51 protein-coding genes and 1 pseudogene (1 of these 52 running past the window's edge) are annotated in these 57,671 nt (G+C 42.0%); 22 read left to right on the forward strand and 30 right to left on the reverse strand.

Going from position 1 to position 57,671, the window contains the following annotated elements:
* Positions 1-136, reverse strand: a pseudogene (locus F0227_RS08885) (transposase); the annotation flags it as partial.
* A 174-nt stretch (positions 137-310) separates the two neighbouring features.
* Complete coding sequence (locus tag F0227_RS08890) at positions 311-1,351, reverse strand: porin (protein WP_171752841.1); 1,041 nt, start codon at positions 1,349-1,351, stop codon at positions 311-313.
* Positions 1,352-1,992: 641 nt separating this feature from the next.
* On the opposite strand from F0227_RS08890, the gene dinG reads away from it, so the two are divergent.
* The 4 genes from dinG to rsmS all read left to right on the forward strand — a co-directional run bounded on the left by dinG (position 1,993) and on the right by rsmS (position 5,615).
* Positions 1,993-4,065, forward strand: a complete 2,073-nt coding sequence (gene dinG, locus F0227_RS08895; protein ID WP_171752842.1) for an ATP-dependent DNA helicase DinG — start codon at positions 1,993-1,995, stop codon at positions 4,063-4,065.
* Positions 4,066-4,144: 79 nt separating this feature from the next.
* A complete protein-coding gene (locus F0227_RS08900; protein ID WP_171752843.1) occupies positions 4,145-4,918 on the forward strand; it encodes a TSUP family transporter in 774 nt (257 codons plus the stop codon).
* Positions 4,915-5,451 (forward strand): primosomal replication protein, encoded by a 537-nt coding sequence (locus F0227_RS08905; RefSeq protein ID WP_171752844.1) that lies wholly within the window; start codon positions 4,915-4,917, stop codon positions 5,449-5,451. Before F0227_RS08900 ends, F0227_RS08905 begins: the two co-directional genes overlap by 4 nt.
* Entirely contained in the window at positions 5,448-5,615 is a 168-nt protein-coding gene (rsmS, locus tag F0227_RS08910) for a pleiotropic regulatory protein RsmS (RefSeq protein WP_171752845.1), read from the forward strand. The genes F0227_RS08905 and rsmS overlap by 4 nt, the downstream gene beginning before the upstream one ends.
* A 41-nt stretch (positions 5,616-5,656) precedes the next feature.
* On the opposite strand, the gene F0227_RS08915 is transcribed toward rsmS, so the two are convergent.
* On the reverse strand, positions 5,657-6,205 hold the full coding sequence (locus tag F0227_RS08915) for a chalcone isomerase family protein (protein WP_216613368.1): 549 nt from the start codon (positions 6,203-6,205) through the stop codon (positions 5,657-5,659).
* 577 nt (positions 6,206-6,782) lie between these two features.
* Entirely contained in the window at positions 6,783-7,646 is an 864-nt protein-coding gene (gene htpX / locus F0227_RS08920) for a protease HtpX (RefSeq protein WP_171752846.1), read from the reverse strand.
* Positions 7,647-8,030: 384 nt separating this feature from the next.
* Here htpX and F0227_RS08925 point away from each other — a divergent pair, with 384 nt between their 5' ends.
* Positions 8,031-8,198, forward strand: coding sequence for a hypothetical protein (locus F0227_RS08925; RefSeq protein WP_171752847.1), 168 nt, complete (start codon positions 8,031-8,033; stop codon positions 8,196-8,198).
* Between the two features lie 50 nt (positions 8,199-8,248).
* On the opposite strand, the gene bioD is transcribed toward F0227_RS08925, so the two are convergent.
* Genes bioD through bioB form a run of 4 tightly spaced genes read right to left on the reverse strand, consistent with a single transcriptional unit; the run spans position 8,249 to position 11,911 of the window.
* Positions 8,249-8,932 carry a dethiobiotin synthase gene (bioD, locus tag F0227_RS08930; protein WP_171752848.1) on the reverse strand — a complete coding sequence of 228 codons (684 nt, stop codon included), beginning with the start codon at positions 8,930-8,932 and terminating at the stop codon, positions 8,249-8,251.
* Positions 8,929-9,723, reverse strand: a complete 795-nt coding sequence (bioC, locus tag F0227_RS08935; RefSeq protein ID WP_345775800.1) for a malonyl-ACP O-methyltransferase BioC — start codon at positions 9,721-9,723, stop codon at positions 8,929-8,931. The genes bioD and bioC overlap by 4 nt, the downstream gene beginning before the upstream one ends.
* A 12-nt stretch (positions 9,724-9,735) precedes the next feature.
* Positions 9,736-10,887 carry an 8-amino-7-oxononanoate synthase gene (bioF, locus tag F0227_RS08940; RefSeq protein ID WP_171752849.1) on the reverse strand — a complete coding sequence of 384 codons (1,152 nt, stop codon included), beginning with the start codon at positions 10,885-10,887 and terminating at the stop codon, positions 9,736-9,738.
* On the reverse strand, positions 10,859-11,911 hold the full coding sequence (bioB, locus tag F0227_RS08945; protein ID WP_171752850.1) for a biotin synthase BioB: 1,053 nt from the start codon (positions 11,909-11,911) through the stop codon (positions 10,859-10,861). Before bioB ends, bioF begins: the two co-directional genes overlap by 29 nt.
* 120 nt (positions 11,912-12,031) lie before the next feature.
* Between bioB and bioA the strand changes: the two genes are divergently transcribed.
* Positions 12,032-13,330 (forward strand): adenosylmethionine--8-amino-7-oxononanoate transaminase, encoded by a 1,299-nt coding sequence (gene bioA, locus F0227_RS08950; protein ID WP_171752851.1) that lies wholly within the window; start codon positions 12,032-12,034, stop codon positions 13,328-13,330.
* Between the two features lie 223 nt (positions 13,331-13,553).
* On the opposite strand, the gene serS is transcribed toward bioA, so the two are convergent.
* From serS to lrp, 5 genes are all read right to left on the reverse strand, one after another.
* Entirely contained in the window at positions 13,554-14,846 is a 1,293-nt protein-coding gene (serS, locus tag F0227_RS08955; RefSeq protein WP_171752852.1) for a serine--tRNA ligase, read from the reverse strand.
* 93 nt (positions 14,847-14,939) lie between these two features.
* Entirely contained in the window at positions 14,940-16,289 is a 1,350-nt protein-coding gene (locus F0227_RS08960; RefSeq protein ID WP_171752853.1) for a replication-associated recombination protein A, read from the reverse strand.
* 37 nt (positions 16,290-16,326) lie between these two features.
* Positions 16,327-16,926 (reverse strand): outer membrane lipoprotein chaperone LolA, encoded by a 600-nt coding sequence (gene lolA, locus F0227_RS08965; protein ID WP_171752854.1) that lies wholly within the window; start codon positions 16,924-16,926, stop codon positions 16,327-16,329.
* Positions 16,927-16,995: 69 nt separating this feature from the next.
* Positions 16,996-19,794 carry a DNA translocase FtsK 4TM domain-containing protein gene (locus F0227_RS08970; protein ID WP_171752855.1) on the reverse strand — a complete coding sequence of 933 codons (2,799 nt, stop codon included), beginning with the start codon at positions 19,792-19,794 and terminating at the stop codon, positions 16,996-16,998.
* 156 nt (positions 19,795-19,950) lie between these two features.
* On the reverse strand, positions 19,951-20,445 hold the full coding sequence (gene lrp / locus F0227_RS08975) for a leucine-responsive transcriptional regulator Lrp (RefSeq protein WP_171752856.1): 495 nt from the start codon (positions 20,443-20,445) through the stop codon (positions 19,951-19,953).
* A gap of 176 nt (positions 20,446-20,621) precedes the next feature.
* On the opposite strand from lrp, the gene ald reads away from it, so the two are divergent.
* Complete coding sequence (gene ald / locus F0227_RS08980) at positions 20,622-21,746, forward strand: alanine dehydrogenase (RefSeq protein ID WP_171752857.1); 1,125 nt, start codon at positions 20,622-20,624, stop codon at positions 21,744-21,746.
* A gap of 95 nt (positions 21,747-21,841) precedes the next feature.
* On the opposite strand, the gene F0227_RS08985 is transcribed toward ald, so the two are convergent.
* Positions 21,842-23,089: a methyltransferase gene (locus F0227_RS08985; RefSeq protein WP_171752858.1), complete on the reverse strand. Its 1,248-nt coding sequence runs from the start codon at positions 23,087-23,089 to the stop codon at positions 21,842-21,844.
* Between the two features lie 61 nt (positions 23,090-23,150).
* Positions 23,151-24,125, reverse strand: a complete 975-nt coding sequence (gene cysB, locus F0227_RS08990) for an HTH-type transcriptional regulator CysB (RefSeq protein WP_171752859.1) — start codon at positions 24,123-24,125, stop codon at positions 23,151-23,153.
* A gap of 327 nt (positions 24,126-24,452) precedes the next feature.
* On the opposite strand from cysB, the gene F0227_RS08995 reads away from it, so the two are divergent.
* Complete coding sequence (locus F0227_RS08995; RefSeq protein WP_171752860.1) at positions 24,453-25,217, forward strand: DNA repair protein; 765 nt, start codon at positions 24,453-24,455, stop codon at positions 25,215-25,217.
* A gap of 183 nt (positions 25,218-25,400) precedes the next feature.
* The gene (gene miaE, locus F0227_RS09000) at positions 25,401-26,186 is read left to right on the forward strand and encodes a tRNA isopentenyl-2-thiomethyl-A-37 hydroxylase MiaE (RefSeq protein ID WP_171752861.1); all 786 of its coding nucleotides are present in this window, start codon (positions 25,401-25,403) and stop codon (positions 26,184-26,186) included.
* A gap of 85 nt (positions 26,187-26,271) precedes the next feature.
* Here miaE and pyrF read toward each other — a convergent pair whose 3' ends face one another.
* The 7 genes from pyrF to sohB all read right to left on the reverse strand — a co-directional run bounded on the left by pyrF (position 26,272) and on the right by sohB (position 32,826).
* The gene (gene pyrF, locus F0227_RS09005; protein ID WP_171752862.1) at positions 26,272-26,967 is read right to left on the reverse strand and encodes an orotidine-5'-phosphate decarboxylase; all 696 of its coding nucleotides are present in this window, start codon (positions 26,965-26,967) and stop codon (positions 26,272-26,274) included.
* 23 nt (positions 26,968-26,990) lie between these two features.
* Positions 26,991-28,160: a lipopolysaccharide assembly protein LapB gene (gene lapB, locus F0227_RS09010; protein WP_171752863.1), complete on the reverse strand. Its 1,170-nt coding sequence runs from the start codon at positions 28,158-28,160 to the stop codon at positions 26,991-26,993.
* 20 nt (positions 28,161-28,180) lie between these two features.
* Positions 28,181-28,456 (reverse strand): lipopolysaccharide assembly protein LapA domain-containing protein, encoded by a 276-nt coding sequence (locus tag F0227_RS09015; protein ID WP_171752864.1) that lies wholly within the window; start codon positions 28,454-28,456, stop codon positions 28,181-28,183.
* A gap of 141 nt (positions 28,457-28,597) precedes the next feature.
* On the reverse strand, positions 28,598-28,879 hold the full coding sequence (gene ihfB, locus F0227_RS09020; RefSeq protein WP_171752865.1) for an integration host factor subunit beta: 282 nt from the start codon (positions 28,877-28,879) through the stop codon (positions 28,598-28,600).
* Between the two features lie 72 nt (positions 28,880-28,951).
* A complete protein-coding gene (gene rpsA, locus F0227_RS09025; RefSeq protein ID WP_171752866.1) occupies positions 28,952-30,622 on the reverse strand; it encodes a 30S ribosomal protein S1 in 1,671 nt (556 codons plus the stop codon).
* A 98-nt stretch (positions 30,623-30,720) separates the two neighbouring features.
* Positions 30,721-31,401 (reverse strand): (d)CMP kinase, encoded by a 681-nt coding sequence (cmk, locus tag F0227_RS09030; protein WP_171752867.1) that lies wholly within the window; start codon positions 31,399-31,401, stop codon positions 30,721-30,723.
* Positions 31,402-31,764: 363 nt separating this feature from the next.
* Positions 31,765-32,826, reverse strand: coding sequence for a protease SohB (gene sohB, locus F0227_RS09035; protein WP_171752868.1), 1,062 nt, complete (start codon positions 32,824-32,826; stop codon positions 31,765-31,767).
* A gap of 90 nt (positions 32,827-32,916) precedes the next feature.
* Between sohB and F0227_RS09040 the strand changes: the two genes are divergently transcribed.
* Positions 32,917-33,657: a YciK family oxidoreductase gene (locus tag F0227_RS09040; protein ID WP_171752869.1), complete on the forward strand. Its 741-nt coding sequence runs from the start codon at positions 32,917-32,919 to the stop codon at positions 33,655-33,657.
* 83 nt (positions 33,658-33,740) lie between these two features.
* On the opposite strand, the gene F0227_RS09045 is transcribed toward F0227_RS09040, so the two are convergent.
* Together F0227_RS09045 and F0227_RS09050 are read right to left on the reverse strand one after the other, a co-directional pair.
* Positions 33,741-34,289, reverse strand: a complete 549-nt coding sequence (locus F0227_RS09045) for an NAD(P)H nitroreductase (protein ID WP_171752870.1) — start codon at positions 34,287-34,289, stop codon at positions 33,741-33,743.
* A 64-nt stretch (positions 34,290-34,353) separates the two neighbouring features.
* On the reverse strand, positions 34,354-36,357 hold the full coding sequence (locus F0227_RS09050) for an NADPH-dependent 2,4-dienoyl-CoA reductase (RefSeq protein ID WP_171752871.1): 2,004 nt from the start codon (positions 36,355-36,357) through the stop codon (positions 34,354-34,356).
* A gap of 182 nt (positions 36,358-36,539) precedes the next feature.
* Between F0227_RS09050 and sppA the strand changes: the two genes are divergently transcribed.
* Both sppA and ansA read left to right on the forward strand, forming a co-directional pair.
* Positions 36,540-38,396 (forward strand): signal peptide peptidase SppA, encoded by a 1,857-nt coding sequence (gene sppA / locus F0227_RS09055; protein ID WP_171752872.1) that lies wholly within the window; start codon positions 36,540-36,542, stop codon positions 38,394-38,396.
* A 119-nt stretch (positions 38,397-38,515) separates the two neighbouring features.
* Positions 38,516-39,529 (forward strand): asparaginase, encoded by a 1,014-nt coding sequence (gene ansA, locus F0227_RS09060; protein ID WP_171752873.1) that lies wholly within the window; start codon positions 38,516-38,518, stop codon positions 39,527-39,529.
* Positions 39,530-39,608: 79 nt separating this feature from the next.
* Here the strand turns inward: ansA and F0227_RS09065 are convergent, their stop codons facing one another.
* Positions 39,609-39,893 carry a DUF1315 family protein gene (locus tag F0227_RS09065; protein WP_171752874.1) on the reverse strand — a complete coding sequence of 95 codons (285 nt, stop codon included), beginning with the start codon at positions 39,891-39,893 and terminating at the stop codon, positions 39,609-39,611.
* Positions 39,894-40,008: 115 nt separating this feature from the next.
* Between F0227_RS09065 and F0227_RS09070 the strand changes: the two genes are divergently transcribed.
* Positions 40,009-40,821 carry a DUF2989 domain-containing protein gene (locus F0227_RS09070; protein ID WP_171752875.1) on the forward strand — a complete coding sequence of 271 codons (813 nt, stop codon included), beginning with the start codon at positions 40,009-40,011 and terminating at the stop codon, positions 40,819-40,821.
* A gap of 113 nt (positions 40,822-40,934) precedes the next feature.
* Here F0227_RS09070 and msrB read toward each other — a convergent pair whose 3' ends face one another.
* Positions 40,935-41,330 (reverse strand): peptide-methionine (R)-S-oxide reductase MsrB, encoded by a 396-nt coding sequence (gene msrB, locus F0227_RS09075; protein ID WP_171752876.1) that lies wholly within the window; start codon positions 41,328-41,330, stop codon positions 40,935-40,937.
* A gap of 337 nt (positions 41,331-41,667) precedes the next feature.
* On the opposite strand from msrB, the gene gap reads away from it, so the two are divergent.
* From gap to F0227_RS09110, 7 genes are all read left to right on the forward strand, one after another.
* Positions 41,668-42,663, forward strand: coding sequence for a type I glyceraldehyde-3-phosphate dehydrogenase (gene gap / locus F0227_RS09080; RefSeq protein WP_171752877.1), 996 nt, complete (start codon positions 41,668-41,670; stop codon positions 42,661-42,663).
* A 133-nt stretch (positions 42,664-42,796) separates the two neighbouring features.
* Positions 42,797-43,678, forward strand: a complete 882-nt coding sequence (locus tag F0227_RS09085) for a D-hexose-6-phosphate mutarotase (protein WP_171752878.1) — start codon at positions 42,797-42,799, stop codon at positions 43,676-43,678.
* 134 nt (positions 43,679-43,812) lie between these two features.
* Positions 43,813-44,637: a 23S rRNA (guanine(745)-N(1))-methyltransferase gene (rlmA, locus tag F0227_RS09090; RefSeq protein ID WP_171752879.1), complete on the forward strand. Its 825-nt coding sequence runs from the start codon at positions 43,813-43,815 to the stop codon at positions 44,635-44,637.
* Positions 44,638-44,774: 137 nt separating this feature from the next.
* On the forward strand, positions 44,775-45,128 hold the full coding sequence (locus tag F0227_RS09095) for a hypothetical protein (RefSeq protein WP_171752880.1): 354 nt from the start codon (positions 44,775-44,777) through the stop codon (positions 45,126-45,128).
* Positions 45,129-45,358: 230 nt separating this feature from the next.
* Positions 45,359-46,042: a translesion DNA synthesis-associated protein ImuA gene (gene imuA / locus F0227_RS09100; RefSeq protein WP_171752881.1), complete on the forward strand. Its 684-nt coding sequence runs from the start codon at positions 45,359-45,361 to the stop codon at positions 46,040-46,042.
* Positions 46,039-47,451, forward strand: coding sequence for a DNA polymerase Y family protein (locus tag F0227_RS09105; RefSeq protein WP_171752882.1), 1,413 nt, complete (start codon positions 46,039-46,041; stop codon positions 47,449-47,451). The genes imuA and F0227_RS09105 overlap by 4 nt, the downstream gene beginning before the upstream one ends.
* Positions 47,448-50,534: an error-prone DNA polymerase gene (locus F0227_RS09110; protein WP_171752883.1), complete on the forward strand. Its 3,087-nt coding sequence runs from the start codon at positions 47,448-47,450 to the stop codon at positions 50,532-50,534. Before F0227_RS09105 ends, F0227_RS09110 begins: the two co-directional genes overlap by 4 nt.
* Positions 50,535-50,635: 101 nt before the next feature.
* Here F0227_RS09110 and F0227_RS09115 read toward each other — a convergent pair whose 3' ends face one another.
* Together F0227_RS09115 and F0227_RS09120 are read right to left on the reverse strand one after the other, a co-directional pair.
* On the reverse strand, positions 50,636-51,580 hold the full coding sequence (locus F0227_RS09115; RefSeq protein ID WP_171752884.1) for a chemotaxis protein CheV: 945 nt from the start codon (positions 51,578-51,580) through the stop codon (positions 50,636-50,638).
* A gap of 143 nt (positions 51,581-51,723) precedes the next feature.
* Positions 51,724-52,938, reverse strand: a complete 1,215-nt coding sequence (locus tag F0227_RS09120) for an ROK family protein (RefSeq protein ID WP_171752885.1) — start codon at positions 52,936-52,938, stop codon at positions 51,724-51,726.
* Between the two features lie 350 nt (positions 52,939-53,288).
* Between F0227_RS09120 and pyk the strand changes: the two genes are divergently transcribed.
* Positions 53,289-54,734 (forward strand): pyruvate kinase, encoded by a 1,446-nt coding sequence (gene pyk, locus F0227_RS09125; protein ID WP_171752886.1) that lies wholly within the window; start codon positions 53,289-53,291, stop codon positions 54,732-54,734.
* A gap of 78 nt (positions 54,735-54,812) precedes the next feature.
* On the opposite strand, the gene F0227_RS09130 is transcribed toward pyk, so the two are convergent.
* Both F0227_RS09130 and F0227_RS09135 read right to left on the reverse strand, forming a co-directional pair.
* Positions 54,813-55,997 (reverse strand): patatin-like phospholipase family protein, encoded by a 1,185-nt coding sequence (locus tag F0227_RS09130; RefSeq protein ID WP_171752887.1) that lies wholly within the window; start codon positions 55,995-55,997, stop codon positions 54,813-54,815.
* A gap of 169 nt (positions 55,998-56,166) precedes the next feature.
* The gene (locus F0227_RS09135; RefSeq protein ID WP_171752888.1) at positions 56,167-56,256 is read right to left on the reverse strand and encodes a YnhF family membrane protein; all 90 of its coding nucleotides are present in this window, start codon (positions 56,254-56,256) and stop codon (positions 56,167-56,169) included.
* Between the two features lie 680 nt (positions 56,257-56,936).
* Between F0227_RS09135 and F0227_RS09140 the strand changes: the two genes are divergently transcribed.
* Positions 56,937-57,671: the 5' end (the start) of a sodium-dependent transporter gene (locus F0227_RS09140; RefSeq protein ID WP_171752889.1), read on the forward strand. Its footprint extends 753 nt past the window's final position; only the first 735 of its 1,488 coding nucleotides appear in the window; the start codon lies at positions 56,937-56,939; the stop codon falls past the right edge of the window.

Below are 57,671 nucleotides of genomic sequence, written 5' to 3' on the forward strand. Positions count from 1 at the left end.
TCATATTGCTGTAAACATATATGCATCGACACACTTCTTTACCTACATTTCCTTTAAGTATTTTATGCCTATATTTGGGCGTCCAAACTATGTGATACTGGCATTTGTGGTATACATGCGAGCTCGAATCATATCTGCCATGTTCTTTATCTCCTTGATTTTCTGGTTACAAACATGGATATATTGAACATGAGCGTCCTTCGGGCAAAGCCCTAATGGACGATCACCACCTTCCTAGATGGTGGTGGTTTAAGGGTTGAAAATAAAAAAGGCCACCAAAGGTGACCTTTTTTTAAGCAGAAAAATTCAATTAGAACTTAACTTGAATACCAGCTACGTAGCCTACTTCGTAATCTTTAGAATCTGCACCTTGATTACCTTGCTTCTTAGTTGTAGTGTCGTAGTAACCAGTGTTACCACCTACTTCAAAGTATACAATTGAGCTAGGTGCTACTGTGTATAGTACGTTTGCGTAGTAGTTAGCGTAATCTTTTTCCAGTTTCTCATCATCAGTAGTTGAGTAACCTAGGTTAAACTGGAAGTCACCCATGTTGTATGCACCAGAGATAGCCATGATTTTCTTATCAAATTTCTTCTCGCCCTTCTCTTGAGAAGAACCATCTGCATAAGATGCTTCGATGTCGAAGTTATCAAATGCGTACTGAGCTTGAATTGCGTATACACCGTAATCAGTTTCAGCTTTAGCAGCACTATCTTCAATGATAGAAGAAGTAGAAGAATCTGGGTCTTGCTTGTATGTAGCCGCTTCAGCTGCAGTAGTAGCGTCTAAAGCAAATAGACGTAGTTCTAGGCCTTCAGTTGGACGAACACCAATTTTACCATCAACAAAAGAAGTATCGTCATTGCCATCAAGAATTGTAGATGCAGCCATGAAGAACATGCCTTGATCGTAAGAGTACATTGCTAAGTTTTCAGAGCTAAGACCAGCATCATCAACTTTAGCATTTGTACCAAATTCCATATCATTACCAACGCCAGCACCATCCATTACTGTATCTTGAATACCGAAGGTTAATTTACCAAAGTTAGTATCAAAACCAGCGTAAGCGTTACCTAGGTTTTTCTCTTTTTTAGCATTAGAATCGATGCCATCAAATTCCCAGTAACCTAGTACTTTAACGTTATCGTTTACTTGACGGATAACTTCAAAGTTAAACTCAGCATCATCAGCTTGTAGTTTAGGGTCTGCATCAGGAGTAAGAGACTTTTTGTATTGTACGTCTAGCTTACCGCCGAAGTTGAACGTGTTGCCATCTTTGTTGTAAATTTCTGCTGCGTTAACAGAACCAGCTGCTACTAGTACTGATAGAGCGATTAGAGTCTTTTTCATAATAATCCACTGCCTTTTCTTAAGAAAATTTCGGGAAATCCTTTTCGGTTCCCTTTTTTATGTTTTATTGGTGATGACGCTAATGAGCAACATCGGTGTCATCGCCACTAAATTTCGAGAGTCATATTGTAAAAGTTTCGTCCACATGTCAATGATCTAAAAAAATAAAACTAAAAATAACTAAATCCATAAAAATCAACCAGTTAACATGAGTTCCAGTTAAATATTAAACAGATAGAATTGCAATATGACCAACATTCCAATTAATTGATTACATTTTCAATAAGAACAAACAACCATTAAACAAGAAAAAAGACCATCAAAACAGACGCAAACACCAAGCAAATCAAAATATACGACACAAATAACTAATTAGTGGATATAAGAAAGCTATTTAATTAAGGTTCAGTTTTTTTTTGTGATTTACATCAAAAAATATTTAAAAAGAGACGGTTTATGTGAGGTGAATCGCTATTAAGCGAATGAAATAGCCAGAAAAAAATGAACTTTATAACTATTTAGCACTCATTAATCTCTCTGATAAAATAACTGTCAATTCAATCAATAGAGAAAAGCATGAACAATGTGTCGATTTTTAAGGATTATGCTACCATTGCGACCTACTCAATCTCGGCTTTATTATGCTCAATCCAAACGTACAAAAATCTATCCAAAAAAGTTATCAAAACTTACAACATCAACTTGATAACTTTGTTCCCCGTAGAGCTCAAAACTATTTAGTAGCAGAAATCACAAAAACCTTGTCAGGAACGTACCATAAAAAAAACCGAATTATGGTAGCAGAAGCAGGAACTGGCATTGGTAAATCATTGGCGTATTTAATGGCGGTCATTCCTACCGCGGTGCTAAATAATAGAAAGGTGGTGATATCGACCGCCACAGTCGCGTTGCAAGAACAACTGCTCAACAAAGATTTGCCTCTATATAGACGCATCACTGATATAGATTTCTCATTTATCCTAGCAAAAGGACGGCAACGATACTGTTGCGCAGAAAAACTTGCCTCAGCCTGTGGCGCCGACGGTGGCCAACTTGCCATGTTTGAAACCAAACCCAATGTACGAGACAAAGAGCTGCTACAAACTATGTACCGCTCATTGCAGCAAGGTAAATGGGATGGCGACAGAGATTCATGGCCAAAAGCCATTAAGAATGCGTTGTGGTCTGCAATTGTCAGCGACAAACATAGCTGCAATAACAGCTTACCAAACCATAGATCATGCCCTTTTCAAAAAGCTCGAGTAGAATTAGATAAAAATGATGTGGTTATTGCCAATCATAGTTTAGTGATGGCAGATATAGAGTTGGGTGGTGGCGTTATATTATCCGAGCCAGACAATACCATTTATGTGTTCGATGAAGCACATCATCTGCCTAAAGTCGCCAGAGATCACTCCTCTGCTGCAGCCAGTCTCAAAGGTGTCGCAAGCTGGTTAGAAAAACTCAATCAATCTTGTACTAAGTTTGTTAGCTTAGCGGATGAGAAAAGAGTCAGCCGATTTAGAGTAGAACTGCAAGATGCTATTCAGCAGTTAATCCCCTCTCTCAATCAACTGACTCACCAGTTTAATGCCGACCAATTTGAGAACAATATTTATCGCTTTAATAATGGCGAACTTCCTGAATGGTTAGAGACACAATCCAAAGAGCTTAAATTGCAGGCTAAAAAGGCCAATCAATCCTTAGCCAAGATTACTGACCTTATAGCAGAAAGGCTTAAAGATGGTGAGATCAGCAGCAAACTCGCTGAACCTGCATTGGCCGAGGCCGGCTTCTATAACCAAAGATTAGAGAACTTGGCTCAAGTGTGGCGTTTAATGGCATCACCAAACAGAGATAAAGGCGCCCCTTTAGCTAAGTGGCTAGAAATAAGCAGCGAGCGAGACGGGGATTTTATTGTCAACGTCTCCCCTTTAGAAGTTGGCTGGCAGTTAGATCAAAAGATCTGGAGTCGCTGTGTCGGAGCTGTACTTACGTCAGCCACGCTAAGAGCATTAAACTCGTTCAGTTATTTTTGCTTCCAAGCTGGGGTGAGTGAACAGGCTGATCAGGGCGTTCAGTTCTTGGCATTGGCATCACCTTTTAATTACCAGGAAAACGCGCAACTTGTTGTACCTAAGCTCAACTATGAACCTCAGGCACCTCAATTTACCGATGAGCTGTGCGATAAACTGCCACAGTTAATTAAAGCTGACGCGGCAAACCTCGTGCTTTTCGCCTCATATTGGCAGATGAATCAAGTGGCAGAAAAACTCGCCCCGCTGTTAGCAAAAAAGGGATGGTGTATACAAGTTCAGGGTGATAGCGCAAGAAATGACATTCTAAAAAAACATAAAACGCTTATACAGTGCGGAAAAACCAGTATTCTATTCGGTACTGGTAGTTTTTCAGAAGGTTTAGATCTGCCTCGGCAACTATTAGAAAACCTAATAATCACCAAGATACCCTTCGCGGTCCCTACTTCTCCCGTCGAACAAGCTCATGCAGAGTATATTGAGTCAAAAGGTGGCAATCCGTTTATGCAAATTGCGGTTCCTGAAGCGAGTAAAAAATTGATTCAATCCGCAGGTCGTTTACTGCGAACTGAAGAAGATTCTGGTAAAGTCATCCTGCTTGATAGAAGAGTAGTAACAAAACGTTATGGCAAACTATTGCTAGACTCACTACCTCCTTTTAAACGAATAATTGAATAGTATTAAGATCCACCGATCTTTTAAGTATAAATTTTATTTCAGATAAACCTTAGTCAGCTCTCTAAATAATGGACATTCTATGGAAATGATCGAACCAACCATGTTGGTTATCTTGGCATTAGTCGCCTTCGCGGCAGGATTTATTGATGCTGTTGCTGGCGGGGGTGGTATGTTAACTATCCCGGCTTTACTTTCCATTGGATTACCTCCTCATATTGCACTAGGTACTAATAAGCTAGCCGCTAGCTTTGCTTCCTCTACTGCAGCAGTCACCTTTTATCGAAAAAAACTGTTCAAACCTCAGTTTTGGCTACACGCTTTTTTTGCAACTTTAATTGGTGCCACCGTAGGAACTTTTATTGTAGATGCCATCAGTACTGAATGGTTAGAAAAAGCCATCCCACTGATAGTACTTGCCACGGCTATTTATACCATCTGGCACAAGTCCCCTCCGACAACAGGTACAACGCTACCGGAAAAATGCAAAAAGTTTACACAAACGCAATGGATTCAGGGTATTACTTTAGGTTTTTATGATGGTGTTGCCGGCCCAGGAACAGGGGCCTTTTGGATGGTATCAAGCATGGCCGTCTATCGTTTAAATATACTGTTGGCCTCTGGACTATCTAAGGCGATGAACTTTACCAGTAACTTTACCTCTTTTGTCACATTTGCACTATTAGGACATGTTAATTGGGTGTTGGGATTAACTATGGGCGTCTGTTTGATGCTTGGCGCATATGTCGGTGCTCATTCAGCCATCAAATTTGGAGCTAAATTTATTAGGCCGGTCTTCGTTACTGTTGTTAGTATTATGGCAATAAAGCTCGCCTATGAAGCTTGGTTTCTATGAGTCATTTAAAGCAGATAAAGTCACATTTACAACAACTATTATTGCAGGCTGAACAGATAGATAGCCAGCAAGGAAGAGCAGATAATGCCTTGTTTGATCGTACTCTTTTTAAATGTTCGTCAACATTACTGACGCCTTATGTAAAAGAGGCTTTGTTGCTTTATAAAGAACTTAAAACATTACAAAGCAGACAGAACAGTAGTCAAGCTCAGGCAGAGTATCTTTCCGAACGGTTAATTAATCAGGTAACCGCGGTTCAAAGAGAGTTGGCAACTCATAAACTACAATTTAGCGATTTTTCCACACCACAAGACCAAACTGAATTGTCTGAGCTATATCGAGAGTTGATGCAACACAATGAATGGGAAAGACGATTAATAGAGATGGTCACAACAAAACAGCAGTTGTGGCAATCAGCAAGCAAAAGCACCAAAAATCAGGCTAAAAAAGCGCTAGTTTTGACGGAACAACGGTTAGCGAGATGCCAAAAGTCCAAGTTAGCCATAGAAAAATTAATTGAGAGTAATAAATGACACAAGATAAGAGTCCACAACTGGATAGTGCACCTGAGCAAGTTAAGTTAGCGGTTGACCTAATCTATTTGCTAGAAACGAATAATATAGAACCGGCTACTGCGTTAGAGGCTATCGAAATAGTAAAACAAGATTTGCTACGTAAAGCCGAGCTGGAAAAATAATCCCCTTTATACCCCCAGATATTCTCCCTTATGCTGTCGCGTTATTTTTTTAATCCGATTAACTTTTCTCTATGCGCTGGATACTCAGTACTTGGAGATAACCAAATAGACAAAAATGCGCTATTGAGAGATTCATTGGTAATCTCTCCTAGTTTCTTCGCTGATTGATTATTTTTATAGAAATGAAATTCTCCCGTAACTCCATCGGTAATATAAACCAGTTTTTCACCTCTTTTAACACTAGTATAAATGGCTTCCAATTCTGTTAACCAAGATTGCTGTATTTGGCTATCGTAACCTAGATTCACCCATTGCTCTTTTGTCGCCGCAATTAATTGCTGTTTTGATATGTCTCTTTGGTACACAATTGATAATGCGAGAGGTTGTGATGTTAACTCTGATGAGTCTTGATATTCGCCCGTGGGGGTCTTCAGTTCTGACTGAAATATATTAAGGAAGAACACGCTCAAACTCGATCTGCCCACTGTAGGCCACTTTTCCCACCGCGTTGTATCTTGCCAATTAGGGGCAGATGCCCAGACAGATAAGTGGACATTAAGCATCATTAGTACAGCGACGAACCATTTCATAACAAGCCTCCAGCAATTGAATGTGTTATTCAAAGCTATACAGCAAGTTTTATACCTAATTCTAAATTAGGTATTTTCATTATACTCAAATGATCTCAAGGTGCTTGTTCAGCAAGAATGTATTGGCTGCTGATCAAGGCGGTGGTTTGAAGGCATAGTCATTCTACAGCAAGAATCCGTAACACAGAGCAAAAGCCAATAAAACTCGCCCTTTGGCAGCACATCAACACGCCCATTTCTGCGTCAGATAATCTTGAAAGGGAATGCCATTCCTTCAATTACCTTTCTTGAATTGAACGTGTTGATGTTGCTCTGAATCCTGCATCTTGAGGTCACTTGAGCATATTAGGTTCATCAATTTATGGATCATTGAAATAAGCTTCACTGACGTTAGGCAATACCGCGATCAAATCAAGCGGCAAACTCTTGCAGCGATCAAAAGACAATATTCTGATGCGAAAATATGATGATTTATAAAGACGATATGGGTTAGTTTCAAAATAACAAAGCCTGATAAAAATCAGGCTTTGTACTGTTTAAAGGCCACAGCAATAATCGTTAGCTGTATATATCACCTCTAGCTGTTTCTTAACGCATCAATACGCTTATCCAGTGGCGGATGGCTCATCAACAACTGCATCATGGTTGACTTACCATTAATACCAAACGCCATCATAGAACCTTCTAATTGCGGTTCGTGACTGACCTTTAATCGCTCCAATGCTGCTATCATTTTATGTTTACCAACCAAATTCGCCGCGCCTGCATCCGCATGAAATTCACGATGACGGCTATACCACATGGTTAAGAAGCTCGCCAAAAAGCCCAGTACCATCTCTAAAAAGAAGGAAACAGCAAAGTAAAGCATCATACTACTTCCTTGCCCCTCTTCCCGATCACCAGATGCTACGATATTAGCAATAAAGCGAGAAAGGAAAATGACAAAGGTATTCACCACACCTTGCATTAGCGTCATTGTGACCATATCACCATTTGATATATGACTTACCTCATGCGCCAGTACGGCTTCCGCTTCATCACGAGTCATATTTCGTAGCAAGCCTGTAGATACAGCGACCAAAGAGTCATTTCGTTTCGCACCAGTCGCGAAAGCATTAATATCATCCGCTTGATATATCGCAACGGTCGGCATCCCTATTCCAGCTTGTTGAGCTTGACGAGAAACTGTCTCTAATAGCCAATGCTCGGTTTCATTTCTCGGACTCTCAATTACTTGCCCCCCAACGGAACGCAGTGCCATTTTTTTCGATAGCAACAAAGAAATAAATGATCCACCAAAACCAAACAGGGCCGCCATTAATAACAACCCATTCAAACTTCCTGGTTGCATACCAGTAGTAGCATAAACAATATTTAGAACAACACTTAACACAAGAACAACAGCTAAGTTTGTTGCCAAAAACAGCATAACGCGTTTCATCTTTCTCTCCAGTTCCAGACTCTTTACTTTTATTATCATTTCATTTTAATAGTACGTTGTACTATTTCTAATAGATATAGCCATTAAGTTGAATTACAAGGCTCATTAATGAATTGAAACATTTATTAATGTACTCAAGTGGCCTCATGGTGCCGGATTCAGAGCTTAATGGTGAGAAATTGCCGGGAGCGAACAAGCATTAGACCAAGGTCGTATTGAGTACAGAAAAGGATCACCGTACATTCAGACCAATAAAATATTTATGCTGATAAAAGTGAAGCCAAGTTAGTTATAGCAAATAATATGATGGCAACAAAATTGCATAATAATATACGCAAGTGACCTTTTTTATTTTGCTACGCTAACCAACTAAAGGAATGAATTATGGTTGAAAGCACAAATTACCAAATGGCAATTGACCTACTCTGCTGCCATTTAGGGCTGACTGAAGATGAAGCGAAAGAGCAGCTAGGAATAAGTGAAGCGCATAAAATTCAGCAACAAATTGCTAATGTTCAGCCCTCATTAATGTCAATTCCAACAGACAGATAAAAAAAGGTTGCCAATTGGCAACCTTTTTTCTTAACTCTATAAACAGAGTATCAACCATTCAATATTGGTGTTATATCCATAAACTTACCAATATCTCGTTTCTTCACACTTGGTACATAGGGAATTTCACCCAGTTTAGGGGCTGGAATTTTTTCTTCTAACATCCTAATAATTTCTGAGTAATTTTCTGTTCCCGGATTAATTCGATTTGCCGCCCAACCGATTATCTCTAACCCATCATTTTGAATCGCCTCAACCGAGAGCATCGCATGGCTTAAACAACCCAGTTTAATGCCAACTACTAGAACCACAGGCATCTTTTCTTGTTTAACCCAAGTCGACAAGCAGTCTGTTTGCGAAATGGGAACTCGCCATCCGCCCGCGCCTTCAACTAATACCACATCAGCCGTTTGTTTATGCTGCTGAAGTTTGTCACTAAGCACAGAGTAATCAATCACTACCTCTTCTTGCTTAGCCGCAATATGCGGTGATGTCGGGCTTAACAGCGCATAAGGGTTAACATCATCGTAAGCTATCTCTCTTGTCGCAGCCTGTTGCAGGTGAAGAGCATCCGAGTTCCTTCTTCCATCTTCACTATCTTTACAACCAGCGGCAACAGGTTTATACCCGATCGTGGTTAAACCATGAGCAGCAAGTGCCTGTAAAATTGCTTTAGATACTACGGTTTTACCCACTTCTGTATCTGTGCCAGCAATAAAAAAAGTATCAATCATAAATCTATTGTCCCAAAACATACCTGATAGGTTGCAGGTAATCGTTTTTCGCTATTACTAAATGCTTGGTATTCCTTTTCCACTCGTTTTAACGCTGTGTTCTTAGTCAAACCAACAGAGCGGTCGCTAACATATGTCGCACCAATGCCTTTTAGATCTTTCATTAGCTGAAGTGCGGAAGAATACCAGTACTGAATTGACCGTAAGTCTAGTTGATGACTAACAGAACCAGATTGCGCTAACGCAAGATTTATCTGTTTCATGGTTAAAAAACCATTTACGTGTTGATATGCATCAATTTTAGCCCACGCCTGTTTAAGCTCCGTTAGAGACCCATCAGCTAAAGTAGAAAAGTAAATTTTTCCACCCGGTTTGGTTACTCGTTGTAGTTCTTTAAGTGGCACAGACAAATCGAGGCACCATTGCAAAGCAAGACTGGAAAAGACCACATCAAACTGATTATCTGAAAATGGTAGCGATTCTGCATCAGCAACTTGATACTGTTCCACTTTATTGAGACAGCGACACCGAGCTTGCTGCAACATCTCAGCAGACAGGTCGGCCGCAACGACTTTGGCTCCTTTATCCGCTAACCTATTGGAAAAATATCCCGTACCGCAGCCAATATCTAGCACCTTTAAACCTTGCAACGACTCCGGCATTTTTTCCATTAACCGTTCTCCAACTTCTCGTTGAAACTCTGCGTGCTTATCGTATTTCTTTGCTGCTTTACCAAACGCATCAGCAATCGCTACTTTTCTATGGGATGGTGCAGAAACATTACTACTCACTATCTACATCTCTTAACTGTTAATAATATGCTGAGCTAATTCACTTACCTGCTGGTGAGTGTGGTTCGCATTGAGGGTGATGCGAATCCGACAGCTCTCTTTGGCCACTGTTGGTGGTCTAATTGGAGTCACCCAGAAACCGTGTTGCTTAAGCTTGCTTGCTAGTGCCATGGTTTTATCGACTGAACCACAGATAAAAGGTTTGATCGGCGTTGTTGTTGCGACATAACCTGCTTGCTCTTGGAGTTTTTGATCATAAGTCAACTGGAGCTCCGCTAAGTGCTCTCTTCGCCACTGTTGTTGTTGCAACATATTAGCGGCTTCTGTTAACGCATAGGCTTGAGAAGGCGGCATAGCTGTTGAGTAAACATGATGACGAGAAAACTGTGTAAGGTAGTTACCCACACGCTGATCACATAATATCGCAGCACCGGACAACCCAAACGCTTTACCAAAGGTGACAACCAATAACTGAGGTTGAATCTCCATACCCGCTATGCTACCAACACCTCTCTCTCCTAACACGCCAACACCATGCGCATCATCAACCATCAACCAGCTATCACTCTGTTGGCATGCCGTCGCAATATCATCTAAGGGCGCGCAATCACCATCCATGCTAAATACCCCTTCAGTGACAACTAAGGCAGGGTTGTCAGCAATAATACGTTTTAAATCAGCAACATCATTGTGTTTAAAACGCTTCATTTGAGCCGGAGACAAGATACCCGCCTCCATCAAAGAAGCATGATTCAACTTATCCTGAACTAAAAAGTCTGCCTTACCAAGCAGTGAAAACAGAACCGCCTGATTAGCCGCGAAACCAGAATTAAATAGAATAGCCCTATCATAACCAAACCATTCACAAAGAGTCTCTTCTAAGGTTTGGTGAGCCACTGAATGCCCAGTCACCATTGGAGAGGCAGCGCTGCCTGCTCCATATTTATCAATGCCTTCCTGCCATGCTTTTGCTAGTTGTTTAGAGCTCGCTAGCCCAAGGTAATCATTACTGGAAAAATTGATATAGCTTTTGCCTGAAACGCTAAACTCAACGCTGTTGGCGCCTTCCAGCGACAACAGTGAACGTTCTAATCCTAGCTGTTTTCTCTTCGCTAACTCGGTATCAATCCTATAACTAAACGCTGGCATCGTAGAATAAATCATCTTTATTAGGACGTGCTGCCACTCTTTCTACTACTTGGTCAAGCAACTCGTTCTCTTGGATTTGATCCGGTTTCTGACTAACTTCAACACTATTAATGCCGAGTTTCTTAAACAATTGCATATCACTATCTTCATCCGGATTCGGCGTTGTCAGTAATTTACAACCATAAAAAACCGAGTTAGCTCCAGCCATAAAGCTCAGTGCTTGCATCTGTTCGTTCATACTTTCTCGCCCAGCAGATAAACGCACTGCGGATTTCGGCATCATAATACGCGCGACAGCAATCAATTTTATAAAATCAAATGGGTCAACATCATCCACCTCTTCAAGAGGGGTCCCTTTTACTTTAACCAGCATATTAATAGGAACACTTTCTGGATGAACGGGTAAGTTAGCGAGCTCAACAAAGAGGCTGGCGCGATCACTGACACTCTCTCCCATTCCGATAATGCCACCAGAGCATATCTTCATACCGGAATCTCGCACATGCGACAAAGTATCCAGACGGTCTTGATAGGTTCGGGTGGTAATAATGTTTCCATAAAACTCAGGCGAGGTATCTAAGTTGTGATTGTAATAATCCAATCCAGCACCAGCTAGCTCATTGGCTTGTTGAGGTGAAAGCATGCCCAACGTCATGCAAGTTTCCAACCCCATCTCTTTCACGCCTTTAATCATATCGAGTAGATAAGGCATGTCTCTCTCTTTAGGGTTCTTCCACGCGGCCCCCATACAGAAGCGGGTTGAGCCTGACTTTTTGGCTTTCTCTGCGGCATTTAATACACTTTCGACTTCCATCAACCTTTCACGATCTACATCGGTTCTATAGTGCGCGCTCTGAGGGCAGTATTTGCAATCTTCTGGGCATGCCCCAGTTTTTATTGAGAGCAACGTACTAACTTGCACATAGTTATGCTGTTGAAATTGACGATGAACCAATTGAGCGTCAAACATCAGGTCCATAAACGGTTTTTCTAGTAATAAACGGACTTCTTCTACCGTCCAGTTATGGCGAACTTCCACGTGTCGATCCTTTAATTATTTTTTATTTCTTGGCTAGTCTACCGTCAGCCAGTAAACTGTCAACAAAACTAAATAGTTTTAAGTTTACATCTGTTTATTTATTAACCAACGGAATTAAAAATGGACTTAGAGTTTGATCGACAGCACATCTGGCACCCTTACACTTCAACCATTGATCCACTCACCTGTTATCCAGTTGATCGAGCGGAAGGTGTACATCTCTATTTAGAAACAGGTGAAGAGCTGGTCGATGGTATGTCATCTTGGTGGTCCACCATTCACGGTTATAACCATCCTGATTTAAACCAAGCGGCTGAAGCTCAAATAAGCAAAATGTCACACGTGATGTTCGGTGGTATCACTCATCAGCCCGCAATTGATCTAGCAAAAAAGCTGATAAAGCTCACCCCAAGCCAACTACAACATCTGTTTTTAGCAGACTCTGGCTCCGTTGCTGTGGAAGTCAGCTTAAAAATGGCACTACAGTACTGGCACGCTAAAGGAAAAAGACGCAGCAAGTTTCTTACATTACGGGACGGTTATCATGGTGATACATTTGCAGCAATGTCGGTTACTGACCCTGATAATTCGATGCATAGCTTATACAAAGGTTTTCTCCCTGAACATATCTTTGCCCGCTCGCCGAAAACAGGTTATTGGCAAGATTGGAACCCATCGGACATAGACGACTTTAAACAAAAAATATCTCAACATCATAGCGATATTGCAGCGGTTATTCTTGAACCTATCGTTCAAGGCGCCGGCGGAATGAGAATCTACCATCCTGAGTTTTTAAAACAGGTGCGTATCCTTTGCGATCAATACGGTGTACTTCTTATTGTGGATGAAATTGCTACCGGGTTTGGCAGAACAGGTAAGCTGTTCGCATGCGAACATGCCAATATCCAGCCTGATATAATGTGCCTAGGTAAAGCCATCACTGGTGGCTATATGACCCTTTCTGCCACACTCACCACTGAATTGGTCGCGGATACCGTTTGCAGTGGAGAAGCAGGATGCTTCATGCATGGACCGACATTTATGGCAAACCCTCTTGCATGTGCGGTGGCCAATGCAAGCCTATCCATTATAGAAACGGGTAAATGGAAACAACAAACCGCGAATATCGAAGCATTATTATCACAGCAGTTGCCTAGACTTGAGCAGTATGAATTGGTGAAGGAGACTCGTTGGCTTGGCGCCATAGGCGTTGTAGAAACTCATGCCCCAGTCAATATGGAAGTCATTCAAGCGCATTTTGTAGAGCAAGGGGTGTGGATTCGACCGTTTGGTAAGCTTATCTATATTATGCCTCCATATATTTGTCAGCCAGAACATATAGAGTCATTAATATCCGCAATTGAAAACGCGCTTCAAAATAACGACTGTTTTATGTCAAGTTCAGAAAATCTGCTCTAAATTACCGCAAATCCAATGTATTTACCATGCGATGGAAAATGAATTCGATTACGTAGACCGCTCAAGATATCCCTATGCGCTTATAAATGGACTTCCTGTCCATTTATGTCTACTCCATCGAGCTTCATTTACCTGAGCTGATATAACCAGATTAGATAACCTCAACTTAAGACAGGTACAAAAACGCCGACCCTGAGGTCGGCGTTCTCACTTAAACAGACAATTAACCAATATGGCTCAGTCCATTCATATATTTGCGCAGTACTTGTGGTATTTCGATTTTACCATCAGCTTGTTGATTGTTTTCCAAAATCGCAACCATGGTACGACCAACCGCAAGACCAGAACCATTTAAGGTGTGTACTAGCTCAGGCTTCTTCTCGCCCTTACGACGGAATCGCGCCTGCATTCTACGTGCTTGGAAATCCCACATATTAGAACAAGATGAGATCTCACGGTAAGTTTCTTGAGCAGGAACCCAGACTTCTAAATCGTAAGTCTTACGCGCACCGAATCCCATATCACCAGTACAAAGTACTACTTTTCGATACGGCAGCTCTAGCAATTGCAGTACTTTCTCTGCGTGGCCCGTTAGCTCTTCAAGTGCATCCATAGAGTGCTCTGGTTTGGTAATTTGTACTAGCTCTACTTTATCAAACTGGTGCATACGAATAAGACCACGTGTGTCTCGGCCATATGATCCCGCTTCAGAACGGAAACACGGTGTATGCGCTGTCATTTTTAACGGCAAATCCGCTTCTTCAGTAATGGTGTTGCGCACCATATTGGTCACCGGCACTTCTGCGGTTGGAATTAAACACATTCCTTGACCTTCTTCTGTAGCAGGTTTGGTATGAAATAGATCTTCACCAAATTTTGGCAACTGACCAGTGCCGTATAAGCTGTCATGATTCACTAAGTAAGGCACATACATTTCTGTATAACCGTGCTGCTCTGTATGCAAATCAAGCATAAACTGTGCAATTGCACGATGCAGTCGGGCAAATTGGCCTTTCATCACGATAAAACGAGAGCCTGAAATTTTAACCGCACTAGAGAAATCAAGACCATCACCCATTTCACCTAGGTCAACGTGATCTTTCAGTTCAAAGTCGTATGACTTTGGCTCACCCCAACGTGAAATTTCAACATTCTCATCTTCATCTTTACCTGTTGGTACCGATTCATCTGGCACGTTTGGAACAGAAAGAGTAATCGCTTCTAACTGAGTTTGTAGCTCAGCGAGCGCTTTCTTGGCGTCATCAAGTTCGTTACCCAAGTTACCCACTTCAGCCAGAATACGCTCTGCTTCTTCATGGTCACCTTTTGCTTTAGCTTGACCGATGGACTTCGAACGGGAATTACGTAGCGCTTGTAGCTCTTCTGTCTTAACTTGAAGGGACTTACGACTCTCCTCAAGTTCACGAATTTTTTCTACGTCAAGAGTGAACCCTCGACGGGCTAGTTTTTCAGCTGTTTCATCCAGCTCAGTTCGAAGTAATTTAGAATCCAGCATTGCTAATCCTATGCTTTGTAGTTGTGAAAAAACACCTTAAATCAATTTAAGGTGTTATTGAGAATTTAACCGAGTAAAGATATCCAAAAAGCACTACTTTTCATAGCGTTTTTGTCTGCTTTTTTCATCTAATGAGGTGAGATACTGTAACTTTTCGCCAATTTTGGTTTCCAAACCGCGATTAGTCGGAAAATAGTAGCGCGTTTGGGCCATCGGTTGTGGAAAATAGTTCTCGCCCGCAGCATACGCTCCGGGTTCATCATGAGCATAACGATACTCTTCACCATACCCCATCTCTTTCATTAGTTTGGTCGGTGCATTACGCAAATGAACAGGCACTTCGTATTCAGGTTGATTTTGAGCATCATTCAACGCTTGCTTCCAAGCGGTATAAACGGCATTACTTTTAGGAGCACAAGCCAAATACACCACAGCCTGAGCAATTGCTCGTTCGCCTTCTGCTGGGCCAATTCGTGTAAAACAGTCCCATGCAGACATAGCCACTTGCATCGCTCTTGGATCGGCATTGCCTATATCCTCTGAAGCGATAGCAAGAAGCCGACGTACAATATATAAAGGGTCGCATCCCGCCGTGATCATCCGCGCAGACCAATAGAGTGCGGCATCTGGATCTGAACCACGAATTGACTTGTGCACCGCCGAGATTAAGTCGTACCAAATATCACCCTTATTATCAAAGCGCGATACTTTCTCTCCCGCCACCTCAGCAAGCAGCGGCAGAGTAATGAGCTTATTACCCTCTTCATCTTCTTCTGCCATATCATAGAGAAGTTCAAGATAATTAAGGGACATTCGAGCATCACCATTAACCAGTTCAGCCAGCCGTTCTACCACCTCATCAGAGAAAATTGCCGCCGTTTCGCCTAAACCACGCTCACTATCACTGATCGCTTGGTTGAGCACTAACTGAATATCGGCATGATTTAATGAGGTTAACTTATACACTCTTGCTCGGGACAGCAGGGCGTTATTGAGTTCAAAAGATGGGTTCTCTGTGGTCGCGCCGATAAAGGTTACTGTACCATCTTCAATATGAGGTAAAAAGGCATCCTGCTGACTTTTATTAAAGCGATGAACTTCGTCAACAAAAAGTATAGTGCGACGACCCGTCTGCTTATTTTCTCTGGCTTTTTCTATTGCAGCTCGAATATCTTTAACACCAGAGGTCACCGCCGACACTCGTTCCACTTCCGCATTAACGTAATTTGCCGCCACTTCCGCCAGAGTGGTTTTCCCCGTTCCGGGAGGCCCCCAGAGAATCATCGAGTGTATTTGCCCAGCTTGTAACGCACGTCTAAGCGGTTTGCCATCACCAAGGATATGTTTTTGCCCAACATACTGCTCAACCGTCATCGGACGCATTCGAGCAGCTAATGGACGAAAGTCTTCATCTCCGGCAAAATTTAAACTGTAATTGCTCAAGCTGCCTTTCCACCTCTAATAACAAGAAACCACAAAACTAGTTTCTTTGGTCATCAATTTCAACACCGTCTGGAATAACAAAAGTGAATTTGTCCTGTGTAGGCACTTTGTTCTGATAGTCATTAAAAACAAATTGGCCTTGCTGGCCATCTTGCTCAATTATTGTGAAACCATTAATCGTGCCTTGGGCATCAATATCAATTTCAAATTGACCCTGATTAGAATCAATGGCGGTTGGCGTTAAGGTGAAAATATCTTTATTTTGCGATACCAGATAGTTATCCCAATCACTGGCACGATTATGTGTTAACAACACAAATGGCGTCTGCTCCATCGCTTGTTGTTGCCAATAAATACTGACCTGTTCAATAAAAGGGCTGTAATACCACAGGCTTTTCCCATCAGATACGATGATGCTTTCGTCAGGTAAAGTCGTCGTCCAACGAAACAGACTCGGTCTGGCGATATCCACCTCACCTTTACCTTGCAAAATTACTTCTTTTTCAGGGCTTAACACGGTTTGCTGAAAAGAGGCACTAAACCCTTTTGTCATCGCTAAGCGCTCACTTAGCACATCTTTGGGCGCAGCCAATACTGAACTGCTGACCGCAAGCAAAGTAATAAGTAGTTTTTTCATTTATAGGCTCATTTTTTAAACTTACTATGTCTGACGACACAGCAAAGAAAAGGTTCATTCAATCACGGGCTAATCTTTTATTGGCGGAGGCGCAAGTACTTCTCTATTACCATTGTGCCCCGGAGCACTCACTATTCCCTGAGCTTCTAACTGCTCGACAATACGAGCGGCTCGGTTATAACCAATTTTGAATTTACGCTGAACCCCAGATACCGAACCACGTCTTGTCTCCGTGACATGAACAACAACCTGATCAAATAATGGGTCAGTATCTTCATCACCTTCCATTGTCTCGCCAGGTAACAAAGTATCCGGTGACTGATCTCCATGGGTAATCGCATCAATATACTGAGGCTTGCCTCGAGCCTTCCAATCATTAACCACTGAATGAACATCATCGTCGGAAGCAAACGCCCCGTGAACGCGTATTGTATGACTTGAACCAGGAGGAAGATATAACATATCCCCCATACCCAATAGAGACTCAGCTCCGCCTTGATCCAATATGGTTCTTGAATCCGTTTTGGTTGAAACCGTAAAGGCGACACGGGTAGGAATATTGGCTTTAATCAATCCGGTAATAACATCAACTGACGGACGCTGCGTAGCAAGGATTAAGTGAACACCTGCTGCACGTGCTTTTTGAGCAAGACGAGCAATCAACTCTTCGACTTTTTTACCGACAACCATCATTAGGTCAGCAAATTCATCCACCACCACCACAATGTATGGCAGTTTCTCTAATAGTGGCGGCTCAGTATCCATGCTATCGCCAGCATTCCAGAGCGGGTCATGGATAGGATGGCCTGCATCTGCTGCCATTTTTAGTTTTTCATTGAATCCTTTAACATTTCTCACCCCCAAAGCTGACATTAGCTTGTAGCGGCGTTCCATCTCTCCTACACACCAACGCAGAGCGTTAGAAGCGTCCTTCATATCGGTGACCACTTCCGACAACAGATGAGGAATACCTTCGTAAATCGACAGTTCGAGCATTTTAGGGTCAATCATGATAAATCGAACATCTTCTGGTGTGGATTTATACAACATGCTCAATATCATTACATTAACACCAACCGATTTACCGGAGCCGGTAGTACCCGCGACCAACACGTGAGGCATCTTCGCGAGGTCAGCGACCACAGCTTCCCCGGCAATATCTTGTCCTAGTACGACTGTTGTAGGCGATTTCGCTTGAATAAACTGCTCACTACTCACTACATCAGAAAGATAAACCGTTTGTCGGCTCATATTAGGCAACTCAAGCCCAACATAAGGTTTGCCAGGAATAACTTCCACCACCCTAACGGCCATGGCAGAGAGAGAACGAGCTAAATCCATCGATAAGCTTGATATACGACTAACTTTTACCCCTGGCGCTAAATCTAGCTCAAAACGTGTAATCACCGGACCGGGGAAAATGTCCACCACTCTAGCAGTGATCTTATAGTCAGCCAGTTTTGCTTCCACCAAGCTGGCGATCTCTTCCAAAGCCGCTCTATCTATATGGTTCTCTCGTTTTTCTGGATGATACAGCAGCTCCAGTGTCGGCATAGGAGAAGTTGGAACCGGCAAATTCTGTTCTTTCTTCTGCAAGAATGGATTATCAGCACCAGCCATATTTTTTTGTGCTTCTTCAACCAAGTCCTGAAAAGCAACAACATCGGGATCACTCTGTTGTTCAATATTTTGTTCATCAACCGTTGGCTCAACCGCTAGCGAGTCCAGATCAGAAATTGTTGGTGTTGATCTATCCTGAGGAAGATCCGTTTCATCGATAACCGTATCAATATCACCAACATTCATCGTTGGCTCAACAAGATGCTCAATAGTTGAAGTCTGATTAGCAAGCGATTCTTGCTCTTCCACCTGCACAGGGGCATAGCTGGCGGAGGATGACTTGGCGAGATCATCCGCGTCAAAGGCTTCCTGTTCTAGCTCTTCTATTGTGGCAGACAAATGTTCTGTTCGATTAACTTCAACCTCAGCAGCAGCTTCGGTAGTCGAGCTAACCTCCGTCTCTACTTTCTCTGATGTTGTTTGTTGAGGGATATGAATATTAAAGCGAGAAGATGGCTCTTCTCCACTGACAGAAACATCAGCATGACTATCATCAACGTCAATGATGCTATGATGGTCATCAGACAATGTAATTTGTTCCGATTGAGCAGTAACAAGAGGGTTATCAACGGAGAGATCAGCAGTGAGAGTATTTGCTGGGGTTCCTCTTAATTTATTCACAATGGCGGTAACAATACTTAGTGTGCTATCACCTAACCATTCCACAATAGCCAACCAAGAAATTCCAGTCAGTAAGGTTAACCCTGCCCCCCACATAAATAGAAAAACAATGGTACTGCCCAGTACATTGAGAGATGGTAAAGCAAAACTAGTGAGTACATCTCCAATAACACCACCAGATGAAAAATACCAAATATCATCAAAATTGATATTCGCTAAACCACAGCTGGTCAGCATCACGACAACAAGCCCCAACAACCGGGCTCCCCATAGCATTAAATCTATCGGTTCATCTTCCGCTCTTTTCTTAAAAAACGCCCAAGTGGCCATCAGCGTAATAATTGGCAGAGTGAAAGCCAAAGTACCGAAAGTAAATAACAGTGAGTCAGCAAACAATGCACCTATGGTTCCTGCTGCATTTTTTACTTCCCCTCCCCATGAGGTTTGTGACCAAGATGGATCGGCGGGATCAAAACTATACAGAGATATTGCTAAAAACATCGCTAATGAGATGCCTAGAATGAAACAACACTCTCTTAAACGCTGGACACCGTTCAGTTGAACCTGAGGGCTCTGCTCTCCAGTCTTTATTATGGTTTCGACTTTATTATTGTTCTCTTTGAACATAGATACTTCTAACGTTGTATAAACAGTCCGAGCGGCTAAAGCCGCTCGGTTTATTAAAATGATTTAATCATATATAGAGCAAAAACCCAATGATAGACAAGCCTTAATTGAATACTGCTCTCAGGCTTGCTCAATGATTCTTGACTTTACAATTGATTATCGTGTTTTGATAACCAATTGATTAGATTGTTTTACTTCTTCCATCACAACATAAGTTCGAGTGTCGTTTACTCCTGGTAATCTCAATAGAGTATCACCTAGCAGTTTACGATACGCCCCCATATCTGACACGCGTGTTTTAAGAAGATAGTCAAAATCACCTGAAACTAAATGACACTCTTGAATGTCATCAAGTTTTTGTACTGCTACATTAAACTGCTCAAAAACATCTGGTGCACCACGATTTAATGTTATCTCTACAAAAACCAGTAGAGATGCATCTAAATATTGCGGGTTTAACAGAGCGGTATAACCATTTATATACCCTTGACGTTCTAATCGTCTCACCCTCTCTAAGCAAGGTGTAGGCGAAAGCCCTACTCGCTTAGACAGTTCAACATTAGAAATACGTCCGTCTTTCTGCAGCTCATTCAATATATTTCGATCTATACGATCGAGTTCCTTGGACGGTTTTTTATAGTTGTCTGCCATTTTTTATTCCACCTTATTACTTCCTTGCAAAAAAATATTCTACAACTTCTTAATATTCAGCACCATATATTAACATTTAGCCGATATAATCAACTTCAAGTCGAAATGTTAGAGTTATATTCGACAAAATTCCCTACACACCAGTCAATACAACCAATAATACTTAAGGAGTCAGGATGATCATTGGCGTACCAAAAGAAATCAAGAACCACGAATACCGCGTGGGCATGATACCAGCAAGTGTAAGAGAACTAATCTCTCATGGTCACCAAGTCTTCGTTGAAACTAGCGCCGGTTCAGGCATTGGCTTCTCAGATGATGACTATATCGCTGCAGGTGCATCCATTCTTCCTACTGCTTCCGATATATTCGATAAAGCAGAAATGATTGTTAAGGTTAAAGAACCTCAGTCTGTCGAGCGTGCTATGCTGCGCGAAGGGCAAATATTGTTCACTTATCTACACCTTGCACCAGATTTTCCACAGACAGAAGAGCTTATCAAGAGTAAAGCTGTCTGTATAGCCTATGAGACTGTAACAGATTATATGGGTCGTCTTCCACTATTAGCACCAATGTCTGAAGTTGCCGGCCGAATGTCTATCCAAGCTGGCGCTCAAACATTAGAGAAATCTCACGGTGGTCGAGGACTATTATTAGGTGGCGTACCGGGTGTTGAACCAGCAAAAGTTGTGGTTATTGGCGGCGGTGTTGTTGGATCAAATGCGGCGAGAATGGCGGTAGGACTTCGTGCCGACGTAACCATCCTTGATCGCAACATCGATACATTACGAGCACTAGATGAAGAGTTCCAAGGTCAGGCAAAAGTGGTTTATTCTACCAAAGACGCATTAGACAAGCATATTCTAGAAGCGGATCTAGTGATTGGCGCGGTTCTAATTCCGGGTGCAGCAGCACCTAAACTGGTCACTAAAGAACATATCGCCAAAATGAAGTCTGGGGCGGCGGTTGTTGACGTTGCTATTGACCAAGGTGGTTGTTTTGAAACATCACACGCAACAACTCACGCGGATCCAACTTACATTGTTGATGAAGTAGTGCACTACTGTGTTGCGAATATGCCAGGTGCCGTAGCAAGAACCTCCACATTCGCCTTAAACAACGCAACACTACCTTATATTATCAAACTGGCTAACAAAGGTTACAGAGAAGCTTTACTTGCAGATAAAGGTTTCTTGGACGGCTTGAATGTGATTCATGGTAAAGTAACTTGCAAAGAAGTCGCAGAAAGCTTTGATCTTGAGTACGTAGCACCAGAAACCGCTATTACTATGTTCAGCTAGAAAACGTTAGAGTTATTTCAATAAGCCCAATCATCTTCACTATGATTGGGCTTATTGCGGTATAGGATAATTGAAAGTGGCTACCCTTCTTTCAATTATTTTTCTTTAACTGAACTTGTTGCTTTGAATCCTGCATCTTGAGAACACTTGAGTACAGCGTGTATCAAAATATTTCTAGGGGTCATCTCCCGACAACAAAATTGATGTAACGACACATGGTAGCCATGTTGCTGCAGATATAGCCCTCTATCCAGCACTAACCACACTTCTAATAGACGACGAAATAACTGCTGAACAAGGTTCATTTTTTCCATCTTCCAAAACCGTTGCTGCCCAACTTCTAGCCAGTGATCATAATCAGCATCAGGCAAGGTTAACTGTTTTTTCTCTGCTGCCCACTGACAGAAATAAACAAAACCCTTAGATAACTCTGATTTCTTGATGCTTGGCACAGGTATGTAGTCCTGAACATGAAGTGATTCTCTTAGTAAGCTGTCTAGCCCTAATCTAAAAACCATCTCTTGCTCTCTATGTCGAGCGACTCGTTTCCCCCCAGTAACCGTTTCTTGCAATGGAATTCGCAGCATATCTCTTGAGAGTATTAAACTCGAACATTTAGCAGCGGGAGAGAGCGGCTGATAATAATCTTCAGCAACCAAATGGTAGCAGCAAGGAGAAATAGTAATAGCAGCCGTTTTTGCATCGGCTGCATGCTGCATTAACTTTGTATGTAAATCACCGCATGCATGAAGTGCGACGGCGTGTTGATCTTCTTTTAGCAGCTCCCTAGAAGAAGCTGCTAATGCATCACCCTGAACAAATTGCATGGGTAGTTGTTGTTTATCAGCCTCTATCTGCCCCTGTAAACACAAGGCTTCTTGCCATTCAAAGCTGGTTACTGGCTGTTGAGAGTTAACCGCCAATATACGTCCTAAGTAACCCTTACCAGAACACCATTCTAACCACTCATTACCCTGATGATTTGCTAGAACATAAGCCCCCATAGCGCTAATCTGTGCCAATTTCCTACCGGGAATTCCCTGATGTAAACGAGGTGAACAGTCTAAATTAATGTTTTGATGCGACCAATCATCAAGCTGGGTTAAAGAAGGAAAAGATGCCGCTGATGGGAATACTTTAGAGATATCTCTGATTAACGCAGAACTATTGCTCTTGTAGATCTCTATTTGTTGAGGTGTTATCTGTTCTAACCAATGACAAATATCAGCAAAACTGGTTTCCCATGGTAAGGAGGAGTGGCGACTTAAATGAAAAGGTTCAGTTTGCCAAAGCGATTTGTACTGGCAAAGTGTAGCGTCAATTTGCTCAAATAAATGCTGCATATATCCCCCTGATAGCAGGGCCGAATTGTAGGGGGATATGAGGGCAAATAAAAGTGTTAACTTATCGAACAGGTAGGTCGATATCTTTAAACATCTCTTCTATTTCAGCACTGTTCCTTAAAGAGATCGCTTGCTCAACAACAGGTCTTGTTAAATGAGGTGCAAATCTTTCCATAAAATCAAACATATAACTGCGTAAGAATGTGCCTCTTCGGAAACCGATACTCGTGGTACTTGCACCGAAAATATGGCTAGCATCAATCACCACTAGATCCGAGTCTTGCACTTGATCAATCGCCATACTGGCAATAACACCGACACCAATACCCATTCTCACATAGGTTTTAATCACATCGGCATCTGTTGCAGTAAAGACAATTTTTGGTGTTAATCCTGCGCTATTAAATGCCGTATCCAGTTCAGATCGTCCGGTGAAACCAAAGACATAGGTCACCAGTGGAAATGATGCTAAATCTTCAATTGTTAACTCTGCTTTTTGAGCGAGTGGGTGATCTTTCATCACCACAATAGAGCGATTCCAGTGATAGCAAGGCAACATAATGGCATCTTGATATAAATGCAGTGCTTCTGTGGCTATAGCAAAATTTGCCGTACCTTTGGCAACAGCCTCAGACATTTGTGATGGCGTGCCTTGATGCATATGCAAAGAGACTTTTGGATATCGGGCAGTAAAGCCTTTTATGACTTCAGGCAAAGCATAACGAGCTTGGGTATGAGTCGTCGAAATATTTAATGTTCCCATCTCCGGATGCGTATGTTCTCCAGCTACGGATTTAATCCCTTCGACTCTGGATAATATCTCTCTGGAAATTCGGACAATATCCTCACCCGCCGTAGTCACTTGAGTAAGATGCTTACCACTTCGCTCAAATATCTGGATACCAAGCTCATCTTCTAGCAGGCGAACTTGTTTACTAATGCCCGGTTGAGACGTGTAGAGACTTTCTGCTGTAGCCGATACATTTAAGTTATGGTTGACCACCTCAACAATATATTTCAGTTGTTGTAATTTCATTTGACTACCCGCATTCCTTTACTATAGTACTTATACCTACTAGTTATAAATTATAGTTATAACGCTTAATGGCAATAAATGAAAGTAGAAACAAAAATGGAGTCGGATAAAATCACTAGTTATATAAGGTACAAGTGATGAAATAAGGTTTCATATTATGCCATTAAGTACACAAGGCTAAATTTTGTAAGCGACCACACATAATTAATGACTGAATAGCTTTTTTTCCTAATATTACAAATGCATTGATAGATAATGGCTGTAGTCAGCTTTTAGAATCGTGTATGCTAGTGATTGACTTACCATTCTCAAAATAGATATAGATATATGAATATTGGTTTAATTATTGTTCTTGTTGCTGTGTTGTTGGTTCTCGTTATCGGTTATAACGTGATGCTGCAATACAAAACAAAAATTGAAATGTCTAGAAAGCAAGAGTCATCTCGCTATATCGCAATTATTGATGCGACGGAAGATTTGATCGGTAACGCCCATCACCTTCCTTATAGCCAAGATCTGTTGATTTGTTTGAATCAACGTATTCTTGACTCACTAGAAAGTATGTTTGAGCTAGATCCCAAGAGTAAGCAACTTGCTCAACGTATTGAGAATATGAAGGGGCAGATTGCCCAATTAAAAGCCAATAGCGGCAGCGGCGAAAGCACGCCATTTAAAACACCAAGCAGTGACAAACAAGCCATTGTCATGCTGAAGCTGGTTAAACGCTTAAGAGATACCATTAGAAGCGAGCACAATAAAGGGCGTTTTAACACTCAAGCTTATGTAGCAGAAAACGCTCGTTTAGAAACCATTCAACTTCGTATCAATATCGAAAATGTAATTAAGCGTACTAATGAAGCCATGGTTCGTGGTCAGGCTGGTACTGCTCGTCAATTATTGAAGAAAGGCATCGATGTCCTTGCGCCTAAGAATGACAGTTACTCAAATCAAGCAAGAGATAAACTGCAAGCAATGCTTGGTGAACTTGAGTCCAACTCTAAGAGCAAAGGCTCTGAAGAGATGTTGGCTCAAGAAGAGAAAGAGCGTGATAACGATATGAAAGCTTTGTTCGGTGAAAAGAAAAAGTGGTAACGACACAAATCCTGTTCACCACAAATTAAACCGTAAAGATAGAAATCAAGGTCGCATAACGCGGCCTTTTCTTTATCCATACCACGGCTCTCTCTAACATTCTCAACTAAAATGTGCCGCTCAAACTACAGACGTGTCTAGCGTGTTATCATTGCTGGCAAGTTTTTACTGAAGCTATGACAAATGTGCCATCATAAATTATTAGAACCCATCAATAACTTTCTTAACTGCTCAACACCTGATTCTTGGATCGATGAAGCTCGTAAGCCAGAAAATCTATCTGTGATTTTACGGGATCATCTGCTCTGCGAATTAAAAGCATCACAGAGTGCGGTATTCCTATTAAAACGCTACGTTCTAACTGATGAAGGTATACAACAAATCAATGAACTTGTTGAACCCTACGAGCAGTTTGCTTATAAGCGTATTGGTAACCTTGAATCGCTCAGAGGCAAGAGCAATATATCTAAATCCATCAAGCCAAAAGACAACTGTCCATACGGGCAAGATATGATAGATAAGATGGTTCTACTTATTCGGGAGGAGTTACACCACTTCTATCAAGTATTAGAAATTATTGAGGAGCAAGGTTTAAAGTATCGCCCAATTACTGCAAGTCGCTATGCAAAAGGCTTAATTAAGCACGTCCGCACTTTTGAGCCAGCCGCGCTGATTGATAAGCTGATAATAGGCGCTTTTATTGAAGCTCGTTCTTGCGAACGTTTTGCCAAACTGGCACCACATTTAAATGCTGATATTGGTAAGTTTTATATTTCACTGTTGCGGTCAGAAGCAAGGCACTATCAAGATTATTTAACACTTGCACAGCATATAGCCGCTGATGATATTTCAGAACGAGTCAAGTATTTTGCCAAAGTAGAAGCAGAGTTAATCATGCAAGCGGATACGGAGTTTCGATTTCACAGTGGCGTGCCGAACATTAAAAATGATCAATTGCCGAGCCGTTAATTAGCAAAAGCGCCGTTAAAGAACAAATAGTTAATGCTATAAACAATGCCAATAGCATTAACTATCCAATCCAGAAGAAGCTCAATTATAGTAAGGTGGCGTTAATTTGCGCTAAGACGTCTGAAGGATGTTCAGCTTGTGTTATAGGTCGGCCTATTACTAAATAGTCAGAACCTGCTCTAATGGCCTCTACTGGCGTCATAATTCGCTTTTGATCACCAACCGCACTTCCAGCAGGACGAATCCCCGGAGTAACCAGTTTAAAATCACTTCCTAGTTCATTTTTAAGCATCAGTGATTCTTGTGCAGAACAGACCACACCATCCAATCCGCTGTTTTTGCTTAATTGAGCTAAACGCTTAACCTGCTGCTCCGGTGTAACATCCAGCCCAAGGGAGACTAAATCATGCTGCTCCATGCTGGTTAATACTGTCACTCCGATAAGCAGTGGTCGATCATTGCCATAAGGCTGAAGAATGTCGCGTGATGCTGACATCATTCGTTCTCCACCACTAGCATGAACATTCACCATCCATACACCAAGCTCAGCCGCTGCTCTTACCGCCTTTGAGCATGTATTGGGAATATCATGAAATTTTAGGTCAAGAAATACCGAGAAACCACGCTGGTGAAGTTGCTTTACAAACTCTGGACCAAACAGGGTAAACATCTCTTTACCCACTTTTAGACGACATGAATTAGCATCGATTTTATCTACAAAAGCGAGTGCATCTTTTTGATTATCATAATCCAGCGCCACTATAACTTTTTGGTCCAACATTTTATCTCCTGTTATGTTTATCTCTATTCACCATCCAACCCTCGTATTGGCTTTATTGTTCCCCAACCTTTGCATGATGGGCAGTGCCAATAGAGAGAATGAGTGGAAAAGCCGCACTTTCGACATCGGTGATGCGGTTTTATCTTAAGTTGTTCGCCAACAAGAGAGCGCAACGTCGTCAAACTCTCTTTTGCTCGTCCTTCTTCGGCCTCAGCCAAATGATAATCCATTAAACGGTGAAACCCTTTCATGGTTGGATTTCTTAAAAGGTGCCTTGTTAGCAGCATCTGGGCCGATGCGACGCCTTCGTGATGAGCCACCATTTGTGCCAACATCAATTCCGCTGATACCCCTGCTTTTTTATCTATGCAGGCACGTAAGAATTCCACCAGTTGCTCTTCTTGGCCTAGGTGGTGATAGCAGTCAGCTAATGTTGGTAGCACCTCACCGATAAAGTCGATATCTTGATCCAACACCATTTCCATATAACGAATGGTATTTTTATAATCTTCTTTGTCTAGATACAGCTTACCTAAAGAGATACTGGCACGAACGCACATGGCATCTTCTGATAACGCACGTTTAAAATAGAGAATCGCTTTCGGTATTTTCTCTTCATTCTGTTCAATGCTTGCCAACTCACACCAGAAGTGGGCAATATTGGTCGACATACGTTTTCGACCTAATTTAACCAGCGCCGTCGCATAATGGATCGCTTTGCTCCACTCCCGAGTTTGCTGATATATAGCGACTAACTGCGTTAACGCAGCTTCGCGATGTGAAGGATCATCAACAAGTTGTTCAAATATTTTTTCCGCACGGTCGAGGAAACCCGACACCATATAGTCTTTAGCTAACTGTTGTAGTGCTATGTGTTTTTGGTCAATGGTTAGACCTTGTCGGGATATTAAGTTTTGGTGGATACGGATGGCTCTGTCTACCTCTCCTCGTGAACGAAAGAGGTTTCCCAAAGCAAGGTGAGTATCAATGGTTTCATTATCGACTTGCAGCAGCTCAATAAAATGGTCTACTGCCTTATCTGATTGATCAGATAAAAGCAGGTTTAGACCTGCTACATACTGTCTGGATATTTGATGTGACTGTTCTTGTTTATCATGCCGCGCACTACGATTGCCCATGTACCAGCCATAGGCAGCCGCAATTGGTAATAGCAAGAAAAGTAGTTCTAACATCTAACAAGTCTGCATATCTACTAGGCTTTTGCCTCTGTAGAAAGTTGTTTAGTTTGAGATTTTTTCAATTGGCGGTTTAAGCGTCGAATAGTGAGTTTAGATTTAAGTTGAACACTACCCACAATCAACCATGCCAATGCAAAGCCAGAAACAAATACCACACCTAATAACGTAGAGAGATGGAACTCACCTTTTGCTAACAGATAATTGAAACTAACAACTTCTTGGTTTTGAGCACCTAATGCAAGCGCTACCAAAAACAGGGCGATAATTAGAATAGTTTTTATAATTTTCACGGCTTATTACTCCTGAAGAATTCGCTAACCTCTGATTATGCAGTAAATCGCATCGACAAACCATGGCTATAGCTTTATTCCGTTCATAAAAAAGCGGCATATCAAAATATGCCGCTTTTTTATAACTCTAAACAGAGTGTTTTAGCTAATATCTACGCGTTCACGTAGCTCTTTGCCTGGTTTAAAATGAGGTACATATTTACCATCAAGTTCAACCTTCTCCCCTGTTTTAGGGTTGCGTCCGACTCTAGGCTCGCGATAATGCAATGAGAAGCTACCAAAACCACGAATTTCTATGCGATCTCCACTTTCTAAAGTAGACGCCATATGCTCTAAAATATCTTTCACAGCATCTTCAATCTCTTTTGCAGACAGGTGAGTTTGCTCAGCACAGAGTCTTTCTATTAATTCAGACTTAGTCATATTTACCCTCATCACTTATATCGTAAAAGTCCCAATCGAAAAAAGGGAGCCAATTAAGGCTCCCTCTAGCGATTATTCGCCTTTAGCAGCCTTGAATGCGTCTGCCATAGCATTTGTGAACCCGCCGTCTTCTTGCTTGTTCAGTGATGCCATTGCTTCTTGCTCTTCAGCTTCATCCTTCGCTTTAACAGAAAGGTTGATTACGCGATTCTTACGGTCAACACCAGTAAATTTCGCTTCAACACTATCGCCAACACTTAGGATTAGAGATGCATCTTCAACGCGGTCACGTGATACTTCAGCAGTACGGATGTAACCTTCAACGCCCTCTACAATTTCAATTGTAGCACCTTTTGCGTCAACTGCAGTTACAGTACCGTTAACTAGAGTACCTTTTTTGTTGTCAGCAACAAATGCGTTGAACGGGTCGTTTTCCATTTGCTTAACGCCAAGAGAAATACGCTCACGCTCTGCATCAACTGCAAGAACAACTGCAGAGATTTCATCGCCTTTCTTATAATCACGAACCGCTTCTTCACCAGCAACGTTCCATGAAATATCAGATAGGTGTACAAGACCGTCAATGCCGCCTTCAAGACCGATAAAGATACCAAAGTCAGTAATAGACTTGATCTTACCAGTTACTTTGTCGCCTTTCGCTTGTGCTTCAGCGAATGACTGCCAAGGGTTAGCTTTACATTGTTTCAGGCCTAGAGAAATACGACGACGCTCTTCGTCGATTTCAAGAACCATAACTTCAGCTTCGTCGCCTACGTTAACCACTTTAGATGGGTGGATGTTCTTGTTAGTCCAATCCATTTCTGAAACGTGAACTAGACCTTCAACGCCTTCTTCGATTTCTACGAAGCAGCCGTAATCAGTCAGGTTAGTTACACGACCAGTTAGTTTATGGCCTTCAGGGTAACGCTTAGCGATAGCTACCCATGGATCTTCACCTAGTTGCTTAAGACCTAGAGATACGCGAGTACGCTCACGGTCAAACTTAAGAACTTTAACTAGGATTTCATCACCAACATTTACGATCTCAGAAGGGTGCTTAACACGCTTCCAAGCCATATCTGTAATGTGAAGAAGACCGTCTACACCACCAAGGTCAACGAACGCACCGTAGTCAGTAAGGTTCTTAACGATACCTTTAACTTCGCTGCCTTCTTGTAGAGTTTCAAGAAGCTCATCACGCTCAACACTGTTTTCAGATTCGATAACAGCACGGCGAGAAACAACAACGTTGTTGCGTTTTTGATCTAGCTTAATTACTTTAAACTCTAGCTCTTTGTTCTCTAGGTGAGCAGTGTCGCGGATTGGGCGAACATCTACTAGTGAACCAGGTAGGAACGCACGGATACCGTTAAGTTCTACAGTGAAACCACCTTTAACTTTACCGTTGATGATACCAACAACAGTTTCAGCTTCTTCGTATGCTTTTTCAAGTACGATCCAAGCTTCGTGACGCTTAGCTTTCTCACGAGAAAGTTGAGTTTCACCAAAGCCGTCTTCTACTGCGTCAAGAGCTACGTCGATTGCAGAACCGATTTCAACTTCAAGTTCGCCAGCAGCGTTCTTGAATTGTTCAGCAGGGATAGCAGACTCAGACTTAAGGCCAGCGTCAACAAGAACGAAACCGTTCTCGATTGCTACAACAGTACCTTTAACAATAGTACCAGGGCGGAATTCTAGTTCGTTTAGAGACTCTTCAAAGAGTTGAGCGAAAGATTCAGTCATTAATTTGATCTTCAATAGTAAACTTCCACGGGCATCCTACCGCGTGGGGTTGATAAAATAGCCGGTCATCATCCATGCGACCAACCTCCTATTGCCTCTTATTGAGACAATTTAGATTCGATATATTTCATTGCTTCTTCTACCACTTTTTCAATAGAAAGTGATGTAGAATCAAGCACTAAAGCGCCTTCAGCAGGGCGTAACGGAGCTACCGCTCGGTTGCGGTCTCGGTCATCGCGCTCCTGTATCTCGCGCAAAAGGTGGTCAAATTTAACACTTAACCCCTTGTCTTGCAACTGCTTAAGGCGTCGATTTGCCCTTTCTTCAGCACTTGCATCTAAGAATATTTTCACTTCAGCTTGAGGGAATACAACGGTTCCCATATCTCGCCCATCAGCGACTAAACCCGCTTCACTACTAAAAGAGCGCTGACGACGTAGCAATGCTTCTCGAACTCTTGGAAATGCTGCAACTTTAGAAGCCGCGTTGCCCGTTTCTTCTTTTCGAAGTTCAGAAGAAACATCTTCACCTTCTAGGATAACTTTGACCAAATCACCTTCAGCAATAAACTGAACATCTAGGTGAGCAGCTAAAGGTACTAAATCATCTTCTGATTCAGTATTAACACCATGATGAATAGCCGCAAGTGCAAGTACTCGGTAAATTGCACCGGAATCCAACAGATGAAAGCCTAACTTTTCTGCTAGCAACATACATAGTGTGCCTTTACCTGCACCACTAGGCCCATCAACAGTTACAACTGGTGTGTTCGACGACATTAATTACTCCAATTAGTGAATACATACAGCAATAAAATATTGAAATAACTTAGAAAATTTAAATTTAAAAAACCGTTCAAATTCCAAAGTGTCACAAATAGACATGCTATATCCACGTCGTTGCAAACTATGTTGCTATAGTGTAGTTGAATTATTTCACTTATCTATAACGGTGATAGGCAGCCGACGTAATTTTCAGCGGCGTATTATAAAAGGAAATGCAGTTGAGGGCGAGTACATTAAAGGCAAAAGAGAGAATTAATCAGCAAATCCTGATATGTCTAGTCTGCTATGGTGAAAAATAAACAAACCCAGCAAGCTGGGTTTGTTTAAATTCCATCGTTAACCATAAGCGATTAAAGGTTACATCATTGGTCGCTGACCGCGAGACAACCATTTCATTAATAGGTGATCAGCAGCATCACCGCCTATTCGAGCCAGTTTATCTGTCATTTTTTTCTTTTGTACATAACGCACAGACAATACCGTTTTTTCATTACACGCTGCTACAACAATATCATCAGAGGTCATGATCTCATCAACCAAACCTAACTCTTTAGCTTGTGTACCGAACCAATGTTCACCTGTCGCCACTTTTTCTAGCTCAAGCTCTGGCCGATGGTCACGAATAAAGTCTTTAAACAGAACATGCGTTTCTTCTAGCTCCTGTTTAAACTTATCTCTCGCTTTATCTGTGTTTTCACCAAACATAGTAATGGTTCGCTTGTACTCTCCCGCAGTAAGCTGCTCATACTCAATATCATGTTTTTTCAACAATTTATTAAAGTTCGGCAGTTGGGCAATAACACCGATTGAACCAACTATAGCAAAAGGCGCTGAAACAATTTTGTCCGCAATACATGCCATCATATAACCGCCGCTAGCTGCGACCTTATCAACCGAAATCGTTAATGGGATATTGGCTGATTTAATTCTATCTAACTGAGACGAGGCCAAACCATAAGCGTGGACCATGCCACCGCCAGACTCTAATTTAAGCAGCACCTCATCACCTTCACGCGCCACGGACAGTATTGCCGTGACTTCTTCACGAAGTGACGTTACTTCTTTTGCATCAATACTACCGTTAAATTCCAAAACAAACAGATGAGGCTCTCGGGTGAGTTCTAACGTACCTTCCTTTGCGGCTTTCTTAACTTCTTTATTACGTTTCTTTGTTTTCTCTTTCTCTGCTTTCTTTTCTGCTTTGTCACGCTCTTTAATGAAGGTGCCATCATGTAAATGATGTTCCATCACATCAATATTCTCTTTGTGCTTCTCGGTTAAATTAGTAATTTCCAATTCACCTTTAGAGGCGCCTTGTTTACCACTTACCACTTTAGCCACAATTAAAATGGCAGCGATAGCGACAACAAACGTCGCAATCTTGGCTAAAAACAGGCCATAGTCCAACAAAAATTCCAATCTGATATCCCCAATGGTTTGAATTGGTGTATTGTAACTAAGTTGTCACGATTACCAATAAAAAGTTAATAAAAATAGGAAAAAATCATAGTGAATTATTCAGTTTCATTAGACTCTCTTAAGGATAAAGTCATATTAGTTACTGGCGCCGGAGCCGGAATTGGAAAACAAGCTGCGATAAGCTTCGCTCAACACGGTGCAACGGTTATTTTACTCGGCCGCACCGTAAAAAAACTTGAACAAACTTATGACGAAATTGAAGCCGCAGGTTACGCTCAACCCGCCATCATCCCATTGGATATGAAAGGGGCCACTAAACAAAATTATCTAGATATGGCAGAAACAATAGAGCAGCAATTTGGCCGATTAGATGGTGTGTTACACAATGCAGGCCTGCTAGGTGTCATCAGTCCATTTGATCAAATTAGTGAAGACAATTTTGACGATATTATGCAAGTCAATGTAAAGGCTCAATTTTTAATGACTCAAGCCATACTACCGAGTTTGCGCAAATCAAAAGATGCTCGCATTATCTTTACATCGTCAACCGTAGGTCACAGTGGTAGAGCGTATTGGGGAACCTACTCTATATCTAAATTCGCCACTGAGGGCATGATGCAAATATTGGCGGATGAGTTATCAGATAGCCATATCAGAGTGAATGCCATCAACCCCGGTGCCACACGAACAGGAATGCGCGCAAAAGCCTACCCTGCTGAAGACAGTGAAGAGCTAAAAACACCGTTAGATATTATGCCTCTCTACCTTTACTTAATGGCTCCAGAAGGCAAAGAAATTCACGGCCAATGTATTGATGCACAACCAAAATAACATTGCTTTATTCAAGTGATATAAAACGGCGCTAATCTGAATCAGCAGATTAGCGCCGTTTTAGTAGAAAGCATTTAAAGAGACTATAAATACTCGACAAACTTACTCAAATCTCTTTCTGGTACTTTTAGTGGTGTGCAGTCCGCGCTACCCAAATAGAGAAAACCGACGATTTGATCCTCTCCTTCTAGTCCTAACGCTTTATGCACTTCCGGATGAAACATCCAACTACCTGAGCGCCAAAAACCTTGAAAGCCTTGTGCAACAGCAGCCATCTGCATCGCCTGTGCAGCACAACCTGCAGATAAGTACTGCTCAATCATGGGGACTTTATTATGCTCCGTCACTTTAGCAATCACAGTGATCACCATAGGAGCTCTAAAGGGTGCTTTCGACAATTTATCAAGCACTGCCGATGAACTATCTTCAGATTGAGCCGCATTAACCAAAATATCCGCTAATTTCGCTAGCCCCTCTCCTTGGGAAATAACAAATCGCCATGGTGTTAATCCACCATGATCTGGAGCTCTCAGCCCTGCTTTAATGATATTTTCTAATGCTACACCTTCAGGCGCAGGCGCTGCTAATCGAGCAATAGAACGACGATTAAGTAACAGATCCAATGCGTCCATGTTCATCCTTTTACTGGCTAAATGAGAATTACTATCACTTTACCACGTTCTATTCACAATTTCATTACAATGCAATGGCGATTTCCATGCCTTGACGAATCGCTCTAACCGCATCCAGTTCACCCGCTTTATCCGCTCCACCGATAATATGCAGTTTATCGCCCAGCTCTTTCCATCTATCTGCAAATGGTTTGACCGATTCCTGCCCAGCACAGATAACGATGGTATCGGCATCAAGCAGCTGCTCTGCACCATTATTTTTAATGTGCAGGCCTTGATCATCGATGGATTCATAGCTAACACCGCCCATAAGGTGGACGCCTCTTTTTTCTAATGTGCGTTTATGAATCCAGCCAGTGGTTTTTCCGGGGCCTTTACCGACTCGACTCTTACGTCTTTGTAATACCCAGACTGTTTTATCGGTGACGGCATCAAGGTGCGGATATAAACCTCCAGGGTGTGTCAGCTCGGTATCCACGCCCCATTCATGTAGCCAGTCAAATAAACTGTGATTCTCTGGCTCTGTTAGCATAGTGGCGATATCTATACCTATGCCTCCAGCACCAACAATCGCCACCTTCTCACCGACCGGGGTCTTCTCACGTATTAACGTCTGATAATCGATCACTTTCTGCTTGTTAGTGATACCTTTGATTTCTGGCAGCCTTGGTTCAACACCTGAAGCCATAATAATCTCATCGTAGCCTTTGAGATCATCAAACTTTGCTTCGCAATTTAATTTGAGATTAACCCCTGTAGTTTCGATTAAATTCGCGAAATAACGAATGGTTTCTCTAAATTCTTCTTTACCCGGAATTTGCATAGCCAATCTAAACTGACCACCAATTCGATCGCTTTTTTCATAGAGATCGACGTAATGGCCTCTTTCAGCTGCAACCGTCGCCGCAGAAAGACCTGCAGGCCCCGCCCCTATTACCGCCACTCTCTTTTTGTCTTCGACAGTTTTAACCTTGATTTCGGTCTCATAACAAGCTCTTGGGTTAACCAAACAGCTCGCTCTTTTACCTTGAAATATATTGTCTAAACAAGCCTGATTACAGCCAATACAGGTATTTATCAGCTGTGGCGTCTGCTGTGCGGCTTTATTTACAAACTCAGCATCCGCTAGAAATGGCCTTGCCATGGAAACCATATCTGAATGACCTGAAGCCAGCACTCTCTCGGCCTCTTCAGGAGTATTAATTCTATTACAAGTGACAACGGGCACGTTGACATGAGGCTTAAGTTTTTCGGATACCCAGGTAAACGCGGCACGAGGAACTTGAGTCGCGATGGTGGGAATTCTCGCTTCATGCCAACCGATACCACTATTAATGATCGTCACACCTGCATCTTCCAATGCTTTTGCCAGCATAATGACGTCATCAAACGTACTTCCGTCTTCCACTAAGTCCAGCATCGAAAGTCGGAATATAATAATAAATTCTTCGCCAACTATTTTTCTAATGGCTTTAACAATCTCAATAGGGAAACGCATGCGCTTCTTGTAATTACCCCCCCATTGATCGTAACGCATATTGGTTCGTTTACAGATGAACTGATTTATTAGGTACCCTTCCGAGCCCATCACCTCTACGCCATCATACCCCGCTAACTGAGCTAAGGCGGCACTATTAGCAAACGCATCTATGGTCTTTTTAATTTGGCGTTCACTCATCTCGCTAGGAGCAAATTTGGAAATAGGTGCTTTCATTCCAGAGGCACTTTGCGAGAAAGGGTGCATGGCGTAACGCCCAGCATGCAAAATCTGCAATGCGATTTTTGCGTCGTGTTTATGAACCGCTTCTGTAACAACTTTATGTGCTTTAGCATGCTTTGGTTTACTAAATTCAGCACTTAGCGGATGAAGACGTCCGCGCAAATTAGGTGAAAAACCCCCAGTCACAATAAGCCCAACACCACCTTTCGCTCGCTCTTCATAGAAAGCAGCAAGCTTTTGCAGCCCCTCTTTGTGCTCTTCTAGCCCGGTATGCATTGACCCCATCAATACTCTGTTTTTTAACTGAGTAAACCCTAGGTCTAATGGTTGCAATAAATTTGGATACATAGCGACATTCACATTCTTTTTGTAGTTATGGTCAGACCAGAATATTCACAATGAGATCAAAAATCAAACAAGCGTTTACATTTATGCAACATTGATCAATCTTGAGTGTATTTTTTTTATTTATCAAGTAGGATAAGTTTCAAACGTTTTATCGCGACAAGTTTTATATCTGTGGAGAACACATGAGAAAAGTTTTTAAATTTATAGGCATGATTTTTAAAGGTATTTGGAAGGTTATTAACTTTATCCGCTTGGCCATTTTTAATCTGTTTTTCTTTTTTGTCCTCGCGATGATCTATTTTGGTTACCAACAATCCCAAAAACTACCTTCTGCTCCTGCAATCCAAGAGGCCAGCGCATTGGTACTGAATCTGTCTGGCCCGATCGTGGAGCAGAGAAGATATATTAATCCAATGGATTCATTAACAGGCTCGCTATTTGGTCAAGATATGCCAAAAGAATCGGTTCTCTTTGATATTGTCGAGACCATTCGCCATGCAGCAAAAGATGACAACATCTCAGGCTTAGTATTAAGCCTGAGAGAAATGCCCGAAACGAACTTAACTAAATTGCGTTATATCGCTAAAGCCATTAACCAATTTAAGGCATCCGGGAAACCAGTCTACGCTATTGGCGAGTTTTATAGTCAAAGCCAATACTATTTGGCCAGTTATGCTGACAAAATATATCTCTCACCCATTGGTGCAGTGATGCTTAGAGGATACGGCAGCTACCCGCTTTATTATAAAACTTTGCTCGAAAAGCTAGACATAAATACACACGTTTTCAGGGTTGGTACGTATAAATCAGCAATTGAGCCATTTATTCGCGACAATATGTCAGAAGAAGCCAAGCAATCTGCATCCGCGTGGCTATCTCAACTGTGGGGAGCATATGTGTCAGATGTCGCCTCAAACAGGCAGATAAATCATAATGCCATTAACCCATCAATGGCAGAGTTTCTTGAGAAACTGCAAGCAACCAATGGTGATTTAGCCAAATTCGCAGTAGATAATGGCTTAGTCGATGCACTCGCTACTCGCCAACAAATACGTGCTGAACTTGCCGATGCATTTGGTAAGGAAGGAAAAGATAGTTATAAAGCCATTAGCTACTACGACTATCAATTGACCCAAAACAGTAATTACGATTCTGATGCCGATGATATTGCAGTAGTGGTTGCTAGCGGAACCATAATTGACGGCAAACAACCAAGAGGGTCTGTTGGTGGTGACACTGTAGCCGCACTTCTTCGACAAGCGCGCAATGACGATGACATTAAAGCCGTTGTTCTTCGAGTTGATAGCCCCGGTGGAAGTGTGTTTGCCTCCGAAGTCATTCGCAACGAAGTCGCCGCAATTAAAGCCACCGGAAAACCTATCGTGGTTTCTATGTCTAGCGTCGCAGCTTCTGGAGGATACTGGATTTCCATGAACGCTGATCGCATTATTGCTCAGCCCACCACCCTAACGGGCTCTATAGGTATATTTAGTGTCATAACAACCTTTGAAAAAAGCCTCAACGAGCTTGGTGTCTATAGTGACGGCGTGGGCACGACTCCGTTTTCAGGGGTTGGCATTACAAGAGGAATATCAGAACAAGCAGGCCAAGCTATTCAACTTGGTATTGAAAACGGTTATCAACGATTCATATCATTAGTAAGTGACAGCCGAAACCTTGCCATTGAAAAGGTCGATGCCGTTGCACAAGGCAGAGTTTGGACTGGCTTTGATGCGATGAGTGCGGGCCTAGTTGATCAGATGGGCGATTTTGATGATGCCATTAGCGCTGCAGCAGAATTAGCCAATATGGAAGAGTACAACCTCTACTGGGTGGAAGAGCCTCTTTCAACCACAGAGCAGTTCCTTCAGGAGTTAACTGATAATATTCGCATTACTACAGGTATAGATATCACTCAGCACTTACCAGAGGCGTTAGTGCCGTTATCTAAGCAAGTGATTGCAGACAGCGAACTGTTATCCACACTCAATGATCCGAAAGGGTTTTATTCCGTCTGCTTAACCTGCAGTGTGGAGTAATTAGGCTTTATACAAATTTTGCTAACTCATCCCTAAAATAGCGGCTTAGGTCGCTATTTTTTATATCATCAGTTACGTTATAATCCCGCTCTCTTTCCATCTGAAGATTTTCTATCATCATGATTAAAAAACACATCTATATTGCCTATACTGGTGGCACCATTGGCATGCAAAAATCCAAAAATGGCTACGTTCCTGTAGCAAATTATATGGAAAAAGAGCTTGCTTGGATGCCAGAGTTTCATCGTCCAGAAATGCCTGAATACACTATCCATGAATATGAACCATTGATAGATTCATCAGATATGTCTCCAGCAGATTGGCAGCAAATTGCTGACGATATCAAAGCGAACTACCATAAATATGATGGCTTTGTGATTTTGCATGGCACTGACACCATGGCCTATACGGCATCAGCTCTCTCCTTTATGTTAGAGAATTTAGCCAAACCCGTTATTGTAACTGGCTCTCAAATCCCATTAGCGGAAATGCGTTCGGACGGCCAAGCAAATCTATTAAATGCACTCCACATTGCGGCCAACTACCCAATCAATGAAGTCACTCTCTTCTTTAATAATCAGCTTCTACGCGGAAACCGCAGTACAAAATCTCATGCTGATGGCTTTAATGCGTTCACCTCTCCAAATGAACCGCCGCTATTGGAGGCAAGAATTAACATTCAGGTAAATAGCCACGCCGAAGTCGATAAAAAGCCTCTAGGTGACTTTAAACTGCATGATATTACTCCACAGCCTATTGGTGTGATCACCATGTATCCAGGCATCTCTCATGAGGTAATACGCAATACATTGATGCAACCTGTCAATGCCATGATTCTACTGACCTTTGGTGTTGGCAATGCGCCTCAGAATCCAGAGCTATTAGGGCATTTAAAAGAGGCATCAGAGAGAGGGGTCATCGTGGTAAATCTCACTCAATGTTTAGCTGGAAAAGTGAACATGGGAGGGTACGCTACAGGATGTGCGTTAGCTGAAGCGGGAGTTATTAGCGGCTTCGACATGACACCTGAAGCTGCGCTAGCTAAATTGCACTTTTTATTAAGTCAAAATTTAAGCTATGAAGAAGTAAAAGTTGAAATGCAAAAAGTACTAAGAAACGAAATGAGCCTGTAAGAACCATCTTGTAATGATGTCAGGCGTCTGCATGAAAAGTGATACTGGCCACATAATAATGTGGCCAACGGCTGTCATCTTACGAATCGTGCAGCTTACTACGAACAATATCGGCTTCTGTTTTAGAGAAGGTTTTTTTTAGTTCAGACTTAGATTTAAAGCTGATTTCACCTCCTGCAGCAACCGTCATATGCTCAGGATTCGTATTATGCTTGGATTGATAAAGCATCATTGCTTGCATGCAATTATCTCTTTGTTCTTGAGATAACAGAGTTCCATCAGGCCATTTGCCTGTTTCAACAGCATATAGTAATCTTTCGTACGCTTCTGGAGTAATGGCATTAACCAGTTGTTCAGTATTCACTTAAAGAGGTCCTGTTCCTTGGAAATAAATCTTTTGTGACGTTAACGGGCAATAAAACTTAGTCAATACTAACGCGCTGAAATAGCGTATTTGATCACAGGCACAAGAATAAAATATGAATATTACCCCCCTTATCATAGTCGTCAGTAGCTCAATACTTTTATCTGGTTGTCTAGAAGGTAGAGTCAATACCAAAGAGTTATGCGCAAAAACACCAGCCCTTCGTTGCGAACCTTTGAATATGAATGATGGGCAATGTCGGGTGCCTAGAACCGACCTTGTTTGGCACCGAAAAGAAGTTCTTGCTTCTCCTACTGATGAAAACAAAATTAAAGAGTTTCAATACGTTCATGCATATCAAAAATGTTTGGATCTTGCTGCTCAAATTGAACCCAGCAAAGTCGGCAATAAAAAAGAGCAACGATTTACTGCTCTAATGCATACTTACGATGAAAAAAAGCGCATTCTTGAAGAGCTTAAACAGTCCGACTCACCACAAGCCCTCTATTTCTTGTGGACTCAAGGTGACAGCCACGCATTAAGACAGTTCCTTAAGTTAGAAAACTCCAGACAGGTACAAACCGCAGAGCTGCAATATGCTCTAGCAACCTATTATGTCACCCGAGATAGGGAAAAGAGTATTCGCCTGCTAAATAACGCATTAACATTAAGTGACCCCGATAATTTTAATACTCATATTATTGAATCGTTAGCCAGTACAAACCACGCGTTGAAACGAAAAGAGCATGCCTATATTTGGGTTTTGGTCGGAAAAGAGTTTGAATTACCCGTGGCTTCTGAACGCAACTTAATGGTGCTCTATCAATTTAGTGATGAGAAAAAAGAGAAGTTGAAAAAAATTGCCGATACCATTGTCGATGCCATCGAGGAAGGCAATTACCGTCATTCGCTATTACCCAAGTTTTAACAAGTAAACAACTTCAGACACCAGCAAAATTATGTATTATTTATTTTGCTGGTGTAATTTTTAACCTATTTTGAAAAAAAAATACAAAATGACGGTTAGTTAACAACATTCAGCTATTCTTTGGAGAAATTTAACGACACAGAATTAACGCAAAAACGTTCTCCTGTCGTTGCTGGGCCATCTGGAAATATATGACCCAAGTGACTATCACATTGAGCGCAACGTATCTCTACCCTCTCCATACCATGACTTGAGTCCTTCAAATAACGTATTGCTTTATCATTTATCGCTGCATCGAAGCTAGGCCAGCCGCACCCTGAGTCATACTTATTACGTGAGTGAAATAGCGCTGCCTTACAACATGTACATAGATATTCGCCAGACTCTTTATTGTGTAGCAGCTTTCCAGAAAACGGCGCTTCTGTACCTTGTTGGCGACAAACCAAAAACTCCTCACTAGTCAATTGGTTACGCCAATAATCTTCGCTTTTTTTATCATCAATAGCCATCTTATTTTTACTTCCTTTATTGTCGACCTTTTATACTATGACCCGATTTTGTCACAAAAACTTGCTAAATTGTCAGTTTGTAGCACATACTTTGTCACTCAACGTAATGATCCATTTATTTATGTGAGTAAAAAATTCTTTTTTGGTCAGTAGACAACAGTTTTTCGCGGTAAAAGCACAATTTTTAATCGCTCATAGGTAAATGTTGAAAAAAGCATACGATTTTTTTGACATTAAACAAGTAAAGACCGATTATCTGTTGCAGACAATTACTGGATTCTGTAATTTTACTACCAGTTTATCTTTCATCAGAAATTAAAGTTGTGGAGCAACAATAATGACTATCAAAGTAGGTATTAACGGTTTTGGCCGTATCGGTCGTTTCGTATTCCGTGCTGCAGTAGAGCGCAATGACATCGAAGTTGTAGGTATTAATGACCTTATCGACGTAGAATACATGGCATACATGCTTAAGTACGATTCAACTCACGGCCGTTTCAACGGTACTGTTGAAGTTGAAGGCGGTAACCTAATCGTTAACGGTAAAACTGTACGTGTAACTGCTGAGCGTAACCCAACTGACCTTAAGTGGGACGAAATTGGTGTTGACGTTGTTGCTGAAGCAACAGGTATTTTCCTAACTGACGAAACTGCACGTCAGCACATCACTGCTGGTGCTAAGAAAGTTGTTCTTACAGGTCCTTCTAAAGACGCAACTCCAATGTTCGTTATGGGCGTAAACCACGCGACTTACGCTGGCCAAGACATCGTTTCTAACGCTTCTTGTACTACTAACTGCCTAGCGCCAATCGCTAAAGTTCTTAACGACAAGTTCGGTATCGAATCTGGTCTTATGACAACAGTTCACGCAACTACAGCAACTCAAAAAACTGTAGATGGTCCTTCAGCTAAAGACTGGCGTGGTGGTCGTGGTGCTTCTCAGAACATCATCCCATCATCAACTGGTGCAGCTAAAGCAGTAGGCGTTGTTCTTCCTGAGCTAAACGGCAAACTAACTGGTATGGCTATGCGTGTACCAACTGCTAACGTTTCTGTAGTTGACCTAACAGTTAATCTAGAGAAAGGCGCATCTTACGAAACTATCTGTGCAGCAATGAAAGAAGCTTCTGAAGGTGAACTAGCAGGCGTTCTTGGCTACACTGAAGATGCTGTTGTTTCTCAAGACTTCATCGGTGAAGTACAAACTTCTGTATTCGATGCTAAAGCAGGTATCGCACTAACTGACAAATTCGTTAAAGTTGTATCTTGGTACGATAACGAAATCGGTTATTCAAACAAAGTTCTTGACCTAGTTGCTCACATCTCTAAGTAAGCATTAGTTAAAGACTTTCTTTGAAAGAGTGAAAAGGCGGCCATTGTGTCGCCTTTTTTGTATTTAAATTATGCGACTTGTATAAGCAGATTATTAAGCAAGAAAAGTCATAAAGAGCAAGGAACCAGATACCATGGAAAATCATCCATCGACTGTCAGCGTGTTGGCTGATTGCGTAACCATTGTAGAAATGGACGATATTAAAGTTGTTCGTGTTTCTCACCCCAAGGCAACGGCTGATATTTCTCTTCACGGAGGCCATCTTCTGTCATTTAAACCGGCAGGACAAGAAGATGTCATCTGGTTGAGTGAGAAGGCAGAGTTTCACTCAGATAAAGCCATTCGTGGAGGCATCCCTATCTGTTGGCCTTGGTTTGGCCGAATTGCTGCACCAGCACATGGCTTTGCTCGTACAACTCAATGGCATTTAGTTGAACATAGAGAAAACGATCATGGCGTTATGATCTGTTTAGGGCTAGAAGAAGATGAAAATACATTAGCCGTATGGCCATTTTCATTTCAGGCCAGATTGTATATCGATATTTCCGATAAACTAAAAGTCACTCTTGATGTTCGTAACACTGATGATAAGCCATGGCGTTTTTCTGCTGCATTACATAGTTATTTCAACATCGCCAATATAGCCGACTCTGTCACGACAGGAATGGGGCTAGAGTATCGCGACAGCTTACAAGACGGGAAAATGTGTCAGGGATTACAACAGTTACAGCTGACGGATACCGTTGATCGCGTCTATACAAAACCAACTGAAACCATCCAAATTTCTGATCCACAACATGCTCGAAGCATTGTAATAAAGAACCAAGGGCATAACAGCGCTGTTATATGGAACCCTTGGCAACAAGGTTCACAAGGAATGGCAGATATGGCCGATGACGGCTACCAAACCATGCTTTGCGTGGAGTCTACCTATCACGCGACTAGCCTAGAGACAGGCTTAGAGCTGCAGCCGGAACAGAGCTACCAGTTAAGTACTGAAATATCGGTACAGTAAAGAGATTAAGCATGAGAGTCATAATGGCGTGACTCTCGTGTTGATATCTTTAAACACCTAGCAATAGTGCTCGCATCTCTATTTTACAAGCTTTACAATTCGCGTTTTATCGCTATTTACCATTGAGTTTTACTATGTCTTATCAGTGCCCTTTATGTTCAAACATTTTATATCAAGCAGGAAACTGTTTTAAATGCAGTAATAACCATCAGTTTGATATTGCTAAAGAAGGGTATATCAATCTAATTCCTGCCAATAAAAAACGATCAAAAAATCCTGGCGACAATGTTGAGATGATGCAAGCCAGACGGCGATTTCTTGACTCAGGTGCTTATCACCCATTAAGAGAGAAGGTGAGTCAGTTATGCCTTCAATTGCTTGAGGAGCAGCTACTTGAAGAGAGTCCAGCTCGGGTACTGGATATAGGTTGTGGTGAAGGCTATTACACTCACCACCTGCAATCGACGCTAAATAGTACCAAGGTATCAGGTATTGATATTTCTAAAGTCGCTATTCGTTATGCGGCGAAACGATACCCAAATTGCGCCTTTGCTGTTGCATCGAGCCAAACGCTGCCATTTTCATCTCAGTCTCTCGATTTGGTGCTGCGTATTTATGCACCTTGTAACAGCGATGAATTATACCGTTGCGTTGATACAGACGGTTACATCGTTACCGTCACACCCGCAGCACGACACTTGTTCCAACTAAGAGAGCTGATCTATCAAGATGTAAGGTTACATTCAGAGCACGCTGAAGTTCTGACAGGTTTTGCTCTAGAACATGAAGAGAAGCTCAACTACCCACTCTCTCTCTCTGGCTCAGAGGCTATAGACCTATTGCAAATGACACCTTTTGCTTGGAAAGCGTCAGAACAGCTCAAAGCCTCACTGACTCAAATGCCCCATTTCTCTTGCGAAGCTGACTTTATGATTCGGATTTACAAAAAATCATCATAAAGCCAAGTGACTCCTGTGTAGTATTGGTCTATTTCTTGCTTAATCTTTCCTCTAAACCCTAAGCGGCAATTTTTTTCTAAACATTTTGTCACTTAGGCCGATATTTTATCTGTAAGCATAAATCGTTGAGGCAAGATATGACACCAGTAGGAATGAACACCGCTTCAACCTTGAGTTCAGCTCAAGCTAATACGGCAAATAAGCAGCCGCAAAATCCAGAAGCACAGCAAGCACCAAAAGCACTGCATGTTGAGCAAAATAAAGTCACTCTCTCTGAAGAGGGTAAAGCCTTGCTTGCCGCATTATCACAAATAGACGAAGAGGCAAAAAATGCAGAGGGTGAGCCAAACAAAGTCACTTCCTTTGCTCATGGCGCTCTGGGCTTAGATCGACCAGAAGAGATTGAAAAAGAAGAAGATACTAGTTACTCCGCAGGACAATATGTTAAAGGCGCATTGTCTGTTGGTGCTATCTTACTTGCTGTACTCTAGCTAGAATAATCTGACTCTATTGAAACTTCATCACTAGTTGCTCTCGCAACTGGCCGCTTCCCCATTGCTTCTATTTTCAATTAATCATGCTTAATGGCCAATTCTTGCCGCCTACCTTAGTACTATTTTTTCTACACTAAGATCTGTTGACCTTCTGCGACGATTTGATCTTGATCCTTTATCTCGATCAATTATACTGTATATACGTACAGTACATTTCCGAGGCGTACATGCATCCTGTTATCGATTTACTTCAAACTAAACAGTTGATTTGGCGAGGAAGCCAGCAAAAGATAAATGCCACTACGCACACATCTGGCTATAGTGAATTAGATAAACAGCTTAAGGGTGGTTTCCCTACCTATGGCGTGATTGAAGTTAACTCTCCGCAAGGTATTGGCGAGCTACGATTGCTAACGCCCTATATAAAGCAAAAAGGACAACAACGCCTTTCTGTTTTTATTAATCCTCCGGGTTATCTCTGTAGCGAATACTTTGTTCAACAAGAAATAGAGTTAAATAAGTTAATATTGCTATTTCCTAAAACAGCCAAGGAAGCGCTATGGGCCGCAGAGCAATGTCTTAAAAGTGGCAGTTGCGGTAGTGTCACACTTTGGCATCCTTCGTTAGAAATCCACCAAGCAAAAAGGTTACAAGTTGCCAGCGAAACTGGCCAGTGTCTAAACTTCTTATTTAAAATGGATACCCGTTGTCAGCTGACCTTGCCCATTTCACTTAGCTTAACCTTGCAACCAGACAGCAATGGTTTAACTGTCACGATTCACCGACGAAAAGGAGGCTGGTTAAAGACCCGTTTCACTATTGATGTCCATCAGAAGTGGCCTCACCTTGCTCCTTACACACACACCAATAGTGTTATCCCATTTCCTATTGGAAATAGGGGTACAGCATGACGCTCTGGTTGTACTTACACTTCCCTACTCTACAATTAGACAGCCTCTTTTCTGATATTCAGCAGGCCCCAATTTGCATTTTAAATAAACAGTACATTGTACAAATAAATAGCGTAGCAGAAGAGAAAGGAATAAAGCTTGGCATGGGATTAGGTAGTGCGGCATCACTGTGTGCCGATCTACAAGTACACCCTTATAATCAACAAGTTGAAGAGCAGAAATTAACCGAAATTGCTCACTGGCTTTATATGGTGACCTCCGATATCTCTCTGTTTTCCCCTTCAGGAATATTGCTTAAAGTGAGCAATATGCTGACTCTTTACGATGGCTTAGCTTCCTACTGGAGTGTGGTTTTTGAGCACCTTACAAGCTTAAATATTCAGTTTAGTTTCTCAACAGGAAGCTCTCCTTTATCCGCAAAATTACTCGCACAACAACAAATTAACCGTATCTCTGATGATCCCATCTGGTTACAAAATACATTAAAGCAACAACCACTGCATGCTACCGAGCTAACAGATAAAACTGTCGAGCAACTAAATAGAGTTGGCGTTCGCTATTTACAAGATTTACTCACTTTAGAGCTAGCAGATATCGCGCGCCGATTTGATATTGAGCTGGTTAATTATATGGGTCGTTTAACCGGACAACTTAAACACCCTGTAAACAACTATCATCCCGCTGAGACATTTAAACGTCACCTTGAATTGTTATTTGAAATCGATAATGTTCAATGGTTAATAAAGCCTCTATTTACACTATTAACTCAACTAGAGGCATTTTTACTTCTACGGGATAAAGTCGCCTACCAACTCACCTTACAGCTGCATCAAAGAGGTGACCTAACGCAGAGTGTGATTTTTTCCTCCGCTCAAGGAGATTATCTTGCCAGTAAATGGCAGCAGTTAAGCAAGCTAACTCTTGAGTCCTGCACTTTAAATGCCCCTATTACTGCAATTACATTGTATGCGACACAAACCCATCAAAAACAATCTGATGGCCATGATCTATTTGACGGTCAACAAGGGCAAACTTCACCGCTAGAGCTAATTAGCATTCTTCAAGCCAAGTTAGGTAAAGAGCAGGTCACAGGTGTGAGTAAAACCAGAGATCCTCGACCAGAGTTAGCCACTCGACTCTCTGTACCTTTTGCTCCGCAACACGATGATCTGAGAGTCGACCAATCAGAAAAAACAGCCTCTGCTCGTCCCAGTATCTTATTCCCTTCCCCTGTTCCTCTTGCTGAAAAGGTCACTATATTACAAGGGCCAGAAAGGCTCACAACAGGCTGGTGGGATGCAGAAACAATAATGCGAGACTATTTTGTGGCCAAAAGTGATCAAGGGCGATGGCTATGGGTTTTTCGTGATCAACAAAAACAGTGGTTCATCCACGGACTATTCGCATGAGTGACAGTAATCCTCAATATGCTGAGCTATTTTGCCAAAGCAACTTCTCGTTTTTAACGGGCGCCTCTCATGCAGAAGAGTTAATTACTCAAGCCAACTTTTTACGCTATTCTGCTTTAGCTATCACCGACGAATGTTCTCTTGCTGGCGTGGTAAAAGCTCATGCCACCATTAAAAACCACCATTTATCCATTAAACTCATCATTGGTAGCATGTTCTGGCTCAATGCCGAGTGCCAAATTGTACTCCTGTGCCCAAATCAGCAAGCTTATACCGAACTGTGCCGTATTATTACCAATGCCCGAAGACGAGCAGAAAAAGGAGAATACAACTTATCTGAATGGGACCTAATGTCATTAAAACACTGTTTGATCATTTGGTTACCTTGCCATAAACACGCCGATCTTCATTGGGGAGACTGGCTTAATAAACATCATAAAAAACGGCTATGGATTGGAGTACAGAAGCATTTACAAGGAAACGACAGAGCGTATTCAGCTTACTGCCAATCACTCGCTTCACAATTTGATCTAGCAATAACCGCTTGTGGGGGGGTGTTGATGCACAGTGCTACCCGCCAACCATTACAACATACGCTAACGGCCATCCGCGAAAACAAACCCATCAGCGAAATCAAACACCAACTACTGACAAATAGTGAAAGAAGTCTCAGACCAAAAGAGAAGTTAGCCAAAATCTTTGACCAAAAATGGTTAAATGAGAGTAACAATATCGCTCAGCAATGCACTTTTTCTCTGGATACACTGCGCTACTGTTACCCGTCAGAGTTGGTTCCTGACGGTTATACACCGATGAGTTACTTAATCGAACTGGTAGAAAAAGGCAAAAAAGCCCGTTTTCCCAACGGAGTGCCTAATGACATTGATCAGCTACTCACTAAAGAGCTCAACCTTGTTGAAGAACTCAACTATCCCTTTTACTTTCTGACCATTCACGACATCGTCATGTTTGCCAAAAGTCAGAGTATCCTTTATCAGGGAAGAGGGTCCGCGGCCAATTCTATTATCTGTTACTGCTTAGAGATCACCTCCGTTGATCCTAGGCAGATATCGGTACTTTTTGAACGTTTCATTAGTAAAGAACGTCAAGAACCACCCGATATCGATGTGGATTTTGAACATGAACGGCGTGAAGAAGTTATCCAATATATCTACAAAAAGTACGGAAGAGAGCGTGCTGCGCTAGCCGCTACCGTCATTAGCTATCGTTTTAAAAGTGCTTTGCGAGATGTAGGCAAAGCTTTAGGCATATCTGAAACCCAACTGGATTTTTTCATTAAAAATATAAACAGACGCGATCGCTCCCTCGGTTGGCAAGCGCAATTAACGGAATTGGGTATAAAGCCTGACTCCTTAAAAGGACAGCAACTTATCCAATTGGTTAATGACATTATCGGCTTCCCGCGTCATCTTTCTCAGCACGTAGGCGGTTTTGTCATTTCTGCCGGGCCATTATATGAATTGGTTCCCATTGAGAACGCCGCCATGCCCAATAGAACCGTCATTCAATGGGATAAAGATGACCTAGAAAGCCTTAAACTACTAAAAGTGGATATTCTGGCACTGGGTATGCTCACCGCCATTAGAAAGTGCTTTGATCTTATTAAACAACATAAAGGTGAAGAGCTTACTATTGCAGATATTACCCGAAAACAAGATGACCAAGCGGTTTACAAAATGCTGCAAAAGGCCGACACCGTGGGCGTATTTCAAATAGAATCACGGGCACAAATGAGTATGTTGCCGCGCTTAAAACCTCGCTGCTATTACGATTTAGTTATCCAGATAGCCATTGTGCGTCCAGGCCCAATTCAGGGGGATATGGTGCACCCTTTTCTAAAGCGTAGAGATGGATTAGAAGCGGTCACTTATCCATCTGAAGAGGTCAAAGAGGTGCTTTCTCGAACCATGGGGGTGCCTATTTTTCAAGAACAAGTAATTAAGCTCGCGATGGTTGCGGCAGGTTTTTCTGGTGGCGAAGCAGATCAGTTGCGACGAGCAATGGCCTCATGGAAAAAAAATGGTGATCTATTTAAATTTAAATCCAAGCTCATTAACGGCATGCTGGATAGAGGCTACCAAGCCGAATTTGCCGAACGTATTTTCGACCAAATATGCGGTTTTGGTGAGTATGGTTTTCCGGAAAGTCATTCAGCATCGTTTGCTGTCTTAGCATACTGTTCTGCATGGTTAAAACATTACCACCCAGAGCTATTTTATACTTCGTTATTGAATAGCTTGCCAATGGGCTTTTATAGCGCCTCTCAGCTTATTCAGGACGCCAAACGACATCACGTTACTGTCTTGCCCGTATCGGTTAACGACTCTCAATACATACACTCAATCGTACCTTCAGCACAAGGCTATGCTATTCAGTTAGGTTTAACACTGATTAAAGGGCTGTCTCAAAAAGGGGCCGAGCAGCTACTTCACAACCGACCAAGTCGTGGCTTCACCAGCAGTCAGCAGATAAAACATATTGGACTGAACAAAAAAGACATTGCCGCCTTAGCCTCAGCCGATGCGCTAAAAAGCCTCAGTGGAGACCGTTACCACACTCGTTGGCAAGTTATGGACTCTATACATGACCTGCCTCTCTTTCAGTCGCAGCAGGCTTCTTCTGAGCCATTTTTGTTTACAGAAAGTCCAACAGAAGCACTACTCGAAGATTATGCAGCAACAGGACTATCGTTAGATCAACATCCCATCACTATATTGGATAAAGCGCAGAAATTAGGTCGGTTCACTCGGCAAACGGAGCTATTAAACAGAGCACACCGCTCTATGGTCACGGTTGTTGGGGTCGTAACAGGAAGACAATCTCCGGGAACAGCAGCAGGTGTCACCTTTTTTACCTTAGAAGATGACACAGGCAATGTTAATGTGGTGGTTTGGGCTAAAACAGCAAGAGCACAAAAGCAGAGCTATTTAACCGCTAAAATACTTAAAGTGGACGGTATTCTCGAACACGATGGACAAGTTACTCATGTCATTGCGGGTAAGCTAACGGACCTGACAGAATCCCTAAATGGCTTGATCACTTCATCCCGAGATTTTCATTAAAGAATCGTTTTATAAAAAGCTACACAGCCCTTCTTGAACCTTGATCAGGCCGTCTTCAGATTGAGAAAATGTGTGTTCGAAAGATCGGCGGTTGCCTCGCCTTATAGACCCAATATCTGCTTCATTCTTTGCTGGGCAACATCCACTAGCAAATCCGGTTGGAACTTAGAAATAAACCGATCGCAACCCACTTTTTTCACCATGGCTTCATTAAAGCTGCCACTTAATGAGGTATTTAAAGTGATGAACAGATCACCCATTCTAGGATCATTACGAACTTCATGAGTTAGACGATAACCGTCCATTTCAGGCATTTCAGCATCAGTAATCATCATCATGATCTCATCCGTAACGGTTTTACCTTCATCACACCAACCTTTTAACAAGTTCAGCGCTTCTAACCCGTCACTACACTCAATAATATTGATACCTAACTGTTCTAAAGTGCCTCTCACCTGCCCACGAGCAGTAGAAGAGTCATCGACAATCAACACATTTCGTCCAATCATCTGCTGAGACAGCTCTTCGTCTAACACACCTTCAGAGATTGAAATATCGTAATCAATAATCTGTGCAAGAACCTTCTCTACATCGATAATTTCAACAATTTTCTTATCGCCTTCATCTTCAATCTGAGTAATGGCGGTTAGGTAGTTTGCCTTACCTGCTGTTTTAGGTGGAGGAGCAATTTCGGTCCAAGCTGTATTGACAATATTTCTTACTTGACCAACAAGAAAGCCCTGAACACTGCGGTTATACTCAGTGATAATCAGGTTTTGTTCTTCATCAGGGTGCATTGGACGAAAGCCGATTGCCGCTCGCAGATCTATCACTGGAACCGATTCACCACGAAGAGAAGCCACGCCAACCACATGACCATGTGCTCCGGGCATCTTAGTCAGAATAGGCATCTTAAGTACTTCTTTGACCTTAAATACATTAATCGCAAACAGTTGCCGATTGTTTAATTTAAACATCAAAAGCTCTAAGCGGTTTTCACCAACTAAGTTCGTTCTTTGATCGACAGTACTTAATACTCCGGACATACGGCTTCTCACTGAGTCTTTATCTGTGGGTTAGATTTAAAAACAAAACAATACAATAAGCAAATAATTAATAACTACATGCATAAAACATATATATCAGTATCGTTCATATTTTTAAGATAGTGTACCAAATTACGAATAAATCAACCTTCCACTACTTTCATCAACAATTGCCCGTCATACATGGCTTGTTTGATTAATGCTGCACCTGGCATGGTTGCTTGCTTATAAAAGCGGCTTTCAACGATCTGTAACTCTTGGTGATAAGCGGCAATACATTGCTGTTTAACACACTGTTCAATAGCAGGGTAAAGCACTGACTTTGCTCTATTAATCACCCCTCCTATCAATATCTTCTCTGGGTTAAATAGATTCACCACTATGGCTATCGCTTTACCCAAATAAAGACCAAGGTTCTCAATAACTTCCACCGCTAAAGGGTCCCCTTCAGCCGCAGCGGAACAGATATTTTCAATGGTGATACGATCAGGGTCAATGGAGGAATCCTCTCCTGCGCTCAATCGCTTGGCAACTTGATCTCTAATTGCTTGTGAGCTCGCCAATGTTTCAAGACAACCTCGGTTACCACAATGGCAAAGCTCACCATTTGGATCAATTTGAATATGTCCCAATTCACCGATATTACCATGGCGGCCTTGCAATACTCTGCCGTCTAGCACTATTCCCGCTCCAACACCATGGTGGATTGAAATCAGTATCGAACTTTCATTCTCTTTTGAATGACCAAATAGTTTTTCAGCTAATGCCCAAGCCCTTGTGTCATTGGCAATAAATACCGGCAGCCCCGTAGACTCATGAATTTCAGGGCCCAGAGGCAAATTTTTGACATTATAGTGAGGCATCTGTAAGACAATGCCTTTCTCTGGATTCACCAAGCCAGGTAACGTCACCGCAATGCTGGTTACCCGATCTAGTTGATCAGAATACGTTTCAAAGAACTCATCAATCTCATGAAGTAAACGAGCAAGTACGTCCTCTTGCTCTATTTCATGAATATCAATTTTAGTATCGATAAGCACTGAGCCACCATGCTCGTGCAAAGCAATAACGAGATAACCTCGACCTAAACGAGCCGATAAAAACTGCCAGCCTTCATTGTCAGTTTGTAAACCCACAGCAGGTCGCCCACGACTTGTCGCTTCTTGTACCGTTGTTTCATGAATGAGGTGTGCATCAATCAGTTCACGAGTGATTTTCGTGATACTTGCAGGAGCTAACCCACTGACCTTAGAAAGATCAATGCGAGATATTGGCCCGTTTAAATCTATCAATTTATACACACGACCAGCATTGACCTGCTTGATATGGTCAATATGGCCAGGTTGAGCCATGTACATTTTACACTCCAAAATGACGTCGTTGGCTAATTTTTTTACTTTGCGAACTAATTGTGAAGTCACTTGATAGATTGCCGTGACGGGTATCACGCACAAAACTAATTTAGCCAATAAAAGCGGAAATAGCGGCGATTAAACCAAAGTAATTATTGATCTAAAACAGGTTTTTTTTAATCATGAAAAATCTTTTTACAACACCGTTTTACCCAGTGTTCTGCAATTATTGGATTGAGGCGCAAGCTAAGAATCAAGTTTCATCAGTTAGGCGACTCAACAAATCCTAATCTGGCTAAATAGCACATAATCGCCATATACTAAGTAGTACATAATGACGCCACAGGAAGAAAAATATGAGCAAACGGTTAAGAAGAACAAAAATTGTTACGACTCTAGGACCCGCAACGGATCGCGACAATAATTTAGAGCGCATTATTCAGGCAGGTGTCAACGTAGTAAGAATGAACTTCTCTCATGGCAGCGCTCAGGATCACATTGACAGAGCCCAACAGGTACGCTCAATTGCCGCTCGACTAGGCATGCACGTTGCCATTTTAGGTGATTTACAAGGGCCTAAAATTCGGGTGTCTACCTTTACAAATGAAAAAGTCATACTCAACAAAGGGGACAAATTTACCCTAGACAGCGACCTTCCAGCCGGCCAAGGAGATCAAGATGTTGTTGGCTTAGACTACAAAGAGCTACCGCAAGACGTTGTTAACGGTGATGTACTGCTATTAGACGATGGTAGAGTTCAACTTAAAGTCATCTCAGTAAAAGGCAACAAGGTACATACAGAAGTCGTGATAGGCGGCGCGCTCTCTAACAATAAAGGAATCAACAAACAAGGAGGCGGCCTCTCAGCGGACGCACTTACTGATAAAGACAAAAACGATATTTTAACTGCGGCAAAAATCAAAGTGGACTACTTAGCCGTTTCATTTCCGCGTAATGGTGAAGATATGAAGTACGCCCGCAGACTCGCCCGAGATGCAGGCTTAGAAGCAAAACTCGTCGCCAAAGTAGAGCGAGCGGAAACGGTGGCCAATGTAGAGAACATTGATGACATTATTTTAGCATCCGACGCCATTATGGTCGCTCGTGGCGATTTAGGGGTAGAGATTGGCGATCCGGAATTAATTGCGGTGCAAAAACAATTAATTAGCCGTACCCGAAGTTTAAACCGCGTAGTGATCACTGCAACGCAAATGATGGAGTCCATGATCACGAATCCTATGCCTACCCGAGCTGAAGTGATGGACGTCGCTAACGCCGTGCTGGATGGTACAGATGCCGTTATGCTATCGGGAGAAACCGCCGTCGGTGCTTATCCAATAGAAACGGTCGAGTCGATGGCAAGCGTCTGTATGGGAGCAGAGAAAATGCCATCGTTGAATGCATCCAGCTACCGTATAGATAGTCAATTTGACTCTACAGAAGAGACCATTGCCATGGCGACCATGTACGCGGCCAATCACCTTCATGGCGTGAAAGCGATGATTACCCTAACTGAATCAGGCAGAACGCCATTAATGATGTCTCGCTTAAGTTCCGGGCTTCCTATCTTCGCCTTATCTAGAAACGAAAGCACCTTAAGTAGAGCCTCACTCTATCGAGGCGTAACACCTGTATTTTTTGAATGTCAGGCCGATGCTGGGATTACATTTGCACAAGAAGCCATTATCACATTAAAAGAGAAAGGTTTAGTGGACACAGGGGATAAAGTCATCATTACTCAAGGTGATGTTATGGATATCATCGGCTCAACTAACTGCATGCGTATAATGTCAGTAGAATAATTCTCCGTTTATCACTGTAAACCCTAACAACTAATTTATGTTAGGGTTTTCATCACCATGTACTCAGCTTCAGCACGATTAACTTAATTTTTTAGTCAAAGAAAACTGTTCAATAAAATGATAACCCGCATCTAAGCCAAGCTGATAGTCATGTAATAGCTCCTCTTTCTTGCTTAATAACGCTGATGATTTCAAAGGTTGCGCTGGGCAAATCTGTACAATAAAACAATCATCCGGTGGATTAAGCAAAAACTGTTGGGTTAAAGCATACGTTTGGTAATGAATCATCAAATAATCGGCCAAGCCTGAATCAAATTTGTCCCCCAGCAGATGACTTAAACGATAAACATCGTCACCACCAAACAACCAACGACCACCATTTAACAAGTCAAGGTGCTTGAACGACATTTTCTTCTGTTTGGACTTATCTATTTGTTCCTGCCAGAACTCACTCCACTCCCCTTTCCACTTATTCAGAGTCTGTTCCCAGTGCTGCTGCACAAACAACAGAGGATCAACTTCATCGGTTCTCTTTTCTGTCGTGATGTTTTTAGCAAATAGATCATTATTACCAACAGCGTCTTTGCTAATGAAAAAAGCATCACCATTCTGCTCTGGTTCTTCAGCCACATCCGTCCGAATTACCATTATGTTACGATGGCCTTGCCTCCACGCTTCTTGAACAGGAATCGCAGCAGTAACACCACCATCAACATAACTTTTCTCTGCAATAGAGACCTCACCATCATACAGCGCGGGTATGGCGCATGTCGCTCGCATCACATCAAACCACTCTTCCCCTAGAATCGGCAGGTATTCATCACGAATATGAGAGACTTCCGTAACAGAGGCATACGCTCCTCGATCCGCCAATATCATTCGGCCTAAATCCAAATCAAGTTTATAAGGGAACTGGCTAATTTTACATATTGCCCAGTCGATATCCATGCTCTGTTTACGCCGAATATAACTAAACAAATTAAAGAATTGAGGGTCAGTGGTAAGATCCACTAAGAATGATTTGCCAAGTCCCGTTTGGCGACAAAGATAAGCACAAATATTCAATGCGCCAGCAGAGGTACCATAAAATACATCAAAGGGATCAAAATTAGACAAAATAAACGCATCTAAAACCCCAGAGGTAAAAATACCCCGCTGCCCTCCACCTTGAGCAATGAGAGCAGAGGAGCCATTGATGTATTTCGCATATTTAGCGTGTTGCAAAGTGGAGTGGGTTCCACTAACAACGCCCCGATTGGACATCCCCCCTCCTTAATTCTGACGATTTGACGTCTGCAATGCCTAATTTACATTAATGATGTTTAGGTTATGAATCTCTCTCTTAAAGTAACTTCAGCTACTTCTATCACGAGAGTACATTAGCTTCTGATCAAGACACCGGCATGCAGCTATCACCGCGATTTGGCATCAATCAACTGACTACGGCAATAACACCCGACACGATAATTAAAGAAAATGCTGCAACAACAATAGACAGTGCCAGTTTTAAATCGTATTCCATTACGTTTCCTTACTTAAAAATAGACGCCCCTTCATTTGCATAATCAAGCTGTTGAAGAAGTCGTACCGTTAATAAAAATATCTCTCTTAATAAACATAATTCATATAACAGAGAAACCCCAAGAGCAAACAAATCAATATGCAGTAAAAATCACACAAAACTTATCGTCTATGCCATCTCTGAGCTTTGTTGTGTTCCGTAGTCATAACAAAATGGGGAAATTTGAACATTTTTCAGTCGAACTCTCTATTAGCAACAACAGACATATAAACCACCACTAACTCTCAAGCAGGAATTAATAACCATGTATTAATATTTTTACCACTCATAACACTACTCACTAAGTAGTTTTAACATTTAAAGCACCACTTGTTATCATTTTTTAAACATCGCCTTTCTATTGCACTCATCAGATTAAAATTGTAATCTGCCCATAATGCGCAGCTGAATGTTTCAGTTTTCGCAAACACACATCGCAAAATTTAGATACATACTCTGAGTTTTACCGTTATCAGCAGAATAAAAAACCATAACATTTAAAAATGAGAGCTAGTTCAAACTGCTAACTTGTCATTTTCAGAGAATTTAATTTCATCATAAATGTTAACAATCCATTAATACAATATCTGCTTGATACCAGTAAAGCTTCATATCTCAGAGTCAAGTTGTAAGGAGTAATTATGAAGCGTGAACAATGGGGGTCCCGTGCAGGATTTATACTTGCCGCAGTAGGGTCCGCAATCGGCCTAGGAAACATATGGCGTTTTCCATACATGGCTTATGAGAATGGTGGTGGCGCCTTTTTTATCCCTTATCTTTTTGCCATGATCACCGCTGGTATCCCATTTATGATCTTAGAATTCAGTATGGGACAGAAGAACCGAGGCTCAGCACCAATTACGCTTAGCCGCATCAACGCAAAGTTTGAGTGGTTAGGTTGGTTCCAAATTGGTATTGCAGCCGTCATCGCCGTCTACTATGTTGCGGTTATCGGCTGGGCAATTTCCTACTTTGGCATGTCATTTACCCAAGCTTGGGGAACCGACACCAACGCCTTCTTCTTTAGTGAGTATTTAGCACTTGGCGACAACTCACCAACGAACCTTGGTAGCATCCAATGGGGTATTGCTGGCGCAATGCTTATTGCTTGGGGTATTACTTATTCGGCTATCGCCGGTGGTGTAAAAGCAGGTATTGAACGTGCATCTAAAATCATGATGCCGATTCTTTTCCTAATGGTGCTTTTCCTTATTGGTAGAATGATCTTCCTTCCTGGTGCACTAAATGGTGTTAACTATTTATTTGAACCTGACTTTAGCAAAATTATGGATGTTAAAGTTTGGGCAGCAGCATATGGACAGATATTCTTCACATTGAGTTTAGGCTTCGCCATCATGCTGGCTTATTCTAGCTAT

It is taken from the genome of Vibrio sp. 99-8-1 (genome assembly GCF_013114595.1).
In the GTDB taxonomy this organism is placed as follows: domain Bacteria; phylum Pseudomonadota; class Gammaproteobacteria; order Enterobacterales; family Vibrionaceae; genus Vibrio.

Coding starts and splice junctions, on each gene's coding strand:
- F0227_RS08985 (WP_171752858.1), bottom strand. CDS start 23,089: ATGCAGCATTTATTTGAGCAAATTGACGCTACACTTTGCCAGTACAAA.
- F0227_RS09105 (WP_171752882.1), top strand. CDS start 46,039: ATGACGCTCTGGTTGTACTTACACTTCCCTACTCTACAATTAGACAGC.
- bioD (WP_171752848.1), bottom strand. CDS start 8,932: ATGATTGATACTTTTTTTATTGCTGGCACAGATACAGAAGTGGGTAAA.
- msrB (WP_171752876.1), bottom strand. CDS start 41,330: ATGGCTATTGATGATAAAAAAAGCGAAGATTATTGGCGTAACCAATTG.
- F0227_RS09070 (WP_171752875.1), top strand. CDS start 40,009: ATGAATATTACCCCCCTTATCATAGTCGTCAGTAGCTCAATACTTTTA.
- ald (WP_171752857.1), top strand. CDS start 20,622: ATGATCATTGGCGTACCAAAAGAAATCAAGAACCACGAATACCGCGTG.
- F0227_RS09130 (WP_171752887.1), bottom strand. CDS start 55,997: ATGTCCAATCGGGGCGTTGTTAGTGGAACCCACTCCACTTTGCAACAC.
- serS (WP_171752852.1), bottom strand. CDS start 14,846: ATGCTGGATTCTAAATTACTTCGAACTGAGCTGGATGAAACAGCTGAA.
- F0227_RS08970 (WP_171752855.1), bottom strand. CDS start 19,794: ATGTTCAAAGAGAACAATAATAAAGTCGAAACCATAATAAAGACTGGA.
- gap (WP_171752877.1), top strand. CDS start 41,668: ATGACTATCAAAGTAGGTATTAACGGTTTTGGCCGTATCGGTCGTTTC.
- F0227_RS09110 (WP_171752883.1), top strand. CDS start 47,448: ATGAGTGACAGTAATCCTCAATATGCTGAGCTATTTTGCCAAAGCAAC.
- F0227_RS09115 (WP_171752884.1), bottom strand. CDS start 51,580: ATGTCCGGAGTATTAAGTACTGTCGATCAAAGAACGAACTTAGTTGGT.
- F0227_RS08900 (WP_171752843.1), top strand. CDS start 4,145: ATGGAAATGATCGAACCAACCATGTTGGTTATCTTGGCATTAGTCGCC.
- F0227_RS09045 (WP_171752870.1), bottom strand. CDS start 34,289: ATGGACGCATTGGATCTGTTACTTAATCGTCGTTCTATTGCTCGATTA.
- miaE (WP_171752861.1), top strand. CDS start 25,401: ATGTGCCATCATAAATTATTAGAACCCATCAATAACTTTCTTAACTGC.
- rlmA (WP_171752879.1), top strand. CDS start 43,813: ATGTCTTATCAGTGCCCTTTATGTTCAAACATTTTATATCAAGCAGGA.
- cysB (WP_171752859.1), bottom strand. CDS start 24,125: ATGAAATTACAACAACTGAAATATATTGTTGAGGTGGTCAACCATAAC.
- F0227_RS08995 (WP_171752860.1), top strand. CDS start 24,453: ATGAATATTGGTTTAATTATTGTTCTTGTTGCTGTGTTGTTGGTTCTC.
- imuA (WP_171752881.1), top strand. CDS start 45,359: ATGCATCCTGTTATCGATTTACTTCAAACTAAACAGTTGATTTGGCGA.
- F0227_RS09050 (WP_171752871.1), bottom strand. CDS start 36,357: ATGTATCCAAATTTATTGCAACCATTAGACCTAGGGTTTACTCAGTTA.
- F0227_RS08915 (WP_216613368.1), bottom strand. CDS start 6,205: ATGAAATGGTTCGTCGCTGTACTAATGATGCTTAATGTCCACTTATCT.
- bioA (WP_171752851.1), top strand. CDS start 12,032: ATGGACTTAGAGTTTGATCGACAGCACATCTGGCACCCTTACACTTCA.
- dinG (WP_171752842.1), top strand. CDS start 1,993: ATGCTCAATCCAAACGTACAAAAATCTATCCAAAAAAGTTATCAAAAC.
- F0227_RS08905 (WP_171752844.1), top strand. CDS start 4,915: ATGAGTCATTTAAAGCAGATAAAGTCACATTTACAACAACTATTATTG.
- F0227_RS08890 (WP_171752841.1), bottom strand. CDS start 1,351: ATGAAAAAGACTCTAATCGCTCTATCAGTACTAGTAGCAGCTGGTTCT.
- lapB (WP_171752863.1), bottom strand. CDS start 28,160: ATGTTAGAACTACTTTTCTTGCTATTACCAATTGCGGCTGCCTATGGC.
- ihfB (WP_171752865.1), bottom strand. CDS start 28,879: ATGACTAAGTCTGAATTAATAGAAAGACTCTGTGCTGAGCAAACTCAC.
- htpX (WP_171752846.1), bottom strand. CDS start 7,646: ATGAAACGCGTTATGCTGTTTTTGGCAACAAACTTAGCTGTTGTTCTT.
- F0227_RS09085 (WP_171752878.1), top strand. CDS start 42,797: ATGGAAAATCATCCATCGACTGTCAGCGTGTTGGCTGATTGCGTAACC.
- lolA (WP_171752854.1), bottom strand. CDS start 16,926: ATGAAAAAACTACTTATTACTTTGCTTGCGGTCAGCAGTTCAGTATTG.
- rpsA (WP_171752866.1), bottom strand. CDS start 30,622: ATGACTGAATCTTTCGCTCAACTCTTTGAAGAGTCTCTAAACGAACTA.
- lrp (WP_171752856.1), bottom strand. CDS start 20,445: ATGGCAGACAACTATAAAAAACCGTCCAAGGAACTCGATCGTATAGAT.
- ansA (WP_171752873.1), top strand. CDS start 38,516: ATGATTAAAAAACACATCTATATTGCCTATACTGGTGGCACCATTGGC.
- rsmS (WP_171752845.1), top strand. CDS start 5,448: ATGACACAAGATAAGAGTCCACAACTGGATAGTGCACCTGAGCAAGTT.
- F0227_RS09095 (WP_171752880.1), top strand. CDS start 44,775: ATGACACCAGTAGGAATGAACACCGCTTCAACCTTGAGTTCAGCTCAA.
- pyrF (WP_171752862.1), bottom strand. CDS start 26,967: ATGTTGGACCAAAAAGTTATAGTGGCGCTGGATTATGATAATCAAAAA.
- F0227_RS08925 (WP_171752847.1), top strand. CDS start 8,031: ATGGTTGAAAGCACAAATTACCAAATGGCAATTGACCTACTCTGCTGC.
- sppA (WP_171752872.1), top strand. CDS start 36,540: ATGAGAAAAGTTTTTAAATTTATAGGCATGATTTTTAAAGGTATTTGG.
- cmk (WP_171752867.1), bottom strand. CDS start 31,401: ATGTCGTCGAACACACCAGTTGTAACTGTTGATGGGCCTAGTGGTGCA.
- bioF (WP_171752849.1), bottom strand. CDS start 10,887: ATGATTTATTCTACGATGCCAGCGTTTAGTTATAGGATTGATACCGAG.
- F0227_RS09135 (WP_171752888.1), bottom strand. CDS start 56,256: ATGGAATACGATTTAAAACTGGCACTGTCTATTGTTGTTGCAGCATTT.
- pyk (WP_171752886.1), top strand. CDS start 53,289: ATGAGCAAACGGTTAAGAAGAACAAAAATTGTTACGACTCTAGGACCC.
- F0227_RS09120 (WP_171752885.1), bottom strand. CDS start 52,938: ATGTACATGGCTCAACCTGGCCATATTGACCATATCAAGCAGGTCAAT.